Annotated in this window: 45 protein-coding genes and 2 tRNA genes (1 of these 47 only partly in view); 30 read left to right on the top strand and 17 right to left on the bottom strand. The window is 51.0% G+C overall.

The window, feature by feature from the left end; genetic code table 11:
* The first annotated feature begins 188 nt into the window (after nucleotides 1-188).
* The 8 genes from QL223_RS14645 (at nucleotide 189) to QL223_RS14610 (ending at nucleotide 8,217) form a co-directional block, all read left to right on the top strand.
* Nucleotides 189-264: transfer RNA gene (locus tag QL223_RS14645), tRNA-His, on the top strand.
* A gap of 2 nt (nucleotides 265-266) precedes the next feature.
* Nucleotides 267-343, top strand: a tRNA-Pro gene (locus QL223_RS14640).
* Between the two features lie 585 nt (nucleotides 344-928).
* On the top strand, nucleotides 929-2,635 hold the full coding sequence (locus tag QL223_RS14635) for an ABC transporter ATP-binding protein (protein ID WP_281545140.1): 1,707 nt from the start codon (nucleotides 929-931) through the stop codon (nucleotides 2,633-2,635).
* A 108-nt stretch (nucleotides 2,636-2,743) separates the two neighbouring features.
* The gene (locus QL223_RS14630; RefSeq protein WP_046303421.1) at nucleotides 2,744-4,297 is read left to right on the top strand and encodes an ABC transporter substrate-binding protein; all 1,554 of its coding nucleotides are present in this window, start codon (nucleotides 2,744-2,746) and stop codon (nucleotides 4,295-4,297) included.
* 172 nt (nucleotides 4,298-4,469) lie between these two features.
* Complete coding sequence (locus QL223_RS14625) at nucleotides 4,470-5,447, top strand: ABC transporter permease (RefSeq protein WP_046303420.1); 978 nt, start codon at nucleotides 4,470-4,472, stop codon at nucleotides 5,445-5,447.
* 2 nt (nucleotides 5,448-5,449) lie between these two features.
* Entirely contained in the window at nucleotides 5,450-6,391 is a 942-nt protein-coding gene (locus QL223_RS14620) for an ABC transporter permease (RefSeq protein WP_281545139.1), read from the top strand.
* A gap of 115 nt (nucleotides 6,392-6,506) precedes the next feature.
* Nucleotides 6,507-7,304: an SPOR domain-containing protein gene (locus tag QL223_RS14615; protein WP_281545138.1), complete on the top strand. Its 798-nt coding sequence runs from the start codon at nucleotides 6,507-6,509 to the stop codon at nucleotides 7,302-7,304.
* Nucleotides 7,305-7,518: 214 nt separating this feature from the next.
* Nucleotides 7,519-8,217 (top strand): SPOR domain-containing protein, encoded by a 699-nt coding sequence (locus QL223_RS14610; RefSeq protein ID WP_281545137.1) that lies wholly within the window; start codon nucleotides 7,519-7,521, stop codon nucleotides 8,215-8,217.
* A gap of 60 nt (nucleotides 8,218-8,277) precedes the next feature.
* Here QL223_RS14610 and QL223_RS14605 read toward each other — a convergent pair whose 3' ends face one another.
* The 3 genes from QL223_RS14605 to QL223_RS14595 all read right to left on the bottom strand — a co-directional run bounded on the left by QL223_RS14605 (nucleotide 8,278) and on the right by QL223_RS14595 (nucleotide 12,517).
* Nucleotides 8,278-9,906, bottom strand: coding sequence for a hypothetical protein (locus tag QL223_RS14605; protein WP_281545136.1), 1,629 nt, complete (start codon nucleotides 9,904-9,906; stop codon nucleotides 8,278-8,280).
* A gap of 326 nt (nucleotides 9,907-10,232) precedes the next feature.
* Complete coding sequence (gene gorA, locus QL223_RS14600; protein WP_281545135.1) at nucleotides 10,233-11,588, bottom strand: glutathione-disulfide reductase; 1,356 nt, start codon at nucleotides 11,586-11,588, stop codon at nucleotides 10,233-10,235.
* A gap of 89 nt (nucleotides 11,589-11,677) precedes the next feature.
* Nucleotides 11,678-12,517 carry a 23S rRNA (adenine(2030)-N(6))-methyltransferase RlmJ gene (locus QL223_RS14595; protein ID WP_281545143.1) on the bottom strand — a complete coding sequence of 280 codons (840 nt, stop codon included), beginning with the start codon at nucleotides 12,515-12,517 and terminating at the stop codon, nucleotides 11,678-11,680.
* 132 nt (nucleotides 12,518-12,649) lie between these two features.
* On the opposite strand from QL223_RS14595, the gene prlC reads away from it, so the two are divergent.
* Nucleotides 12,650-14,692, top strand: a complete 2,043-nt coding sequence (prlC, locus tag QL223_RS14590; protein ID WP_281545134.1) for an oligopeptidase A — start codon at nucleotides 12,650-12,652, stop codon at nucleotides 14,690-14,692.
* A 67-nt stretch (nucleotides 14,693-14,759) separates the two neighbouring features.
* Here the strand turns inward: prlC and gppA are convergent, their stop codons facing one another.
* Together gppA and rhlB are read right to left on the bottom strand one after the other, a co-directional pair.
* On the bottom strand, nucleotides 14,760-16,241 hold the full coding sequence (gene gppA / locus QL223_RS14585) for a guanosine-5'-triphosphate,3'-diphosphate diphosphatase (RefSeq protein WP_281545133.1): 1,482 nt from the start codon (nucleotides 16,239-16,241) through the stop codon (nucleotides 14,760-14,762).
* A gap of 24 nt (nucleotides 16,242-16,265) precedes the next feature.
* Entirely contained in the window at nucleotides 16,266-17,564 is a 1,299-nt protein-coding gene (gene rhlB, locus QL223_RS14580; RefSeq protein ID WP_156168172.1) for an ATP-dependent RNA helicase RhlB, read from the bottom strand.
* 113 nt (nucleotides 17,565-17,677) lie between these two features.
* Between rhlB and trxA the strand changes: the two genes are divergently transcribed.
* The 6 genes from trxA to fre all read left to right on the top strand — a co-directional run bounded on the left by trxA (nucleotide 17,678) and on the right by fre (nucleotide 23,589).
* A complete protein-coding gene (gene trxA / locus QL223_RS14575; protein ID WP_002535469.1) occupies nucleotides 17,678-18,004 on the top strand; it encodes a thioredoxin TrxA in 327 nt (108 codons plus the stop codon).
* A 188-nt stretch (nucleotides 18,005-18,192) separates the two neighbouring features.
* On the top strand, nucleotides 18,193-19,458 hold the full coding sequence (gene rho, locus QL223_RS14570) for a transcription termination factor Rho (protein WP_002535468.1): 1,266 nt from the start codon (nucleotides 18,193-18,195) through the stop codon (nucleotides 19,456-19,458).
* Between the two features lie 175 nt (nucleotides 19,459-19,633).
* The gene (locus tag QL223_RS14565; RefSeq protein WP_281545132.1) at nucleotides 19,634-20,632 is read left to right on the top strand and encodes a hypothetical protein; all 999 of its coding nucleotides are present in this window, start codon (nucleotides 19,634-19,636) and stop codon (nucleotides 20,630-20,632) included.
* Between the two features lie 85 nt (nucleotides 20,633-20,717).
* Nucleotides 20,718-22,598, top strand: a complete 1,881-nt coding sequence (gene ubiD / locus QL223_RS14560) for a 4-hydroxy-3-polyprenylbenzoate decarboxylase (protein WP_281545131.1) — start codon at nucleotides 20,718-20,720, stop codon at nucleotides 22,596-22,598.
* 3 nt (nucleotides 22,599-22,601) lie between these two features.
* Nucleotides 22,602-22,880 carry a 2Fe-2S iron-sulfur cluster-binding protein gene (locus QL223_RS14555; RefSeq protein ID WP_046303411.1) on the top strand — a complete coding sequence of 93 codons (279 nt, stop codon included), beginning with the start codon at nucleotides 22,602-22,604 and terminating at the stop codon, nucleotides 22,878-22,880.
* Nucleotides 22,870-23,589: an NAD(P)H-flavin reductase gene (gene fre, locus QL223_RS14550; protein WP_002535463.1), complete on the top strand. Its 720-nt coding sequence runs from the start codon at nucleotides 22,870-22,872 to the stop codon at nucleotides 23,587-23,589. Before QL223_RS14555 ends, fre begins: the two co-directional genes overlap by 11 nt.
* A gap of 75 nt (nucleotides 23,590-23,664) precedes the next feature.
* On the opposite strand, the gene QL223_RS14545 is transcribed toward fre, so the two are convergent.
* A complete protein-coding gene (locus tag QL223_RS14545) occupies nucleotides 23,665-24,534 on the bottom strand; it encodes a carboxylate/amino acid/amine transporter (protein WP_281545130.1) in 870 nt (289 codons plus the stop codon).
* A 93-nt stretch (nucleotides 24,535-24,627) separates the two neighbouring features.
* Nucleotides 24,628-25,053 carry a universal stress protein gene (locus tag QL223_RS14540; RefSeq protein WP_002535461.1) on the bottom strand — a complete coding sequence of 142 codons (426 nt, stop codon included), beginning with the start codon at nucleotides 25,051-25,053 and terminating at the stop codon, nucleotides 24,628-24,630.
* Between the two features lie 375 nt (nucleotides 25,054-25,428).
* On the opposite strand from QL223_RS14540, the gene QL223_RS14535 reads away from it, so the two are divergent.
* From QL223_RS14535 to QL223_RS14520, 4 genes are all read left to right on the top strand, one after another.
* Entirely contained in the window at nucleotides 25,429-25,638 is a 210-nt protein-coding gene (locus QL223_RS14535) for a hypothetical protein (RefSeq protein WP_281545129.1), read from the top strand.
* A 3-nt stretch (nucleotides 25,639-25,641) separates the two neighbouring features.
* Nucleotides 25,642-25,980, top strand: a complete 339-nt coding sequence (gene uspB / locus QL223_RS14530) for a universal stress protein UspB (protein ID WP_002535458.1) — start codon at nucleotides 25,642-25,644, stop codon at nucleotides 25,978-25,980.
* Nucleotides 25,981-26,088: 108 nt separating this feature from the next.
* Nucleotides 26,089-27,213: a mechanosensitive ion channel family protein gene (locus QL223_RS14525; RefSeq protein WP_281545128.1), complete on the top strand. Its 1,125-nt coding sequence runs from the start codon at nucleotides 26,089-26,091 to the stop codon at nucleotides 27,211-27,213.
* Between the two features lie 62 nt (nucleotides 27,214-27,275).
* Nucleotides 27,276-28,460 carry an NAD(P)/FAD-dependent oxidoreductase gene (locus QL223_RS14520; RefSeq protein ID WP_281545127.1) on the top strand — a complete coding sequence of 395 codons (1,185 nt, stop codon included), beginning with the start codon at nucleotides 27,276-27,278 and terminating at the stop codon, nucleotides 28,458-28,460.
* A gap of 67 nt (nucleotides 28,461-28,527) precedes the next feature.
* Here QL223_RS14520 and ygjK read toward each other — a convergent pair whose 3' ends face one another.
* A complete protein-coding gene (ygjK, locus tag QL223_RS14515) occupies nucleotides 28,528-31,083 on the bottom strand; it encodes an alpha-glucosidase (protein WP_281545126.1) in 2,556 nt (851 codons plus the stop codon).
* Between the two features lie 650 nt (nucleotides 31,084-31,733).
* On the opposite strand from ygjK, the gene QL223_RS14510 reads away from it, so the two are divergent.
* The gene (locus QL223_RS14510) at nucleotides 31,734-32,618 is read left to right on the top strand and encodes an aldo/keto reductase (protein ID WP_281545125.1); all 885 of its coding nucleotides are present in this window, start codon (nucleotides 31,734-31,736) and stop codon (nucleotides 32,616-32,618) included.
* Nucleotides 32,619-32,652: 34 nt separating this feature from the next.
* On the opposite strand, the gene QL223_RS14505 is transcribed toward QL223_RS14510, so the two are convergent.
* From QL223_RS14505 to QL223_RS14495, 3 genes are all read right to left on the bottom strand, one after another.
* Entirely contained in the window at nucleotides 32,653-34,095 is a 1,443-nt protein-coding gene (locus tag QL223_RS14505) for a coniferyl aldehyde dehydrogenase (RefSeq protein ID WP_281545124.1), read from the bottom strand.
* 70 nt (nucleotides 34,096-34,165) lie between these two features.
* The gene (locus tag QL223_RS14500) at nucleotides 34,166-34,798 is read right to left on the bottom strand and encodes a DTW domain-containing protein (protein ID WP_281545123.1); all 633 of its coding nucleotides are present in this window, start codon (nucleotides 34,796-34,798) and stop codon (nucleotides 34,166-34,168) included.
* Nucleotides 34,799-36,340 carry a hypothetical protein gene (locus QL223_RS14495; RefSeq protein ID WP_281545122.1) on the bottom strand — a complete coding sequence of 514 codons (1,542 nt, stop codon included), beginning with the start codon at nucleotides 36,338-36,340 and terminating at the stop codon, nucleotides 34,799-34,801.
* A 74-nt stretch (nucleotides 36,341-36,414) separates the two neighbouring features.
* On the opposite strand from QL223_RS14495, the gene QL223_RS14490 reads away from it, so the two are divergent.
* The gene (locus QL223_RS14490; RefSeq protein ID WP_281545121.1) at nucleotides 36,415-36,876 is read left to right on the top strand and encodes an EVE domain-containing protein; all 462 of its coding nucleotides are present in this window, start codon (nucleotides 36,415-36,417) and stop codon (nucleotides 36,874-36,876) included.
* Nucleotides 36,877-36,930: 54 nt separating this feature from the next.
* On the opposite strand, the gene QL223_RS14485 is transcribed toward QL223_RS14490, so the two are convergent.
* From QL223_RS14485 to QL223_RS14475, 3 genes are all read right to left on the bottom strand, one after another.
* Nucleotides 36,931-37,731 carry a Cof-type HAD-IIB family hydrolase gene (locus QL223_RS14485; RefSeq protein ID WP_281545120.1) on the bottom strand — a complete coding sequence of 267 codons (801 nt, stop codon included), beginning with the start codon at nucleotides 37,729-37,731 and terminating at the stop codon, nucleotides 36,931-36,933.
* Between the two features lie 132 nt (nucleotides 37,732-37,863).
* Nucleotides 37,864-38,874, bottom strand: a complete 1,011-nt coding sequence (locus QL223_RS14480) for an alpha/beta fold hydrolase (RefSeq protein ID WP_281545119.1) — start codon at nucleotides 38,872-38,874, stop codon at nucleotides 37,864-37,866.
* 174 nt (nucleotides 38,875-39,048) lie between these two features.
* The gene (locus QL223_RS14475; RefSeq protein ID WP_046303400.1) at nucleotides 39,049-40,650 is read right to left on the bottom strand and encodes an AbgT family transporter; all 1,602 of its coding nucleotides are present in this window, start codon (nucleotides 40,648-40,650) and stop codon (nucleotides 39,049-39,051) included.
* A gap of 223 nt (nucleotides 40,651-40,873) precedes the next feature.
* Here QL223_RS14475 and QL223_RS14470 point away from each other — a divergent pair, with 223 nt between their 5' ends.
* A complete protein-coding gene (locus QL223_RS14470) occupies nucleotides 40,874-41,887 on the top strand; it encodes an acyltransferase family protein (protein ID WP_281545118.1) in 1,014 nt (337 codons plus the stop codon).
* Between the two features lie 10 nt (nucleotides 41,888-41,897).
* On the opposite strand, the gene QL223_RS14465 is transcribed toward QL223_RS14470, so the two are convergent.
* Complete coding sequence (locus QL223_RS14465; RefSeq protein ID WP_046303398.1) at nucleotides 41,898-42,233, bottom strand: DUF2500 domain-containing protein; 336 nt, start codon at nucleotides 42,231-42,233, stop codon at nucleotides 41,898-41,900.
* A 213-nt stretch (nucleotides 42,234-42,446) separates the two neighbouring features.
* On the opposite strand from QL223_RS14465, the gene QL223_RS14460 reads away from it, so the two are divergent.
* The 4 genes from QL223_RS14460 to QL223_RS14445 all read left to right on the top strand — a co-directional run bounded on the left by QL223_RS14460 (nucleotide 42,447) and on the right by QL223_RS14445 (nucleotide 44,271).
* On the top strand, nucleotides 42,447-42,809 hold the full coding sequence (locus QL223_RS14460; protein ID WP_062666829.1) for a hypothetical protein: 363 nt from the start codon (nucleotides 42,447-42,449) through the stop codon (nucleotides 42,807-42,809).
* Between the two features lie 197 nt (nucleotides 42,810-43,006).
* Nucleotides 43,007-43,630, top strand: coding sequence for a lysoplasmalogenase (locus QL223_RS14455; protein ID WP_039849447.1), 624 nt, complete (start codon nucleotides 43,007-43,009; stop codon nucleotides 43,628-43,630).
* A 9-nt stretch (nucleotides 43,631-43,639) separates the two neighbouring features.
* A complete protein-coding gene (locus QL223_RS14450) occupies nucleotides 43,640-43,951 on the top strand; it encodes a DUF2007 domain-containing protein (protein WP_281545117.1) in 312 nt (103 codons plus the stop codon).
* 83 nt (nucleotides 43,952-44,034) lie between these two features.
* Entirely contained in the window at nucleotides 44,035-44,271 is a 237-nt protein-coding gene (locus QL223_RS14445; protein WP_281545116.1) for a YecH family metal-binding protein, read from the top strand.
* Nucleotides 44,272-44,320: 49 nt separating this feature from the next.
* Here the strand turns inward: QL223_RS14445 and QL223_RS14440 are convergent, their stop codons facing one another.
* A complete protein-coding gene (locus QL223_RS14440) occupies nucleotides 44,321-44,605 on the bottom strand; it encodes a DUF1145 domain-containing protein (protein WP_002535427.1) in 285 nt (94 codons plus the stop codon).
* Nucleotides 44,602-45,237 carry a 16S rRNA (guanine(966)-N(2))-methyltransferase RsmD gene (rsmD, locus tag QL223_RS14435; RefSeq protein WP_002535426.1) on the bottom strand — a complete coding sequence of 212 codons (636 nt, stop codon included), beginning with the start codon at nucleotides 45,235-45,237 and terminating at the stop codon, nucleotides 44,602-44,604. Before rsmD ends, QL223_RS14440 begins: the two co-directional genes overlap by 4 nt.
* 245 nt (nucleotides 45,238-45,482) lie before the next feature.
* Here rsmD and ftsY point away from each other — a divergent pair, with 245 nt between their 5' ends.
* The 4 genes from ftsY to rpoH all read left to right on the top strand — a co-directional run.
* Entirely contained in the window at nucleotides 45,483-47,132 is a 1,650-nt protein-coding gene (ftsY, locus tag QL223_RS14430; RefSeq protein WP_002535425.1) for a signal recognition particle-docking protein FtsY, read from the top strand.
* Nucleotides 47,133-47,137: 5 nt separating this feature from the next.
* Nucleotides 47,138-47,803 carry a cell division ATP-binding protein FtsE gene (gene ftsE, locus QL223_RS14425; protein WP_046303392.1) on the top strand — a complete coding sequence of 222 codons (666 nt, stop codon included), beginning with the start codon at nucleotides 47,138-47,140 and terminating at the stop codon, nucleotides 47,801-47,803.
* Nucleotides 47,796-48,701 carry a permease-like cell division protein FtsX gene (gene ftsX, locus QL223_RS14420; protein ID WP_281545115.1) on the top strand — a complete coding sequence of 302 codons (906 nt, stop codon included), beginning with the start codon at nucleotides 47,796-47,798 and terminating at the stop codon, nucleotides 48,699-48,701. The genes ftsE and ftsX overlap by 8 nt, the downstream gene beginning before the upstream one ends.
* Before the next feature lie 128 nt (nucleotides 48,702-48,829).
* On the top strand, nucleotides 48,830-49,277 hold the 5' portion of the coding sequence (rpoH, locus tag QL223_RS14415; protein WP_002535417.1) for an RNA polymerase sigma factor RpoH. 416 nt of this gene lie beyond the right edge of the window; only the first 448 of its 864 coding nucleotides appear in the window; it begins with the start codon at nucleotides 48,830-48,832; its stop codon lies beyond the right edge, outside the window.

The raw sequence follows: 49,277 nt of genomic DNA, 5'->3' as shown, positions 1-49,277 counted from the left end.
CGCAGTTTGGTAGCGCATCTGGTTTGGGACCAGAGGGTCGGGGGTTCGAATCCCTCTTCACCGACCACATTCAGAGAGCCCGCTCAATCAAGCGGGCTTTCGTCGTTTTAAGCAAGGATAGAACTTTCAGTAGTTCTGAACTTGTCGGGAATGCCGAACCCGAAAAGAAATTGGCAAACAAAACAGTGGTGGCTGTAGCTCAGTTGGTAGAGTCCCGGATTGTGATTCCGGTTGTCGCGGGTTCAAGTCCCGTCAGCCACCCCATTCGGTGAATAGCGCAGTTTGGTAGCGCATCTGGTTTGGGACCAGAGGGTCGGGGGTTCGAATCCCTCTTCACCGACCACATTCAGAGAAGCCCGCTCAATCGAGCGGGCTTTTTCGTATCTGCTTTCTATTACGCTTTTAACTTCTTGGTTTGCTTGGTGTGGCGATCTGCTGGAGGTTAGTTAGCACTGCTTGTTACCGCGCCTTCCCTTGTCATCAGGACAATAAGCCGTCTTATTCTTGTCGACTAACGTTAAATAATGGCTCGGTGCCCTATTCTTTTTTGGGTTTTCTTCACACTCTTGATTTAAAAGTGAACGCTATTCATCATAGAAACGCGTGAAATGTTACATTTTCTTAGTTATCAGGTGCATAGCTAACCATATTAAACACTTTGATTACTGCCTCACATTTACCTGTTTTCCTTATCGGCAACTGCCCGTAAAACAAGGGTTAATACTCATACGGTTGTTTATCTGCTAATGCCTTTTTGTTGAATATTTATTCGATAAATCGCGCTTCTTATGGCTGATAGTTTCACTATGTTGATTTCTCGTGAAACATTTGCCAGATTGTAATGCGCTTATTTAGCCTGTTTTGTTGATGTTAAACAGGGATTGTTTTCCGGCAGGCACGGAATTGTGCAGTACCAAGGGTCTGGTCAATGGCATTATTGGAAGTTAAGAACCTCCGTATCGAGTACCCCTCTCGTCACGGCGTATTTGCAGCAGTGAAAGATCTCTCCTTTTCTATCGAAAGGGGAGAGATAGTTGGTGTGGTTGGTGAGTCTGGTGCAGGGAAATCGACGGTAGGTAATGCCGTTATCGATTTATTGAGCCCTCCGGGTCGAGTAGCCAGTGGGAATGTGTTCCTTGATGGTGAGAAAATCTCTGGTCTTGCGCCTGACCAAATCCGTCGTTACCGCGGGGCGAGAATTGGATTTATCTTCCAGGATCCAATGACGTCTCTCAACCCACTGTTCACTGTTGAGCAGCAGCTGGTTGAAACCATCACAGTTAACCTGAATGTTGGTGAAGAAGAAGCCAAAAAGCGCGCATTGGCGCTAATGGAACAGGTGGGTATTCCCGAAGCACATAACCGCATTAAACAGTACCCGCATCAATTCTCCGGCGGCATGCGCCAGCGTGTGGTGATTGCTATTGCACTGGCAGGTGAGCCCGACCTTATTATTGCAGATGAACCGACAACAGCGCTGGATGTGTCGATTCAGGATCAGATTCTTAACCTTATCCGCACGCTATGTGTCGAAAAGAATGTGGGCTGTATGCTGGTGACCCACGATATGGGTGTGGTTTCCAATGTCACAGACAAAATTGCCGTGATGTACCGTGGTGATTTGGTGGAGTTTGGTGAAACCGCCAAAGTGCTCAACAACCCTGAACATCCCTATAGCCGCAGCCTGATTTCCGCTGTACCGCGTTCAGATATCAAACTCGATCGCTTTCCGCTCGTGAGTTACATCGAAGAGGCGGTGGAGATGAAGCCGCTGGATGTGAAAACCCATTGGCTGGGGCAAAGTCAGGACGAGCGTGAATACACAGGCTCTTTGCTGAGAGTCGAAAACGTAAACTTACGTTTTGTCACCAAAGACTCCTTCTTTGAAAGTCGCCGCGAATACGTGCAGGCGTCGAATAATGTCAGTTTTGAAGTCCATGAGGGTGAAACATTTGGCCTGGTGGGCGAATCTGGCTCTGGCAAATCGACCATTGCCCGTGTGATTGCGGGTCTCTATCCGCCGAACTCGGGGAAGGTATGGTTTGAAGGTATCGATCTGACGTCGTTGAAAAGTGAAGCGCAACGCCGTCCGATGCGCCGCCAGATGCAGATGGTATTCCAGAACCCTTATTCATCAATGAACCCGCGCATGAAAGTGCAGGACATCATTGCTGAACCTATTCGTTTCCATAAGCTGGCAGATGAAAATCAGATCCGCCAAATCGTCGGCGATCTGCTCGATCACGTTGGGCTAGGCCGCGGAAGCGGTATCAAATATCCCCATGAATTCTCCGGTGGTCAGCGCCAGCGTATTTCTATCGCACGTGCATTGGCAACCCGTCCACGCCTTCTCATTTGTGATGAACCAACCTCCGCATTGGATGTGTCGGTACAGGCGCAAATCCTGAACCTTTTAAAAGATCTGCAGCAAGAATTGAACCTGACCATGCTGTTCATCAGCCACGACTTGCCTGTTATCAGACAAATGTGTGACCGCATTGGTGTGATGCAAAAAGGCACCCTGCTCGAAGTGGCGCACACCGAAGCGTTGTTTAAGTCACCACAGCATGAATACAGCAAGCAGTTGATTTCTTTGATGCCTGAGTTCAAAGGCATGAGTGCAGTCGCAGGGTAAAAACGAATCCCACCATCGGCGAAAGGATGATGTTGTGTTCGCTGGTGGTTTCAATTTGCAATACACAACAAAACGGGAGCTAAGGCTCCCAGCATAAGGAGTCATGCAATGAAAACCTTCAAGAGTAAAATCGCGCTCGCGATGATGGCGGCGGGCCTGAGCTTTGCTGCGTCTGCAGCAGATATTACCGTTGCTTACGATGCCGACCCAGTGTCACTGGACCCGCATGAGCAGCTTTCTGGCGGTACTCTTCAGTTGTCACATATGGTCTTCGACCCACTGGTGCGTTTTAACCAGTCAATGGAGTTTGAACCACGTCTGGCGGAATCTTGGGAGCGTGTAGACAACGAAACCATGCGCTTTAACCTGCGCAAAGGCGTGAAATTCCACTCTGGCAACGATATGACCGCTGATGATGTGGTTTGGACTTTCAACCGCCTGAAATCATCACCAGACTTCAAAGGTATTTTTGCACCGCTGGTTTCCCTGACCAAGGTTGATGACCACACGGTAGAAATCAAAACCGATGGCACATACCCGCTGATCGAAAACGTGGCGACCTACATTTTCCCGATGGACAGTAAGTTCTACACGGGCACCACCGCTGATGGTAAAGACAAAGCTGAGGTGGTGAAGCACGGTAACTCTTTCGCGTCGACCAACCTTTCTGGCACGGGGCCTTTTATTGTTAAATCCCGAGAGCAGGGCGTAAAAGTTGAATTCGAACGCTTTGCAGATTACTGGGACAAAGATTCTGGCGGTAACGTTGAGAACCTGACTTTGGTGCCAATCAAAGAAGATGCGACCCGTGTAGCTGCAATGCTATCTGGCGATGTTGATATGATTGCGCCGGTTTCACCGAACGATTACAAGCGCATCGAGAACGCGAAAGGTGTGGATCTCTACACCATGCCAGGTACCCGCATCATCACCTTCCAAATGAACCAAAATAGCAACCCAGCTCTGAAAGATGCGCGTGTGCGTCAGGCTATTGTTTACGCGGTCAACAATGAAGGTATCGCGAAGAAGGTCATGAAAGGCGCAGCGACAGCGTCTGCACAGCAAAGCCCTCCAGGCTATGCCGGTTACAACGAGAGCCTGAAGCCGCGTTATGATCTGAAAAAAGCGAAGCAGCTGATGGAAGAAGCAGGCTATGGTGACGGCTTCAAGCTGACCATGATGGCGCCAAATAACCGCTACGTGAACGATGACAAGATTGCGCAGGCCACTGCTGCAATGCTGTCAAAAATCGGTATCGACGTTGACCTGAAAACCATGCCAAAAGCGCAATACTGGCCTGAGTTCGACAAGTGTGCGGCTGACATGCTGATGATCGGTTGGCACCCGGATACTGAAGATTCTGCGAACTTCACTGAGTTCCTGGCGATGACCCGTAATGCTGACACTGGTAAAGGCCAGTACAACTGTGGTCACTACAGCAACTCTGAAGTGGATAAGCTGGTTAACGAAGCGAACAAAGAAACTGACCTGACCAAGCGTAATGCGATGCTGAAGAAAGTAGAGGAAATCCTCTACAACGAAGCGGCGTTCGTTCCTCTGCACTGGCAAGATCCTTCCTGGGCAGCGAAAGAGAACGTAGAAATTGGTCCAATCGTGAACGGGATGAACTTCCCTTACTTCGGTGACCTGGTCGTTAAGTAACGAGCGACTGCTTTTCCGCCGGAGAGCCCTCATTTCCGGCGGAGACGAAACAACGTAAAACGGAAACGGCCGTCATGACCACCCGTGGAATGTCCGGCCGTTTCTTTCAGTAGGAAGTCTCTACTGAAAGATTCAAAAGCAAAAATCTTCAAGGAAAGTGAAGGGGCTAGGAATGTTTACCTTTCTCGTCAAGCGCCTAATTCAGGCGGTGATAGTGATGTTTGTGATCAGTCTGGTGGCGTTCGCCATTCAGGACAACCTTGGCGATCCGTTGCGTGAAATGGTGGGTCAGTCTGTATCAGAGTCAGAAAGACAAGCCCTGCGTGATGAGCTTGGATTGAACGACCCTTTCATCGAAAAGTACTCACGCTTTGTCGGCAATGCGCTGCAAGGTGATTTGGGTACCTCTTATTTCTTCAAACGCCCGGCGGTTGACGTCATTCTCGATAAACTTGTGGCAACGTTGGAGCTGGTGATCGGGGCGACCATCATTATCGTCGTTTTTTCTATTCCGCTCGGGGTTTACTCTGCCATCCACCCAAATAGCGTCTTCACCAAAATTATCATGGCAGGGAGTAGTATCGGTATCTCGATTCCGGTGTTCCTGACTGCCATTATGTTGATGTATATCTTCTCCATTGAGCTTGGCTGGCTTCCTTCATTTGGCCGTGGTGATACGGTCAATGTATTCGGCTGGGAGACTGGTTTCCTCTCACTGGATGGTCTTTCGCATCTGATCCTGCCAAGTATCGCTCTGTCATCTATCATGCTGCCGTTGTTTATCCGCCTGGTTCGCTCTGAAATGCTGGAAGCGTTGAGCACTGAATACGTCAAATTTGCCCGTGCCAAAGGCTTGCCAGAAAGAACGGTGCAGTACAAACATGCTCTGAAAAACACCATGCTGCCAGTCGTGACGGTCGGTGGTGTGCAGATAGGTACCATGGTGGCTTACACCATTTTGACGGAAAAAGTCTTCCAGTGGCCAGGTACCGGCTTTCTGTTCCTCGAAGCTATCAACCGTGTGGATACGCCACTTATCACAGCGTATGTCATTTTTGTCGGTTTGCTGTTTGTGGTCACCAATACCCTAGTGGATTTGTTGTACGGCCTGATTAACCCAACGGTTAACCTGACAGGCAAGGGGGCATAATCATGACCAATGTAAATACCAAAACGCCTTCTCGCTGGCAGCAGTTTCTGGACTCGGATTTCTTCTATTTCTTCAAACGCGACAAAGTGGCGATGTTTAGCTTCGCCGTGTTCCTGTCGTTTGTGCTGGCCGCGATTTTTGCACCCCTGATATCGCCAAGTGACCCTTACGATTTAGCGTCCATCGATATCATGGACTCCGAGCTTCCTCCGACCTGGATGGAGTGGGGCGATGAGCGCTTCTTGCTGGGTACTGATAATCAGGGACGGGATATTCTCTCGACCATTCTTTACGGTCTGCGCATCTCACTGATGATTGGTCTGGGCGCGGTGGCACTTCAGTTGTTACTTGGCATAGTTATCGGTTTGAGTGCTGGCTACTTTGGCGGTCGTATTGATAGCTTCCTGATGCGTATCGCTGACGTTCAGCTTTCTTTCTCCACCATGATGGTGGCGATCATCGTGTCGGCAATTTTCAAAGCCAGCTTTGGCAGCGACTTCTACAGTGAGTACGCGATTTTAATGCTGGTGGTGATTATTGGTATTGCAGAGTGGCCGCAGTATGCCCGTACAGTGCGCGCCTCCGTATTGGCTGAAAAGAAAAAAGAGTATGTGGAAGCAGCGCAGGTGATGGGCTTCAAAGCGCCTCGCATCATGTTCCGGCATATTCTGCCCAACTGTCTGTCGCCAATCTTGGTGATTTGTACCGTGCAGGTAGCCAACGCCATCATGTCAGAGGCGGCGCTTTCCTTCCTTGGTTTGGGGATGCCAGTTGATAAGCCTTCGCTTGGCTCACTGATCAGTATCGGCTTCACTTATATCTTCTCTGGCGCATGGTGGATCACTGCATTCCCTGGCATTGTGCTCGTCACCTTGGTGCTGGTGATCAACCTTCTGGGTGACTGGCTGCGCGATGTCTTCAACCCCAAAATTTACAAAGGTTAATGAATAAAGACAGGGCAGCATCACGCTGCCCTTTCTGTTATTCACTCGTTATTTCGTCAATTTCGCGCTAGGCTAACTGTCTGAACAATAAAACTTCGTGGCGGTATCGAGTTCAATGCTCTCAAGACTTTTCAGCATTCTAGCTATCTCATTACTTTGCGTATTTTCCTTCGCTTCGGCACAGGCTGCTGAAGCTTGCGAGTCCGTAGAAAAAGATGGATGGCAAGTCGTGGAGCAAAGCTGCAAAGTGGGGGCTGGGCTTTGGTCAAAACGTCCTATAAAAAACGAAGGTCGGTTCTGGGTGCAATGTGGCGTGGTCAGCCAGTTACCTAAGCCTTGGTTTCAGAAAGAAGCTGAAGCTGTGCTTATGCAGGACAAACTGGTATTTCGTCAGGAAGGCAATCAATACCGCTGTTTGGTTGGGCCGTTTGAACGCTACTCGGAAGCTGAAATCGTCAAGGATGTCATGAAGCAGCGCAAAGTGTTCGCTTCAGCCTTTATCCGCGATATATCTCAGCCCGAGAAGGCAACAAAGCTCAGCCAGTCCGCCAAGCCAAAGAAAACGTCGGTCGTAAAGGCTTCGAAGCCAGCGAAGACAGAACGTCGATACATTGATGTCGGGTTGTTGAAAAGCCCGAAGCCAGAACTTAATGAGCCGCGCTACAGTGCCAAACAAAACGTCTGGTGGCGTGCCACGTTGAGGGAAGCCAATCAAGCTTGTCGACAAGATGGCATGAAATTGGTGTCTGAATCGACGTTGAAAACCCTGTCATCCACGCCGGATTGGAAAAGTACCTATCCAAGCAGACTGCCTTACTGGGTGGCAGAAATGCGCGCCTTCGACGTCGTGATGGGACTTTCCATGCCGCTTTCACTTGAATCAGCGTTACTGGTGCTTTGTGAGCCTCAGTGAGGCAATGATGCTGGGCTTCGGTCAGAGTTGTGAATTCTGCTGTAGAAACAAACGTTAAATCCCTCCTCGTCGCCTGCCGCTTTTAAAATAGCTCCGAAGAAGGCACGCGTTTTTCGTTGTACGGCAGTAAAAAGGCAAATCATTCATGCACTCCCGCAGTCTCCCTGTTTTGAAGCTAGCTCTCTCGAGTATCCTTTTTATATCGAGCACTTCTGTGTTTGCTTCTGAGGATCTCGATGCTCGTTGCAAAGGTGAAAAATCGTCTGAGGGCTACTCTGTTGTGGGCGAGAGCTGTCCTATTGGCGAAGGGTTATGGGGGAGAAAACCTGCTAAGAATGGCGCGTTTTGGGTGCAGTGTGGTATTTATGCGGAACTGCCTGATCAGAGTGAAGCCGTCAATGGTGCGCTCTATCGAAAGGAAGGCCGCCAGTATCGATGTTTAGCTGGGCCTTTTGATTCTTTTGGCGAAGCGATTGAAACGCGAAACAGCTTGCGAGCCCAAGCTGAAACCGCTGATGCTTTTATCCGTCAGGTGGGTTATCAGCCAAGCGTGAAAAAAACAGTGTTAAAGACAGCGTCGGCTTCTGCAAAGAAGGGGTCGATCAGGCATCAGGAACAGGTTTTAGGCTTTTGGGCCCCAAAACCAAAAGGCATGGATACTAGATACACGATTAACCGCCGTGACTGGTGGCGGGCAACGTATCAGGAAGCCAACAATGCCTGCCGCAAGAGCGGTAAAACACTGGTGTCAGAAAGAAGCCTGAGAAAGGCGATATCAACATCGCGTGGTGCAAAAGCGCTCCCCGATCTTTATCCCTACTGGCTCAGTAACGGGCAGGTTTACGACATCAAGCTGGATATGTCATTTGTGGCAATATCAGACACGCTGACATTGAATGTGTTGTGTGAGTGATAGGAAGAAAAAAAGCGACCGGATGGCCGCTTTGAATCAGTTAGCAAAGATACTTGCCAATCAGTTTTTGATTTTTTGCATTACTTGGCGGCTATTGAGTGAGCCATCCAGATTGTATTTATAGCGAGTCAGAATACCTTCATCCCATGCTTTACCTGCAGGTTGGTATTCCCACTTGATGACAAACTGACTTGAGCATGTTGCGCCTGGCTTGCCTGGAGTGTAGTTGTCGTCATCGCAGAAGAGAACGCCTGAGTTCAGTTCAGATAGCGTTGCTTTTGATTCGCGACCTGTTTGGTTGAACCACCAGTAGTCAATTGTTGATAGAGCAGCGTAGTCGTGGGTTTCATTCTCGATTGGTTCTGCGGAAGTATCACTACCATTGCTGGTGCACTCAGTGCCGCTCATGGTCAGACCTTTGCTATCAAAAGCGAAGTTCAACTTTGCGATTTCGCCATTACCACATACTGAGGTCTCTACCCAGTTACCGATAAAGTCGACATAGCGCTCTTCCGCTTTAGAATCAGTTGCGTAGTAGAAGTCCATGTAGGTAGTTGTGCGACCATCACAGGTGTTTTCTTCGCTTGAGGTACACTCGATTTTTTTACGCGCGACTGTGTGAACGCCAGTGACTGAATCATAGAAACCTGACTGGATTTCGCGCTGCCAGTCTTCACCTGTCTCTGAGTCGTTGCGAACTTCATCACTAAGAGTGTTCAGGGATTGGGAAGTACAACCTGTGGTGGAGTCAGCACAGGCAATAGGACCGAAGTCTGGCACTGTATCCCATAGCTCTTTCTCATCAGCTAGATATTCTTCGTTTTTATCTAAGCGGATCTGCTCAAAACTGTTGTTGAAACCGGATGAATTGGTACCGTCATTGGTGCCAGCTAAAATTGTCACGCCGTCAGATTCGAACTTAAACAACATCAGTTCCATGCCACGCGTTTCGTTGAATTCCTGTGTGGTCAGAGTTTTGTCTGCATGGATGTAGATGCGTTCTGAGCTGTCTGGTGTATCAGACACGGTCAGAGATGTAGAAACATTGCGGATGATTTTGCCGCTATCGAGAGCGAAATCCGCAACGGGTTGGTCGTCTCCACGCACATACTCGTCAGAATTTAGCGTTTGCAACATATGTGAAAGTGCTGCTTCTTCGTCAACGATATCCGCAATATTGCCATCAAAGGCAATCAAAAAGTCCTCGACACTTTGCTTGTCGTTAAGAACGACATCACTTAATAGCTTCGCAATTTCAGGGTCATCCATGGAGCGCAGAGCTTCAGGGATAGTTAGCATGCCGTTGCCATTACCGCCAGCCATTTTGTCCAGAGACTGCAGCAGTACAGCAGTGTTAAGAGCGGTATTGTATTTACCAGCACCCTCAAACGGCGTGATCACACCGCGGCCTGACGCTGCACCAATCTTGATGCCGTTCTCGCCACCGATAAAGAAGGTTACTGTCTCGCCTTCTCGAGCATTAAACGAACCTTCTGCATCTGTGATGCCGGTATTGCCAGAACTGGTTTTGTAGAAAAGGCCTTCAACTGCAGCGTCGACGTATTGACCCGTAAACTCTTTACCATAAGTCGGCTCTGAAGGGGTTACGACACTTGCTGAATCATCACTACCACAGCCCGCCAGAATCAAAGCAACTGACGCTGCCAACACAGAAGTTTTAAAGTTCATCTCTCACCCGGAATGAATAAATATTTGAATAGACACTTAGATAAATTGACCAGTCGCATTCAGCGTTCTGGAATGAGGGTCTAATTATTCGAAATAGACAAAAACCTCAATAGACCTTCTTTTTGTGAGAGTTTTATCTGAGAGGTTTTAGAAGGCGAGATATTGTATTGTGATCTGGCGCACGATGCATTTGGAGGCAGGCAAATTGGCTACAAGTCTCGCGATAAGATAGTTGGCGGGGTGTTAGGGAGTGCTTTGACTATTTATCTGATTTGGAAGCATAAAAAAGCCCCGCAAGTGCGAGGCTCTTTTTAATCGCTTGGCGATCAACGCATGGTAACGAATTCCTCGGAACCAGTCGGGTGGATCGCGACCACGCTATCGAAGTCTGCTTTGGTTGCGCCCATTTTCATTGCAACGCCAAAGCCCTGGATCATTTCATCCACGGTGTAGCCGATGCCGTGAAGGCCTACGACTTTCTCGTCATCGCCCGCACATACCAGCTTCATCTTGCATGGTTGACGATGCTGAGTCACGGCAGTGTACATGGCGGTGAAGCTAGAGGTGTAAACCTTCACATTTTCTTCGCCGTACTGCGCTTTCGCTTCGCCTTCAGTCAGGCCGATGGTGCCGATTGGTGGGTGGCTGAAAACCACGGTTGGGATCAGCTCGTAGTCCATCTTGGCGTTGGTTTTGCCATTGAACAGGCGCTCTGACAGTTGACGACCAGCTTTAACCGCGACTGGTGTCAGCTCAACACCGCCCTCCATGATGTCACCCACACAGTAGATGCCAGAGACATTGGTGTTCTGGAACTCATCCACTTTGATGTAGCCACGGTCGTTGGTTTCAACACCTGCTGCAGCCAGATTGATTTTGTCTGTGCTTGGATGACGGCCGATAGCCCAGATCAGCAGATCTGTGTTGTGAGTTTGGCCACTTTCGAAGTGTAGGGTCAGTGAGCCGTCAGACTCTTTCACCACTTCCTTTGGAATCGAGTGGGTGTGAAGCGCTGGGCCTTCTTTTTCCATTACCTCAACCAGTGTGTCGATAATCATTGGGTCGAAGCTGCGGAGTGGAGACTCTTTACGCACAAACAGGTGTGTTTCAGTGCCCAGTGCATTCAATACACCGGCGATCTCTACTGCGATGTAGCCTGCACCAACCACTGCAACGCGTTTTGGTTGCTCGTTCAGCTCAAAGAAGCCGTTTGAGTCGATACCATGTTCCGCACCAGGAATGTTTGGAATGGTCGGTGCGCCGCCTACAGCTATCAGAATGTTGTCAGCGCTGTAGTGCTCGCCGTTTACTTCAACCGTTTTGGCATCAACAAACTTGCCAAAGCCTTCAATCACTTCGATTTTGTTCTTGCCCAGCACGTTTTCATAAGAGGTGTGGATGCGGCCAATGTAGGCTTCACGGTTTTCTACCAATTTGTCCCAGCTGAACTTGTTCAGTGTGGTGTCAAAGCCGTAGTCAGGACCGTACATTTTGATGGCTTCTGCGATTTGCGCGCCGTGCCACATCACTTTCTTTGGCACACAACCTACGTTGACGCAGGTGCCGCCGAGGTGTTGCGCTTCGATCAACGCGACTTTTGCACCGTACATCGCAGCACGGTTTGCGGAGGCGATACCGCCACTGCCGCCGCCGATACAAATATAATCAAAATGCTTGGCCATGAGTTTCTCCGTTTGGTTATTCTTAAATCCCGTTGAGCGGGGAAGCATTAGCATCCCCTGATAATATCAGACCTTTATTGATCCGTACGTTATTCAGGTACTACCCATTGTACAAATTGGTGGCCTGTCTCGGATGCAATTTTACTTTGCAGCCAAGGTAGAATTTCTTTCATCTGTGCTTCCAGCGTCCACGGCGGGTTAATCACAATCATGCCGGACGCTGTCATGCCGCGCTCTTCACTGTCTTCCGCTACACCCAGTTCGATTTGCAGGATTTTTCGGATGCCGAGCTTTTCCAGACCTTTAGTAATGAGATCGATATTTTTGCGATAAACCACCGGATACCAAATCGCATAGGTGCCCGTTGCCCAGCGTTTCACGCTCTCATCAATAGCATCTACCACGTCCTGATATTCGTGCTTGAGCTCATAAGGTGGGTCAATCAACACCACCCCGCGCCGCTCTTTTGGTGGAAGGCTTGCTTTAAGACGCGCGTAACCGTCTTCCTTGTACATTTTTACCTGGCGGTCACCACGAAACTCCTGAAGCAGGAGAGGGAAGTCGCTAGGGTGAAGCTCTGTGAAAATAGCGCGGTCTTGTTCGCGTAGCAGGCTGCGGCCGACTTTCGGTGAGCCTGGGTAGTAACGCAGTTTGTTGCCTTGGTTCAGTGCGCGAATAGTATCAAGGTAAGGTTTGATCGCTTCAGGGGCATCGTCGCATTCCCAAATCAAGCCAATGCCTTCTTTGTATTCACCGGTTTTCTCAGCGCGTTCGTCAGACAAATCGTAGCGACCCGCACCGCTGTGGGTGTCGTGGTAGACAAAGGCTTTGTCTTTTTGCTTGAGCGATTCAATGATGAGGCTTTGAACTATGTGTTTGAGCACATCAGCATGGTTGCCAGCATGGAAGCTGTGGCGGTAACTGAGCATGTCGATATCCGGTGAAAATAGAAAAGTGTCGAGCATTATCGCTTATTGGAGGGATGGATCCAGCCTCAGCATTGAAAAGCCGCTTAATTGCCTTCATAAATACTAAGACTGAATATTATGAAGGAACTCATTATGTCCAACCCGCTGCTGTCGTTTAACGATTTGCCTCCTTTTTCTCAAATCAAACCTGAGCACGTGCAACCTGCCGTCGAGCAGGCAATTACTGATTGCCGCGCTGCGATTGAAGCGGTTTTGGAAAACAACACAGATCCAAGCTGGGACAACATCTGTGCAGCACTGGCAGAAAGCGACGACAGACTAAGTCGCATTTGGTCACCGATAGGCCATATGAATGCGGTGGTGAACAGTCAGGAATTACGAGAGGCGTATGAAGCCTGCCTTCCTATGCTGTCTGACTACTCGACGTGGGTTGGACAGCACAAGCCGCTTTATGATGCTTACAAGGCGATCAAAGCGCGTGATGATTTTGACTCCCTGACGCCAGCTCAACAAAAGACCATTACAGACTCTCTGCGCGATTTCGAGCTTTCCGGTATTGCATTGCCACCTAAAGAGCAGCACCGCTTTGGTGAGATCAGCAAGCGACTGTCTGAGCTGTCGTCGACTTTCTCGAACAATGTGCTCGACGCCACCATGGGTTGGTCCAAGCATGTGACCGACGAAAACGCGCTGGCGGGCATGCCTGAATCCGCGCTTGCTGCAGCTAAAGCGCAGGCAGAAAGCAAAGAGCTTGAAGGTTATGTGCTGACGTTGGACATTCCGTCTTACCTGCCAGTCATGACGTACTGTGACAACCGTGAACTTCGCGCAGAAATGTACGAGGCGTACACTACCCGAGCGTCTGACCGTGGTCCAAATGCAGGTAAGTGGGACAACACCGACCTCATCAATGAAACCCTGCTGCTGAAAAGTGAAATTTCCCGTCTGCTGGGCTTTGCCACTTACAGTGAACTGTCGCTGGCAACCAAAATGGCGGCGTCTACTGATCAGGTACTGACCTTCCTGAACGAGCTGGTGGAAAAAGCACGCCCACAGGGCTTGAAAGAATTCGATACCCTCAAGCAATTCGCCAAAGACAACTTCGGTGTGGAAACGCTTGAGCCTTGGGATGTGGGTTACTACGCCGAGAAACTCAAGCAGCATCAATACAGTATTTCTGATGAAGAGCTGCGCCCTTACTTTCCAGAAGACAAAGTGGTTGCCGGTCTTTTTGAAGTGCTGAAACGTGTGTTCGGCATGGACGTTAAACGTCGTGACGGCGTGGACGTGTGGCATGAGTCCGTGTCTTTCTACGATATCTTCGATGCGAAAGGCGAACTGCGCGGCAGCTTCTATCTCGACCTCTACGCCCGTGAACACAAACGTGGCGGCGCTTGGATGGACGAATGCCGAGTGCGTCGTGTGACCGAATCTGGTGAGCTGCAAAGCCCGGTCGCTTACCTAACCTGTAACTTCAACAAGCCAATCGGTGGTAAACCCGCGCTGTTTACCCATGATGAAGTGGTGACGCTGTTCCACGAGTTCGGCCATGGTATCCACCACATGCTGACCAAGGTTGATGTGTCGTCGGTATCTGGTATCAACGGTGTACCTTGGGATGCGGTTGAGTTGCCAAGCCAGTTCCTCGAAAACTGGTGCTGGGAAGAAGACGCGCTGGCGTTTATCTCCGGCCACTATGAGACCGGCGAGCCACTACCAAAAGAGATGCTGGATAAAATGCTGGCGGCGAAGAATTACAACTCCGCCATGGGCATGCTGCGCCAGTTGGAGTTTGGCTTGTTCGACTTCACCCTGTTTACCCGTTTCGACGCGGAAGAAGGTGCGAAAGTGCTGGAAACGCTGGCAGAAGTGAAGAGTCAGGTCGCGGTTGTGCCGTCTCCAGACTGGAACCGATTCCCACACTCATTCAGTCACATCTTTGCGGGTGGCTACAGTGCGGGTTACTACAGCTATCTGTGGGCGGAAGTGCTGTCTTCAGACGCGTTCAGCCGCTTTGAAGAAGAGGGTATCTTCAATACGGAAACAGGCCAGTCGTTCCTCGAGAACATTCTTGAGCGCGGCGGCAGTGAAGAGCCAATGGAGTTGTTCAAACGCTTCCGTGGTCGCGAGCCATCACCGGATGCACTGCTGCGCCACAGCGGGATTGGCGTTTAACTCGTCATTATCAACCCAAAAAGAAAAAGCACGGTTTCGACCGTGCTTTTTTGTGCCTTCGACTGACTTACGCTATGGTCAGCGGCCAGTGGTTATCACTCTGGCGCTCTGCTTCAAGCGTCAACTCAGTCGCCATCAGCACATTTGCGTTCAGCCAGTTATCAGGCATCGTTAGTTCGAGCGAGTCGCCGTTTGCTTTTAGCGTAACAGCAGGAATCGCTTTACTGTCTCGGCGGTGACAGAGCAGTACCGCTATGCGTAAAAGACGCAGCAGGCGGTTAGCGCTGTTGGGTGAAATCGCACTTTGCGGCGCAATCGGAACCAGTTGCTCGCGGTAGTGGCGCAGCATTTCAGCCAGCAGTTTTTTCTGTGCGCGGGTAAAACCGGGTAGGTCGAGGCTATCGAGCAGGTAAGCGGCATGCTCACCGTCCTTTTTAAAGCCTATGCTCATACCGATTTCATGCAGTTTCGCAGCAGCATCAAGCATTACGGGCGCGACAGGCTCTGCAATCCAGTCTTCACCGCATTGTTGCAGCAGGCTTTGCGCTGTCTTCGCAACGTTGTCTGCGTGGATGTCGTCCAACTGGTAGCGGGACTGTATGCTATGAATGGTACGCTTGCGGATGTCCTGCTCGGACATTGTATCCATCATGCCATACACCAAACCTTCACGCAGCGCGCCGCCGGCCAGCGTCATTGACTCGATACCTAAATCCTCAAATATCGCAATCAGGATTGAGAGGCCGCTTGGAAACACCAAAGCTCGCTCTAACGTCAGGCCGTCGATATCGAGCTCTTCTACCTGTCCAAAGCCAATTGCCTGTTTGCGAAGGCGCTGGAGTTTCGCCAGGGTGATGGTTTCATCCATACCTTGCGCAACCATGATCTCCTGCAAGGCCTGCACGGTGCCGCTGGCACCCACACAGACATCCCAACCGAGTTCGCGATAGCGTTTGACGATAGGGGAAAGCACCGCTTTTGCGCCTTCAATGGCGGAGTCGAAACTCTTTTCGGTGAGTGAGCGATCTTTGAAGTGCTTTTCCAGCCAGGTCACGCAACCCATATCCAGACTGGTCAATGCCGCAGCATCAAAGCCTTCGCCGATAATCACTTCGGTACTGGCGCCACCGATATCGACCACCAGACGCTTACCTTTACCACCCGAGGTGTGTGCCACGCCCTGATAGATGGTACAGGCTTCTTCTTCACCTGTGATCACATGGATGGAGTGGCCAAGAATTTGGTTGGCACGCTTGATAAACACATCGGCGTTTTTGGCGCTGCGAAGGGCAGCGGTAGCGACGATACGGATGTTGTCTGAAGGAATGTCCTGAAGGCGCTCAGCGAACAATGAAAGGCAATCCCAGCCGCGCTGCATGGCTTCGTCACTGAGATTCAAATTGCTGTCGAGGCCGGAGGCCAGGCGTACTTTACGTTTGATTTTTGCCAACGTTTGTACGCTGCCTTGAACTTCACGAACAACCAGCATGTGGAAGCTGTTTGAACCGAGGTCAATGGCAGCGTACAGGGGCGAACGCGCGTTTTCCATGCTCTGTGGTTACCCCTGATAGATTTACGCTTTGTTGGTCGACGGGCGACGACGGCCGCGGCCACGTGATTGTGAGCCGGATTTGCCGGAGGTGTTACGGCGGCTGTTTACCTGACGTGGGCGATGTACCTTGATAGGTGCAGGCAGGTCAGTCAGCAGGGCATCTTCATTGTATTCAGATACCGGAATGGCGTGATCGATGTATTCTTCGATCGCTGGCAGGTTCACGGCATATTCTTCACACGCGAAGCTGATAGACGCACCACTTGCACCTGCACGACCGGTACGGCCGATACGGTGAACGTAATCTTCACAGTCATCTGGCAGGTCGTAGTTGAACACGTGGGTTACCTGAGGAATATGCAGACCACGGGCAGCAACATCGGTTGCAACCAGAATGTCTACGTTGCCTTTGGTGAACTCTTCCAGAATCTTAACGCGTTTCTTCTGAGGAACATCGCCAGTCAGCAAGCCTGCACGCAGGTCGTCGGCTGCCAGGTGACCCCAGATGTCTTCACAGCGATGCTTGGTGTTTGCAAACACGATCGCACGCTCCGGCCACTCTTCCTCAATCAGGGTTTGCAGCAGGCGCATCTTGTCGGTGTTCGACGGGTAGAACAGTTCTTCCTTAATGCGGTGACCGGTCTTTTGCTCTGGCTCAACCACAACATGCTCTGGGTTGGTCATGTGCTCAAACGCCAGTTCCTGCACGCGGTAAGAAAGGGTCGCGGAGAACAGCATGTTCAGACGGTCTGCCGGTGCCGGCATACGACGGAACAGGAAGCGGATGTCTTTGATAAAGCCCAGATCGAACATACGGTCTGCTTCATCAAGCACAACAGCTTGAATACCGCTCAGGTCAATCACGCGCTGTTTGTAGAAATCGATAATACGGCCACAGGTACCGATCAGGATATCAACGCCGCCTTCCAGTACTTCTTTTTGCTTCTCATAAGCTTCGCCACCGTAGGCAAGACCCGCAGTCAGAGAGGTTGAAGCCAGCAGCGGAGCAGCATCGTTATAGATCTGGATCGCAAGTTCGCGCGTTGGTGCCATGATGATAGCGCGCGGACAGTTTTTCTTGCGGTCGGCAGGTGCCTCCGTTGTCAGCAAATGGTGGAAAGTCGCAGTCAGGAATGCCATCGTCTTACCTGTGCCCGTCTGGGCCTGTCCTGCAATGTCTTGGCCGGTGAGCAGGACCGGCAATGCCAGAGCCTGGATAGGGGTACAATTATGAAACCCTTTTTCTTCCAAACCCTTGATAACATCGGCGTGAAGACCGAAGTCGGCAAATTTCTGCTCTGTGAGATGCGTCATTTTCATCCGCATAGAATATCAGCTTAGGCTTGCAATACGATAGTGAATACATTCAAATAGTGCGATGATTTACTGGTTGGTATATCACCAGTGACAAAAAATAATCATTGGAGTGAAAGATGAGCGACAAGATTTTGCAGCTGACCGACGACAGCTTCGACGCAGATGTTATCAATGCTGCAGGCCCTGTACTGGTTGATTTTTGGGCAGAGTGGTGTGGTCCTTGTAAGATGATCGCCCCGATTCTTGACGAGATCGCTGAAGAATACGAAGGGAAAGTCACTATTGGTAAACTGAATATCGACCAGAACGCAGGTACACCACCTAAGTTCGGTATCCGTGGTATTCCAACGCTGCTGCTGTTCAAAGACGGTGGCGTGGCGGCAACTAAGGTTGGCGCACTGTCTAAAACTCAACTGAAAGAGTTCTTGGACGCAAACCTGTAATGTGACAGAGAAGCCGTGACCATCCCCGGGCACGGCTTAATTCTTTCCGCCAGCTAGACAGCTTTCCAATCTGGTGCTAACTTATTGCACGTAAATTGTACATTTCTGTTCATTCCTCGATCACACCCTTGATCGCTAAACCCTAACTAACTCAGACCTCAAATTTGACTGACAAGACACCTACCACTATGAATCTTACCGAACTGAAGAATCAGGCCGTTTCTGAGCTTGTAGCCTTGGGCGAAAGCATGGGCCTTGAGAACCTTGCCCGCCTCCGTAAACAAGACATCATCTTTGCCATCCTTAAGCAGCACGCGAAAAGCGGCGAAGATATCTTTGGTAACGGTGTGCTGGAAATTCTTCAGGACGGTTTCGGCTTCCTGCGCAGCGCAGACAGTTCTTACCTGGCAGGCCCGGATGACATCTACGTGTCGCCAAGCCAGATTCGCCGTTTCAACCTGCGTACAGGTGACACCATATCAGGCAAAATTCGTCCACCGAAAGACGGTGAGCGTTACTTCGCACTGTTGAAAGTGAACGAAGTTAACCACGACAAGCCTGACAATGCGCGTAACAAGATCCTGTTTGAAAACCTGACCCCACTGCACGCCAACGAGCGTATGGTGATGGAGCGTGGTAACGGTTCAACCGAAGATATCACAGCACGTGTGCTGGACTTGGCATCTCCAATCGGTAAAGGTCAGCGTGGTCTGATTGTGGCACCGCCAAAAGCGGGTAAAACCATGCTGCTGCAAAATATTGCGCAGAGCATTGCCTACAATCATCCTGAGTGTGAGCTGATGGTACTTCTTATCGACGAACGTCCAGAAGAAGTGACCGAGATGCAGCGTCTGGTTAAAGGTGAAGTGGTCGCCTCAACCTTCGATGAGCCAGCAAGCCGTCACGTACAGGTTGCTGAGATGGTGATCGAGAAAGCCAAGCGTCTGGTAGAGCACAAGAAAGACGTGGTTATCCTGCTGGATTCCATCACCCGTCTGGCACGTGCTTACAACACCGTGGTACCAAGCTCAGGCAAAGTACTGACCGGTGGTGTGGATGCCAACGCACTGCACCGTCCGAAGCGTTTCTTCGGTGCGGCACGTAACGTAGAAGAAGGTGGCAGCCTGACTATCATCGCGACAGCACTGGTTGATACTGGTTCTAAGATGGATGAAGTTATCTACGAAGAATTTAAAGGTACAGGTAACATGGAGCTGCACCTGTCCCGTAAGATTGCGGAGAAGCGTGTCTTCCCTGCTATCGACTTCACCCGTTCAGGCACCCGTCGCGAAGAGTTGCTGACCAAGCCTGACGAACTTCAGAAGATGTGGATCCTGCGTAAGATTGTTCACCCAATGGGCGAAATCGAAGGCATGGAGTTCCTGATCGACAAGTTGGCAATGACCAAAACCAACGATGAGTTCTTCGAAGCCATGCGTCGTCAGAAGTCGTAAGCGTTTCAAATTGATAAAAAAGCACCGCCAATGCGGTGCTTTTTTATTAGGCTGACAAACGGATTGTTCTCTAATTACAATCTTATTAGTTGCCAAAACTGATACAGATCATCAGAATTGAGGCAAATCGCCAACCAGTCAGCGTAAATGGATAGGCTGACGTAGGATTTCCGGGATGAAACGATTACTGATTTTATTCGCTGTTATGTTGCCAACCCTGTTGCTTGGGGTGTCACGTGCTGTGACACTTTCTCCCAACGACGTGGCAGCACACATGGCCGATCCTGCCTCCGTCTCCAAAATCCTGCGTGCCACGAAATTGTTCGATGACAACGACATCGATGCGCTTAACACGTACCTGGACTCCCTGCCAGAACTGCAAAAAGAAGAAGCATTGACCGTTCTGGCTCGCAGGGCGCTCGATTTTTCAACCATGACACCAGAGCGCGAAAAGTTTCTGGTGACTATCAGCAGACAACAACCTAAATACCTGGTGAAAAGTCAGGGCGATGGCTTTTGGGTCACCATGCCGGCGTTTAACTACGCTGGGGAAGCGAAATGGGTACTTAACCGCTGGCAAATCAAGTTGATGCAGGATGAGGCGATGCGCCTTCTCAACTACAACCAGCTCAACCTGTCGAAGTGGCTCTCTTTTTCCTCGAATGACTACGCGTTGCGCCGTGAAGCGATCGTCACTCTCGTACCCACACTCAATCAAACCCAGTTGGATAAGTTGGTCGCTTTGTACCTTGATGACAAAAACATGGTATGGAGCCCTGACAATGCACTGCTTGCAGCGCTTGCTGAAAAAAGCGGCAAGCCCAAAGTGTACGATTTGTTGTGGCTTCGCCGCACCGACAGTTACAGTTTGGCTGCTCTACAGAAACTCGAAATGCCGCCTATTTCCAACAAGCATATCGAGCTGATGATCGCCGCCACCGTCAACCCCGTACTGGCAGAAACGGCTGTGCGACAGCTTGCGGGATTGCACCCTTTGCCTCAAAACGTTAAAGATTTCCTGCAAAAGCAAATCGCCGATCGTCAGCGGGGTAAAAACGTTGTTGAGCTGATCGCCCGCAAAGGCCATACAGAATGGCTGCGTGAGCTCGAACAAACGACCTCTGGCGTGACTCGCAGAAACATCCGCAATGGACTGGAACAGGTAGAAGGCTAATTGCCTTAAGAATTCTTACATATCCGCCTGTTCAGGTTTTATCGGCTCGTTATAATCGAACCAACACACCTCAACCGGGAAGGTTATGAAATTTACTGACTTACGCGCATTTATCGACCACCTGGAATCTGTGGGCGAGCTTAAACGCATCTCTCACCCTGTCAGCCCAGATCAGGAAATGACCGAAATTGCCGACCGCGTCCTGCGTGCCGGTGGGCCTGCACTCTTATTCGAAAACCCTGTCGGCTATGACATGCCTGTATTGGCCAACCTGTTTGGTACACCGAAGCGCGTGGCAATGGGGATGGGGCGCAAAGAAGTGAAAGAACTGCGCGAAGTCGGAAAATTGCTGGCTTACCTGAAAGAGCCTGAACCACCAAAAGGCTTCAAAGACGCGATTGAAAAGTTGCCTGTATTCCGTCAGGTACTGAACATGCCCGCTAAGCGTCTTCGCAAAGCGTCATGTCAGGAAGTGGTTTGGCAGGGCGATGAGGTCGATCTCGATAAAATTCCCGTGATGAGCTGCTGGCCGGGCGATGTCGCACCCTTGCTGACCTGGGGCCTCACCATCACCCGTGGCCCTAACAAAAAGCGCCAGAATCTTGGAATTTACCGCCAACAGAAAATTGGTAAGAACAAAGTCATCATGCGATGGCTGGCTCACCGTGGTGGCGCACTCGATCTGCGTGAGTGGATGGAAACCCACCCAGGTAAACCTTTCCCGGTTTCAGTCGCTTATGGTGCCGACCCGGCAACCATTCTTGGCGCGGTGACCCCAGTGCCTGACACCTTGTCTGAATACGCGTTTGCCGGTCTTTTACGTGGCAGTAAAACCGAAGTGGTGAAAAGCCTGAGTAACGATTTGGACGTTCCCGCGAGCGCGGAAATCGTCATGGAAGGCTACATTGACCCAAATGAGTTTGCGGATGAAGGTCCTTATGGTGACCACACCGGTTACTACAACGAGGTTGAACGCCATCACGTGTTTACTGTGACTCACGTGACCATGCGCCAGAAGCCGATTTACCACAGCACGTACACCGGACGTCCGCCGGATGAACCTGCGGTGCTGGGTGTGGCACTGAACGAAGTGTTTGTGCCTATTTTGCAAAAGCAGTTCCCGGAGATTGTCGATTTCTACCTGCCACCGGAAGGCTGCTCCTACCGCGCGGCAGTGGTGACCATGAAGAAGCAATATCCGGGTCATGCCAAGCGCGTGATGATGGGCGTGTGGTCCTTCCTTCGCCAGTTTATGTACACCAAGTATGTGATTGTTTGTGATGAAGACGTGGACGCGCGTGACTGGCACAGTGTTGCTCATGCGATGACGACCCGCATGGATCCGGTGCGCGATACCCTGATGATTGAACATACCCCGATTGATTCCTTGGACTTCGCATCTCCTGTTGTTGGCTTAGGCTCGAAAATGGGTCTGGATGTCACCAAGAAGTGGGAAGCCGAGCTTTCAGGTTACGCCAATGACGACGCTCGTGTTGCGGACAGTGAAGAGATTGAATCCCGCGTTGCGGCTCTTAAAGCGGCACACAGTGAACTGACGGATATTTATCTGCCACCGGAAGCGCATGCCAACGGCATGGTGATGGCCACTATCAAGAAAGAGGCGCTTGGTGATGGTCCGCGAATCATTGAAGCGGTTTGGAATTCGCTCGGGGAAGTGGCGGACGTGAAGTTTGTGATGGTGTTTGATGAGGAAGACGTCAACATCCGCGACTGGAACGATGTAATTTGGGCAATAACCACCCGAATGGATCCCGCTCGTGATACCCTGTTGCGCGCAAACGCGCAGGATGATGAGTCTCAGGCTCTGCGTCCGGGGTCTAAAATGGGATTAGATGCGACCAACAAATGGCCGGGTGAATCGGTTCGTGAGTGGGGAACGCCCATCAGCAAAGACCCGCTAACTGTCGCGAATGTTGATGAAATGTGGGATAAACTGGGTCTCTAGAACATGTATGCGGTACACCTGATGCCTGCCGGAACGCAATTTACCGTATCCGGACACCAGACATTATTACAAGGCGCGCTCGACGCAGGGGTACCTTTTCCTAACCGTTGCCAGATTGGGGCTTGTGCAAGCTGCCTGTGTCGGCTGGTTGAAGGCGAGGTGAGATATCATCTCGAACCAATGCTGACTGAACAGGAAAAACAACAAGGCTGGATCTTTGCCTGTCAGGCCATTCCATGCAGTGATCTGGTGGTTAGTTTTGAGGAAAGCGATGACTATTAAATGTGAAGTTACGTCAGTGTCGTCACTGACCAATAACACTTATCGAATTTTATTGAAGCCTGAACAGCCAGTGAGCTACAAAGCAGGTCAATACCTGTTGGCGGTGATGGGCGAGAAAGACAAGCGTCCATTCTCGATTGCCAGCAGCCCATGTCGCCAGAACGGCCATGAGCTGGAACTGCACATCGGCGCGGCAGAAGAAAATGCCTACGCGATGGACGTGGTGAAAGCGGCTAAAGCGACATTGGAAAAAGGCGACAACTCTTTTGTGATTGAAGCGCCACACGGTGATGCCTGGCTGCGTGAAGAACGCCAGCGCCCGCTGGTCTTGATCGCGGGCGGTACGGGCTTTTCATACGTACGCAGTATGGTTGACCATTGCCTGAGCCAGAACTTTGCGCAGCCAATCTTCCTGTACTGGGGTGGCCGCGACGCGAGCCAGCTCTATGCCAATGACGAAATGGAAGCACTGGCACTGAAGAACGGCCTCCTGAACTACATCCCGGTGGTTGAAAATGCACCGGAAGCCTGGAATGGCAAAGTGGGCAACGTGCTCGAAGCCGTGATGGAAGATTTCGTATCACTGTCTGCGTACGATGTTTACATCGCAGGTCGATTTGAAATGGCAGGCGCTGCCCGCGAGATGTTCTGTAACGAACGTGGTGCAGAGCGAGACCACCTGTTCGCAGATGCTTACGCCTTCCTGTAAGCGCTGAAACAGAAGATAACCAAATAGCAAAACACCGCCAGATGGCGGTGTTTTTTGTTTATAGGCTTGGAAGAATTAGGCGGCCGCTTCGATTTTCTTTTTAACCCAGGTTTCATTGAGCCAAAGTGACGCCAGAATCACCACGCCGCCAAACGCCAATGTCATCAGGTCAGCATCGCGGTTCCAAATCAGCACATTCACAATGATACCTGCCGGCACCAACACATTGTTCATCACGGCCAGCGCGCCTGCATTCACAAGCGTCGCCCCCTTGTTCCACAGGAAATAGCCTAAACCGGAAGCGATAGTGCCAAGGTAAATCAGAATGCCCCACTGCAGATTGGTGATGGGCAGTTTGTCGGTGCTGCCAAGTAGCAGGAATGCAGGCAGGGCAACGCACAGAGCGCCAAGGTAGAAAAGACCAAACACAGTACGCTGAGGCACTTCAATTTCGGCACGCTCTATCACTACCTTGTAGCCGACCTGACCGATTGCAAAACAGAGGTTTGCACCCTGAACAATCAAGAAGCCCAGCATAAAGTTCGGGTTCACTGAGGCAAACTTGATCACCACCGCACCTAATACTGCCAATGCCGCTGTCATCAGATACCAAGGCGAGAAACGACGGTTCAGTAAATCGTAGGTGAGGGTGACATAGACCGGTGTGAAAACCGTGAACAGCAGGACTTCCGGTACAGAGAGATAGAGGAAAGACTGGTAGTAAAAGCAGTACATCAAGCCAAGCTGAATACCACCGATGGCCATCAGTTTCAGCATCAGTGGTTTAGGTACACCTTTTAGACGCAAGAACGGCAGGAAAACCAGTGCCGCGAGTGCCACACGGGTGACAACTGAAAACCAAGCGTCGACCTGCCCGGCGAGATACACGCCAATCAAGCTAAATGAAAACGCCCACAGCAGGGTGACAAACGATAAATACCCCATTTTCTTTCCCTAAAATCATTAAAATTGCCGCCAATTCTAATGAACTTGGCGGCAATGTGTAGCGATCTTATGCTGGACGGAGGAGCGTCGCGATCAGCTTGGCAGTGGCACCATCAGCATGTCGACCGGCGTTTTGTTGATAAGCTGTTTGGCCGACGAGATGAGGGTGCTCCAGAAGTCCTGATGATGGCCACAAAGCACTAAATCAAACTCGTAGTGGCTGATGGACTCCGTGATTTCATCCGCCAGATCGCCACTGGCAACCAGCGTATGCGCGACAGGATAATCGGCATGCCTTGCCAGTGCATTTAACTGGGACTGCGCTTCATCAATGATGCGGTTGCGGGTTTCTACCAAATTCACATCAATAAGGCCGGTATAGAGCTGCGCATAGTTCACATCAATGTGAATGAGTGAGAGTTTTGCGCCCAAAGGAGCTGCCAGCGCCGCACCTTTTTGCACCAACACCTCACTGTCAGATGACAAATCCACTGCCACCAAAATGTGTTTATAGCCCATAGCCTGACTCCCCATTAAGCCAATGATTACAGATGAAAATTACCACTGTCCCTGTGTGAAGACTGTTGCCTGGATCCCACTGCCGATGCGCATTGCGTGACTCGACTACCAGTGCATGATTTTTCTGGGAAAAACAGCTTTCCCTTAATAGAGAGAATAGCTATCAGACTGATAAAAAAGAAAAACAATCGCTTATCTGGAATCCAGCTCAAAGCACAAAGAATATGCACTTTGGGTTGGCGTTTTCTGCATCAAATCTATACTTAAATAAAACACGGAGCCGAAAACTAAATCACTAAGGGTGACGTGTGGTGGCAAAACGCAGGTCTCAAATCATGGAGACAGCGGAGTGGATGACACCTCATTTCGGAGAGGTTGAGCCATCTGACACCAGATTGTCGTATCTATCCATTCAGTCTGGTCTATCGGTTTGCATTTTCGCTAAGCGAGCGCAAAACGGATTTGGGGGAAGACGGAAAGACCCTGTTCTTCATTGAGTTTTATCTGACAGGCGCAGTATTTCGTGAACTGCCTCTGTGGTGGGCAATCCAAATAGGGCTGCACATCAGTAATACTGGGAGATGAACCATGAGCGGAGACGCCCTGATTATTGCGATTTTTTTCGTCACACTGGTTAACATCATGCGCTATCTGAGCTCGCTGCGAACCTTGCTGGTCATGTTGCGGGATGCCAATCCTCTGCTGTATCAACAAGTGGCACGCGGCAACAACTTTTTTGCGCCGCAAGGTGATATCAGCCGCCAGAAGCGACTGTTTCATTACATTCGCAGCCAGGAATATTTGCATCACCACGACGATGCGTTTATTGCCAAATGCAATAAAGTCCGCCACCTTTTCATTCTTTCGACGGCGCTGGTGCTTGCACTGGTTATGTCCCTCTTTTTTGTGGCATTTGCTGGACTTTAAAGCGAGAAAAACCATCGCAAACTCAAATCTCGGAAAACGCTGGCAGATGCCAGCGTTTTTTTTGTTAACCTTCTGAACCAGAACAAACTCATAACGTCGGAGCAGGTTTTGGATAGATTTCTTGCGTGGTGGCAGCAAAGTGCTGAGGGATTCAATTTTGATTGGCTGGAACACGTCGGTCTGATGCTGGGCGCGGCAGCCATTGGCTGGTTGGCGTGGCGACTGGTGTTCAGCAAGCTGGTGGAGGTGTCGAAGAAAACCCGAACCCAATGGGACACCATCGTATTGCAAGCCTTGAGCACACCAATCAGCGTGTTTATCTGGTTGTGGCCATCGACGTTTGCCATTGGCAGCTTGATGGATGCGAGCGCTAAAGTCGGCACAGATTGGCTGAGTATCTCTCGCCGCGTGCTGCTCATCGTTTTGATGCTCTGGGTGATGCTGCGTTTGGTGAATGCTATCGAAGCGTATCTGTCCCAATCGGATAAACGCGATCAGACCACAGTATCCGCCATTGGCCATGTGATGCGCCTGTTGCTTGCTTTCATCGGTGTGCTGACGCTGCTGCAAGAGTTTGGTATCAGCCTGACAGGTCTTCTCACCTTTGGTGGTGTTGGTGGCCTGATTGTCGGTCTGGCGGCGAAAGATTTGCTGTCGAACTTCTTCGGTGGCCTGATGATTTACTTCGACCGGCCTTTCAGCGTCGGCGACTGGATTAACTCACCAGACCGAAACATAGAAGGTACGGTTGAGCGTATTGGTATGCGAATGACCATGATCCGCACGTTTGAAAGCCGCCCGCTTTATGTTCCGAATTCGGTGTTCAGTAATATCGTGGTTCAGAACCCATCAAGAATGCGCAATCGCCGCATCAACGAAACCATCGGTATCCGCTACAAAGATGCGGACAAGATGGGGGTAATCATCGCGGATGTAAAAAAGATGCTGGAGACCCATCCAGACATCGAGCAGAACGCCACCCTGATGGTGAATTTTGATGCGTTTGCGGGCTCATCACTGAACTTCTTTATCTACACCTTCACCAAAACCATCAATTGGGCGCGATACCATGAAGTGAAGCAGGACGTGATGCTGAAAATTGTCGAGATTGTTCATGCACATGGTGCCGACTTTGCCTTCCCGACCCGCACCATCGCCTTTGACCGTGATGATGGCATGGAAGCGCAGATCCCGCTCAATCCCGAATTGGCGCCAGCGCCGGACAAAAACTAGACTGGCTCCAAGGTGCTCGGGCGGCTACAATGCCGCCCGATTTCGTGTAATGGGCAATAAAGATGAAGCAGTATGATGTAGTGATCATTGGCGCAGGCGCAGCAGGCCTGATGTGTGCCGCGCAGGCAGGTAAGCGTGGTCGCAGCGTGCTGGTGGTTGATAACGGCAAAAAACCGGGTCGGAAAATCCTGATCTCCGGCGGTGGCCGCTGCAACTTCACCAACTATGATGTGTCAGCTGCTAACTTCGTCTGCCGTAACAAGCACTTTCCGAAATCTGCCCTGGCACAATACAGCCAGTGGGATTTCTTCTCCATGGTCAACGAATACGGCATTGCGTGGGAAGAGCGTGAGCATGGCCAGCTGTTCTGTATCGACTCCGCCAAAGACATCGTTGAAATGCTGCTGAAAGAGTGCGACCTGCCGACCGTTGAACAGCGTTACCGTTGCGATGTGCATGATATCGAAAAGACCGAAGACGGCTTCATCCTGAAGCTGGATACGGACACGGTAAGCTGCCAGTCACTGGTGGTGGCAACCGGTGGTCTTTCCATGCCGAAGCTCGGTGCGACTCCGTTTGGTTATCAAATCGCTGAGCAGTTCGGGCTGGCACGCATACCGACGGCTGCTGGTCTGGTGCCGTTTACCCTGCATGACAAAGACAAAGCGGCGTTTGCGGATTTGTCCGGTATCGCGATTCCGGTGACTATTACCACCGAAAGCGGCGTACTGTTTAAAGAAAACCTTCTGTTTACTCACCGTGGTTTGTCTGGCCCTGTGGTTCTTCAGGTGAGTTCTTACTGGACGCCGGGCGAGAAAGTGGAGGTCAACCTGCTGCCAGATTTAGACGTGGTGGAAACCATCAACGCCATGCGCGACAAGCATCCCGCACAGAGCCTGAAAAACAGCTTGGCGCGACTGCTGCCAAAGCGTCTGGTGGAAGCCATGATCGAACGTGGTGACATTCAGGATAAGCCTCTTAAGCAGCTAAACCCGAAAGACATTACCGCGCTTGGCGATTATCTGCATCAGTGGCACATCGCACCAAATGGCACCGAAGGCTACCGCACGGCAGAAGTGACGCTGGGCGGTGTGGATACCGACGAGCTTTCATCAAAAACCATGGAAGCCAAGAAAGTCCCGGGACTCTATTTTGTCGGCGAAGTCATGGATGTGTCCGGTTGGCTCGGTGGCTACAACTTCCAATGGGCCTGGAGCTCAGGTTGGGTAGCCGGACAGCACGTTTAAGCTGTATCAATCAATGCATACAAAAACGCTCCCTAATGGGAGCGTTTTGTTTTTTGAGACCTTTCAATCAGAAGAAGTCACGGTAGAGCATGTACAGGTGCGCCGCACTCCATGAGAAGTTAGAAGCCCCCTGAACCGCGCCTGTTTCCGGGTTATAGTTTTCACGAATTGCCCCGTCGGCTGTCATGCCTTCGGCGTTTTCAAACAGCTGATGTGCCATTTGCACTGCTTCCGGACCGTAGCCGTATTTCTCCATCGCTTTTACGCCAAAGTAGAACTGATCCAGCCATACCCGGCCGCGCCAGTAGATGTCTTTACCATAAGCCGGATTGGTCTGGCTCGCGGTAGGCAGGGAAATACCGTAACCCGGGAAGGCATCCGAGGTAGCAAACTCGTCTGGGTCTGTCATCGTGCGGATCACGCTATCAGCCTGCGCCTGGGTAGCTGCGCCGTTAAACAGCGGCCCCCAACCTTCCGGGCCGCGGCCACGTTCGACCAGTGGTTCGCCCGCACAGATGACGCCGTTCTTCTCGTAGGCGGTATCCTTGCCATTTTGATCCACCATGCGGATGTCGTAATAGAAGCCAGTCGCTTCGTCGAACATGCAGGTATTGATGTAAGTTTTGATTTGTTCTGCACCAGTGCGGAACTCTTGTGCGCGCTCTTTACCGTCCACACCAACCGAGACACGCTCAGCCATGTCCGCCAGATAGAAGTTATCTGAGTACATGTAAGAGGCCTGATCAACCGACTCCTGCAACATAGAGAAGCCAAGTAGCGCATTGGTTTCAGCATCGCGGTTTTCACCAAATCGGACCTGCCAGTCTCTTCGGGCGCGTTCCAGATCGCCGTTGTAGGTGTTGTCAGCGTAGGCCTGCAGCTGGTCTTCATATATAAAACCAAAGCGTGCGGCGTTATCCATGCCGGATTCCCAGCCAGCGGCTTCCTGAGCGCCAACATGGAGATCGGAGTAAATCACTTCATCCAGCACACGGTTATAGTTATCCACGCCGATAACCTGATATTGACGCTCGCCATTCACGTTGCCGATCAAGACGGCATCTGCACCGAACTTGGCGCCAAGATCTTCTTTCGTGACCACTTCCACATACATACGGCCATCTTCTGTGTTGTGGGCCGGGTCGACCGCTGCACCGTATTCTGGTACGCCGTTACCGTTGTGATCTCGGTTGGACAGCCACCAGTCGTGGTAAGCAACAAGCTTTGGATACATCTCATCAATCCATGCCTGCGCATCTGCCGGGCGGTTAAACTCATCGCGAAGGGCGTGATAAATCTCCATCACTGCCCAGGCAGCCAATGATGGCTTGGTGTTGCGCTCATTCCAGTTTTCAGAGCCCGCACCACCGCGGGATTCCGGTGCAGTATAAGTCACCACATCCAGCAGGTAGCCTTTGTCCTGAGGGCGGATAACGTCATTCTCCTGCACCTGATACTGGAACACGGTGCGAATGTTTTCCATCGCGACGTCTGGGTTGAAGTGCGCCATGGCATAGGCTTGTTTCCAGGTATCCCAAGGCCAGGTCAAGTTGCCGGAGAACCAGCGTCCCGTGACCGAAGGGGTCACGGTGTCATGCTCTACGTCACCAGCTGCGGCGCGCCAGTTGCTGTTCAGTGTCATCATGGCTTTCACGCCAACACGCTTTTGCGCTTGTGTTGCCTGCTCGTTAGTCAGGCCCTTGCTGAGATACTCCGTCCAGCGCGTCTTTGCCGCTTCCATGTAGGTATCAGGCTTTTTCAGGATGGCTTTGATTTTTGGACTTTCGGCGGCCACTTCTTCGGCGTTATGCAGATGCGAGAAGGTGGTGAAAATGCGGGTGTTTTTGTTGTGCTTCACCTTGATCTTGGCGGTCTCGGTGTACGCAAGACCATCAATGTCAGTGTCGGTTTTGACCGAACGGGCAATCACGAACGCGGAATCTGCATCATTGCGAATCGCCCAGTTGCCTTTCATTTCGTTGCTGGAAATGGTCAGGCCCAGTCTGTTTTTCGTGAGTTTACGGCCGTAATCAGGGTAGAACTCGTCAACGGTTTTTGTCGGCTGGCTCGAAAGGGCATGGGAAAGCAATTCGCCTTGCCATTCAGCAGTGAAATGACGGTTTTTGCCACTTAAATCTTCAAATTTGGTTTCAAGCAAGGATGTGCGGTCGGTGACAAATCGCAGGGTCATGGTCACTTTCAGGCTGGGTGTCGTCAATTCCTGTACCAAGGCGTCCGGCGTACTGTAGATGTTCGCTTGTGCGGATGAAAAATCAATCACCTCGCCGCTTTTGTTGTCAGTCAGTACTAACTTATCGAAGGCTTGATCTGACAGGTAGTGGGCGTATTCCTGCGTGACCTGCATGATGCCGCCTACTGCGCCATAGCCTTTTTCATCGGTAGGCAGCAGGTGGCCATGCCAGGCACCGTTATCGACAAAGGCGTTGTATTTAAGGTTGCTGTAACTGTCGTAGTCACGCAGAAATTGTGGGTCGCCAGTTCGGTCGAGAACGTTAGTGTATTGCTGAAGTAAGTCACTGCTTGAGGGGGCAGCAGTAACAGGGGCGGCAAGTGCCAGTGAAAGCAGGATGGATGCAGAAAGAGGAGCCAATTTAAACGTCATTTTCACACCTGTCAGGTTATCTGCAAAAGGCCAAGACCGGCCTCTTCAATTCGGCGACCATCATAGGAGGAGTACAAAAAGCGATTTGAAATAAAGATCACGGTGAAACGCTTCGTTACCTGAAATTACACCACGGGAGAAGGTGCAAAAAACGCCGCATGTTAACCAGTAGAAATGTCAGATTTTGCGCTGCTGTCAGATCATTTTCCCTAAACAGAAACAGGCTTGGTTATGGCGCTGTTGGAATAAAAAAGTTCGGTGGATGGTTAATGGAAAAGGCGATGAGAGGCCGAATAAAATTGGCGGGAAAGTGGAAGCAAGCTCATTGAATGACAGCCAGTCACTAACGAACTGTGTTTTTCAATCCTCCGTTAGCAATGTCTCCCTGAGCAGAGTAGAAACGGGTTTAGTGTGGCGTTAAATGAAACTGTTGTTCCTAGCTAAAGGAAACCCCGCCAAACGTTTCTTACATTTGGAGGTAGCGAAGACAAAGCCCCGAAAGCGGATGTCTCTTCGAAGCACTTCACGTTGTCTGAAAAGTAGATGGAACCGAAAAGTTTGGGTTGTCTCTCGCACCTGTTGCTACTTCATTACTCTTACTTTGCTGAAAGCCTTTATCCTCGGCACTTTTAAAGGCGAAGAGGGTCACAATGATGCAGGCAGAGAATGGTGATAAATCGATAATTGCTGGCTTTTGGCGCACAAGTGCTTGGGGACTTTCCGATCAGGCGTTGAACCGTTTTATCTGCGAGCTCATTGATATTGGTGTGACCGATTTTGATCATGCCTATGTTTATCGCAGTGAAGAAAGCTTTGGTGAAGCATTGGCGCTCTCACCGACATTACGAAGCCGGGTTAACATCATTACCAAGTGCGGCATTCGAGGTGTAGGCAACGGTGCTCTTGATGCTCGCAGCGTCAGCCATTATGACTCTTCTAAAGAAACTATCCTGTCGTCGGTCGATCATTCGTTGAAAGCGCTTAAAACGGATTATGTCGACACCTTGCTGTTGCACCGTCCAGACTACCTGATGGATGTAGAGGAAGTGAATGATGCATTAAATACACTAAAGCAGCAGGGTAAAGTCCGCCGTTTCGGTGTGTCCAACTTCAGCGTGTCCCAGTTCTCGCTATTACAAGATGCGCTGGATGTGACGTTATGTACCAATCAGTTTGAGTTTTCTCCCTTTCAGACAGAAGCTCTGGACAATGGCCTTTTCGATCAATGCTACCAAAACCGCATCCGTCCAATGATCTGGTCTTGTTTGGGAGGTGGTAGATTGTTTGACCCACAGGATGAGGTCACTCAGCGATTATCAGAAAGCTTGGGTGAGGTGATGGAAGAGGTTGGTGTCTCCTCATTGGCTGAGCTTATCTATGCTTGGGTTCTGGCGATACCTAGCCAGCCAAGAATCATTACCGGCTCCGGAAAAATAGATAACATTCGCCCTTTGGTCGAAGCCAGTAAAGTCTCTTTAAGCAGGGAGCAGTGGTACCAGATATGGACCGCGGCAGTCGGACACGGAGTAAAATAACGGAAGGCGCCAATGGCGCCTTCGTTGTATCTATCTAACGCAAAAACAGCTTAAACATCACTTTCTGCCACCATTTGCCATACGGCGGTGCCATCAGTTTTCCGGGGTTAAGCTTGCCACGCTGGAACACGGTTTTGGCGTGACTGAAAGTGCGGAAGCCTTCAATGCCGTGATAATGCCCCATACCGGATGCACCAACACCGCCGAATGGTGTGTCATCCACCGCGACCTGCATGATGGTGTCATTCACGGCGATAGAGCCGGAATGCGTATGCCTAATGGTGTATTGGATGAAGTTCTGATCAAACGTCATCAGATATAGCGCTAATGGGCGGGGCTGGTGGCGAAGTGCATTAAGCACATCATGCACATCTTGATAGGTGATGATCGGTAGCAAGGGACCGAAAATTTCCTGCTGCATGATGGCGCTGTCTTTCGGCGGGTTGATCACCAGATGAAGCGCCATTTTCCGCGTTTCAGGCAAGATAGCCGGGTCGGCGAGTGGGATGGTGGTGATGCCGCGCTTGTCGGTGTCTTCCATCAAACTTTTCAGGCGCGAGAACTGGCGCTCAGTCACGATGGCGGTGCGGTCATCACTCTGAATGCCTTGTGGGTAAGCTTCATTCCACTTCACGCGCAGCGCTTCGACGAACTCTTCCAGATTGTCTTCGTGCACAAACACATGATCCGGCGCCACGCAGATTTGCCCGGCATTGAGGTTCTTACCAAACAGCATGCGTTCTGCTGCGAGCATGGGGTCGATGTCCGGTCCGACAATCACCGGTGATTTGCCGCCAAGCTCTAACGTTACCGGCGTCAGGTTTTCAGATGCCGCTTTCATCACTTTCTTGCCGACTTCGGTCGAGCCGGTGAACATCAGATGATCAAACGGAAGTCGGGTGAAGGCTTCTGCCACTGATACATCGCCTTCCACGACGCAGACTTTATCGTCATCGAACACTTCGGCCAGCATGGCTTTAACGGCCTGTGCAGTCAGAGGCGTGAACTCACTCATCTTGAGCATCACTCGGTTTCCGGCGGCAATTGCTGTCATCAGTGGAATGAGGCTTAGAGTGATGGGGAAGTTCCACGGTACGATAATGCCAACCACGCCAAGCGGCTGATAGTGCACTTCAACTTTGGCAGGAGTGATGAGCAATCCCGCGGAGCGGCGCGATGGTTTCATCCAGCGTTTCAGCTTGCGCTTGGTGTAATGCAACATTTGGAAGCAGGGAAGGATGTCCGCCATCAGTGAATCGGTGCGGCTGCGATGCCCGTAATCCTGAGACAGGGCATCGACGATGGTGTCAGCGTGTTTTTTCAATGCCTTTTGCAGATGCTTCAAATCCCGAATGCGTTCGGCATAAGCGGGGTCGGGATCTTGGGTGGTCTTGGCGACCAGTTTGGCAAATTGCGATTCCAGTTCGCTGATCTGCTGTTCAGCAGGGATACCAGTTGTCATCGAAACCACGCTCATCTGCAAATCCTTTCTTATTGATTACCTTTTTAACATTAAGGTCTGACCAGATTCTGTGCAAGTTTCTCCATCACAGCTTTTGTAACGATTGATGTTGTCTATCCGCTTCAAATACTTGCATAAATCTATCGAAGTATTGGCCTACTGCCGCAGCGTTCTCGGTTTCTCCCATGGCGTCCAGCAGCACCATGCCGACTTCGCAGGTACAAAGAGAACCTTCGGGCTGATTGCGGCGCAGGGCATAGCGGGTGCTGAGCCCTTCAGGCAGTGTGACCATAGGCACATCCTCAAGCCATGGGCTTTGGCGCAGCATCTTCCGTGCCTGCTGCCAGGTTGCATCGATAATAATGAAGTGAATCGGCTTGGCTTCCGGTTTGGACGTCGTGCGGCTGACTGCCTTTTCAAGCGCAATCGCTCCCTCACCCGGAAACACCAGGTACGGCTGTGCAGCCGGGTCGGCAAGCAGTGTGAGTAATTCCAATGGCGGCGTTTTGCGTTGCCAGACGTGGCGTCTGCAATGCGGCAGCGCATTTTCCAGCAGCTGACCGGTATTGGTGGCGCGCCCGGTTTCTGTTTCGTGCATTAATAGCTCGATACGCACTTGGCTATCGAGCTTTGGCACGGCCTCGCACAGGCAGTTATAGTGAAAACCGCAAGATGGGCAGGGCGTTGGCTTTTCTGCCATTCGGGATACCTTTTCCATTTATTTCAGCTCAACACCTTCTTGCTGCGGATAAATACCGTCAGCGAAAAGGTAAGGGTCGGCGCTGTCTGGCAACAGTACTTCCGGTGCCACTGAAGGGTTGCCCGGATAGCGTTTGCCATTAAATTCAAGCACGCGGGAAGAGGCTTTTGCACCGCCTCCGCCAACCGGCATGATGAGATCGTGCCAGCCGTTGCTGGTGGATTGGCTCATCTGAAACGGCAGATGAACCAGCGTGATGCGGCTGTTGAAGCGCCAGACATTGCTGTCATTGTTAAACACCAAAAGGGTACAGCCGCCTGTGCCGCACCAGTCGGTGAATATCATCAACTCATCCTGCAGGTCACCATTGAGATCTTGTGTCAGCCAACGATAGCGGGTGCCCGCCGCCTGCTTCACACCTTCCTCGCCAAGATACGCCTTAAAAGCCGCATCAACTTTCTCGTTAAAGGAGGCAGAGCCTTCCACACCACCGGAAATGACAGGCTTCTGGTTGCCGACCATCAAAGAGAGCGCGAGTCCCTCCGGTCCCAGGCTGTATTCGCGGCCGTTGATGATTTCTTTTTCTGCTTTCAGGGTAAAGCCGCTACGGGTGAAAAGGCGCTCACTGACCAGATATTGTCCTTGATGGCGGGTCATCATCACCTGAACCTTGCTATCGCTAACCTGTTGCCAGATACCGGTTTCCACAACCGCATCTTCGCCTGCCTGCTCATAGCGGGTTGTGGCCGTATGGTCGGGATTGAGCACTAAGGTGGTGGTGAGTGACTGGCCGCCAAGGTTGGTCATGCCCTGATAATCACCGACCCAGCCGAGTGTCGGGTCATCCGCCGAGAGCGTCGCGCAGCCCGTCAGGGTTTTGTTGCCTCTGGTGAAGGTTGAACGCCAGCCATAAATGCTATCGCTCATGGTGTCATTGCAAAGTTCTGGGCGAAGTGTGAGTGTCGCGCCATTGGCCTGATAGATTCGGGCAGCTGGAGAAATATCTCGGCCAGTTAGGGTGAATGTCTCCGCTTCATAGCCGAGTTGTTGGTAATTGAGCGTATTGCCTTCTAGAGACACTGACCAGAACGGCTCATTGCCGGACGCTACGGTGCGGTTTCTCATTTGGTTGCATCCATCGATTTCTGCCGACATCAGGTTCAGTTGAGTCACCTTGAACGTTGCTGGGTAATCCGCCGCAAAGCCATCCATAGAGGGTTTTACGAATTCGCCAATCACTTCGCCATACACACTTTGGTAAGGCTCCATGGTCAGCGCCTGACCTTCTTGATTGAGCAAGTCCGGCAGTTGCAGCCAGTATTGAGTGTTGCTGCCACAAGGTGTGATGGCGCGGACTTCATGCCCGAGGGTGACTTCACCGCGCAGCATAAAGCGCTGGGGTTGAATCCCTGCCACTTTAGCAATCTCCTGCTGTGGGTTTAAATCGTCAGAGTTACCGAGCTCGACTGGGCCTGATGGTGTTTGGCTGCAGGCAGAAAGCAAGGCGGCAGCAGAGAGCAGACCCAGCACGTGGGAAAGGCGGCGTTTTTGGATAATCAACGGAGATTCCTCTTCTCATTCAAAGCCCAACGGGGTACAACTTTGGAAAAACCAAAAGCTGAAACGGGGAAATTATGGCGTATTGGCTGATGAAAACCGAGCCCGATACCTTTTCTATAGACACCTTAAAACAACAAAAGGTCTCTTGCTGGGAAGGTGTGCGAAATTATCAGGCACGAAACATGATGCGTGATGGGATGAAGCTTGGCGATAAAGTGTTTATTTACCACTCTTCTTGTAAGGATGTGGGTGTGGTGGGTATCGCGGAAGTGGTGAAAGAAGCTTATCCCGATCATTTCCAGTTCGACCCGGAAAGTGCCTATTTTGATCCCAAAAGCTCGCCGGACAATCCCCGTTGGATCATGGTGGATCTGGAATACCGACAACACCTGAAATATGTCTCTTTGGCACGCATCAAAGCGAATCCGGCACTGGAAGAGTTGCCGCTGGTAAAGAAGGGCAGTCGCCTGAGCATCATGCCGGTGACCGACGCGCAGTGGGATGAAATTATCGCAATGTCTGAAAAACGGCCATAAAAAAACGGCAGCGAGGGGGAGCGCTGCCGTTTGGCTATCTACTTAGCGGCGTTGTTAGCCCAGTAGATGAGTTTCCAAGTAACGGGCAACCGCTTCTTCGGCGTTGCTGCCAATCACTTCATTGTCCGGCAAGGTCGCTTTCACGCGCGGGTGTGCTGTTTCCATGATGAGGCCTTTCTTCGCAGCACTCAGCATTTCCACGTCATTCATACCATCACCAAACGCGATGCACTCGTTCAGGCTGAAACCTTTGATTTCTGCTACTGCTTTCAGCGCCTCACCTTTCGACACGCCAGATGCCATCACTTCCAGGCAGAATGGGGTAGAAAACGCCACGCTAACTTTATCGCCAAAGGTTTCGATGAATTTTTGCTCGTAACCCATCAGGTAATCGTGGTCGTGGCGGATGAAGAAGATTTTCGCCACGTCATCAACTGGTGGGTTTTCCACATCGAACTCTTTGAAGCTGAAGCCGGAATCTTTGTGGTATTCCGATAAGTCTTCGTCAACGCGGCTCAGCAACCAGTCATTTTCGCGGTAGATGTGAATCGTCACGGTTTCGTCGTCTTTCACCATTTCCACCAGTTGAGCAACCAATGCAGGGTCAACATTACGGCTGAAGATCAGCTTGTCATTTTCGTCATGCACGCGGGCACCGTTAGAGGTGATCATGCAGGCTGGAATACCCACACCTTCGCGAATATGTGCCACATCGATGTGGTGACGGCCAGTGGCAAACACGAAGTGTTCGCCTTTTACGTGAAGGCGCTGAAGTACATCGCGGGTAAAAGGTGCGATGGTGTGTTCAGGAGTAAGTAGAGTGCCGTCGAGATCAGATGCAACGATTTTGTACATGGATACCTCAATAGGAGAGAAGATGTTTTAAACACTTCTTCAGTGTATCCGGAAAAAGGGGAAATAAAAGGGATCAAAATGCCGGCCAATTTTTCCGCTTTAGGAAAAAACTGACCGGAAATTTAGATAGGCTTATGCGGTTTGTTCTAGCTCGGTTTCTTCACTGAGCGAGTCGAAAAATGTCAGAGCCAATGTCAGTGATTTATCGCGGGTCACGTCGCGCTCGAACAAGAGTTCATGGCGGGAGTCGGCCAGAATTTCGAACTGAATCGGCAGGCCTGCTGCCTGACGCTCACGGTGGAATTGGAACATCACGCCATTGCAGACAATCTCATCACGTGCGGCTTGCATTAGCAGGATTGGCATATCGATGTCAGTGGCGGTTTTTACGGCGCGCTCGCAGGCGTCCATACTTTGCCAAATCCACTGCGCGCTCGGGCCACCCACCTTTAGTGTCTCGTCACTTTCATACAGTTCGCGGAACCACTGATAACGTGCTTCAGATTGCGTCAGCAGGTTGTGCTTGAAAGGCTTTGCCCAATACGGCACCTGACCCGGCGCGAAACCAGCTGGGTGCTGGAGCTTAGACAGCACTTTACACAGCGGCTTGGCAGCCATTTGCAAAGGGCGTGACAAGTTAATGCCGAGCATGGGTGCGCTGAGCGCAATCGCATCAATGGCATTGGGTTTACGCGCAGCATAAAGCACAGAAATAGCACCACCCATGGAATGGGCAAGGATCATGCGCTGGCTGTGTGTCTTGGTGGTGACGACTTCATTGATAAAGGTATCGAGGTCGTCAACGTAATGGTCGAACTCCACCACATGGCCGATATCTGAACCTGTCACCAGACGCTGGCTGTGGCCCTGACCACGGTGGTCATAGCTGTAAACATCAAAGCCTTGGTTGAAGAGGTCGAAAAAAATTTCCTGATATTTCGCCACCCCCTCAATACGCCCATTGACCACCACAATCGCGCGGGTGTGCTCGGGCTTGGTAAAGGCGCACCAGTTCAAACGCAGGCCATCATGGCCGACGAATTCACCGTGCTGACGGTTCGCCCAAAACGGGGCAATCACCTTTTCCATGGTCTCGGTTAGCGCATCCTCGCGGGAAAATAAAAAAGGGTGTTCAATTGGCATGTGGAATCCGGCGTTGTTTTCTTATTAGCATATCACTTAATGGCAAACAGACCCGAGTTTATGGCGTTTTCACTCAGGTTAATAAAGGATTCTATCAGCGGGTGAAACGTCACGCATAACGTAAAAGAAAAACAGCCGGTCAAGACCGGCTGTTTAGGGAAGAGAGTTTCACACTTACTGTTGGAAGTTGAAATAGGTCTCAGCGCCCGGACCGACTGGGAAGCCTGCCACGAATACCCACAGGTAGAAGAACACGCTCCAGCCCGCCAGAAACACCAGTGTGTATGGCAGCATGGTGGCAATCAAAGTACCGATACCCAAGTCACGCTTATATCTTGCTGCGACTGCCAGAATCAGGCCGAAGTAACTCATCATCGGGGTGATAAGGTTGGTCACTGAATCACCGATACGGTAAGCCGCCTGAATAGTCTCCGGCGCGTAGCCAACCAGCATCAGCATAGGGACGAAGATTGGCGCGGTAACTGCCCATTGTGCTGACGCCGAACCCAAAGTCAGGTTGATGATGCCGCACATGATGATGAAGGCGAAGAACAGCATTGGGCCTGTCAGACCGATGCTTTGAAGGAAGTCTGCACCACCGACTGCAATCACCTGACCAAAGTTGGTCCATTTGAACAGAGCAACGAATTGCGCCGCGAAGAACACCAGTACGATGTACAGACCCATGGCGCTGATGGATTTCGCCATCGCATCAATCACGTCGCGGTCGTTCTTCATGGTGCCGACAGTCTTACCATAAACAAAACCAGGAATCGCAAAGAACACCAGAATGAAGGCCACGATGCCTTTCAGGAACGGAGAGCCTGCCACTTCACCGGTTTCCGGGTGACGCAGGATGCCCCACTCAGGCACGATGGTCAGCGCCAGCACGGCTGATACTGCCAGTGCAGCGATACCTGCATTACGCATACCGCGCTTCTCAATCGCAGTCACTTTACCCGCTTCTTTGGCCTCGAAATCTTCCGCTGCCATCGATTGGTCGTATTTGCCCAGTTTCGGCTCAACGATTTTCTCAGTCACCAAGGCACCCAGAATGGTGATGAGGAAGGTGGAGGCAAACATGAAGTACCAGTTTGCTTCAGGGCCAACCGTGTAAGTTGGGTCAATCATCTGTGCCGAGGTTTCAGTAATGCCTGACAGCAGCGGGTCAACGGTACCCAGTAGCAGGTTCGCTGAATAGCCGCCGGATACGCCCGCAAATGCTGCAGCCAGACCCGCCAGTGGGTGACGACCCAAAGAGTGGAAGATCATCGCTGCCAGTGGGATCAGTACCACATAGCCAAGCTCAGAAGCGGTGTTAGAGATGATACCTGCGAATACCACGGTCAGTGTGACCATACGGCGAGAGGCGCCCATCACCATAGAACGCATGGTGGCAGACAGCAGGCCTGAGTGCTCAGCAACCGCCACACCCATCATGGCAACCAGCACGGTACCTAGTGGCGCAAAGCCGGTGAAGTTTTTCACCAGGTTGGTAACGATAAGTTGCACGCCTTCGGCATTTAGCAGGCTGTTGACGTAAATCATGCCATCGGCAGCTCGGCCTGCTGCACCTTCCGGACGAGGGTCAGCGACAGAAAGGCCAAAATAGCCGGCGATACCCGATGCAAAGAAAATGATCACACACAGAATGGCAAACAGGGTTACCGGGTGAGGAAGAAGGTTGCCGAGGAATTCGACGGTATCGAGAAAACGGGAAAAAAACGACTTGTTCGGCTTCCCGCCAGATTGTTGTTGCGAAGCTGATGACTGCATCAGATCCTCCATGTCATACAACGGTCCATTTAATTGAAAAGCATCCTAGGTCATAAAAATGTCACTTTGCAATACTTGATGCTATTAAACATGACTTTTGTAGGTATAAAAATTAACAATAAATTAATAAATGGTGGTTAATATTGTTTGTTTTATATTCGGATTGATGGAAATGTCACCGACGGTTAGTGTGGAAATTGAACATGAAGAGAGAACATAAAGTTTGAGCTGCCAAACCCAGAAAAAAGTCTTTTATATTGAGCTGTTGCGGGTGGTCGCCGCAGTGGCAGTGATCGCCATTCATGTGTTGGGGCCTTATCGCTACCTGATGGGCGAAATCCCGCAAGGCGACTGGGTTTCAGCGATAGCTATTAATGGCGCAAGTCGCTGGGCTGTCCCGGTTTTTATTATGATCACCGGTGCATTATTACTTTCAGACACCCGTCCATTTTCGCCGGGATACTTTGTCCGTCGACGGGTTATGAAAGTGTTCGTGCCGTTTGTTGCATGGTCGGTTTTTTACGCGGTATTGGCCGGGATTTCGTTACAAAATGTAAATTGGACGGAAACTGTACAGCGGTTAACCTCCTTTCCAACCGAAGAAACTTACTATCACTTGGGTTTTTTCTATTACTTTATTCCGCTTTACCTCTTAGTGCCGATATTGCGTCCTGTTGCCCAACGGGATGATCCGGGGCTCTTTTATGCGTTGTTGGGGTCTTGGTTCGTCCTGAGCGCAGCGCGGCTTGCCGGTATATCGCTGGGGCTGGTGGAAGACTTGGTGCTTTATGGCGGCTATTTGCTGCTGGGTTATTTGTTGCACCAAAGCAAACTGCCGTTGAAGTGGCTGCTGTTTATCGGCATCTCGGCGCTGGTGGCAACCGAGTACACCGCCATTTCTGAAAGCGTCTCAAGAAGTCGATACACAAGTGCGGGATGGTTTTCCTATAAAACCCTGAACACGGTATTGATTGCTGCGATGGTATTCGGGCTTTGCCAACATTGGGCGGAGCGGGTATCTGAGCCTATGCAGCGAAAGGTCGTGGCGGTTAGCCGTCATTCGCTGGGGATTTATCTGGTGCATCCCGTCTTTCTCTGGCCTGTGAGGGAGTTGGCGTTCACGCCGGGAATGACATGGCTGACCATCCCCTTGGTGACACTGGCCGTGTTCGTGTTGTCTTACATGGCCAGTGTGGGATTGTCGAAGTCGCGCTTCACGTCATGGTTGGTGCCATAAGACGAAGGCTTTAGTGGCGCTGTAGCTTCGCGAAGTGGATAAATTCAGCGCCGCGATAGGTCAGGGTGCCGCAATCACCGGGTTGTAGGGCATGGTAATAGTGAATACCCACCTGAAATTCCCGTTTTGGTCCGCCTTCAATCGGCTCGACATAGATCCAATACTCTTCCGGATCTTCATGCTGCTGCGGGTCGGGAATGGCGACAGACTGTTTGTCGAGAATACGGATATCAATAGAACGCTCTTCCGCCCCTTGGCCCAGCATGTGCTTTTGCATGGTCAGTACAAAGTAAACACCAGCGATCACCGCGAGGGCGCCTACGAGCAATATCACAGAAATCGGCACGGTGTTCTCCTTTATCCGGCCATTATCGGTCGGCAATGAGTCTACTTCACAGACCCATTTCGCAAACCTGATGAGCAGAAATTTCGTGATCCACTCCACTTATCCTGCTCAGCATTGGCGCTAATGTAAACAAAGTTAAAGTGCATTCTCAGTTTTAGTGTTATGACGTAAGCTAATGATATGAGGTGCACTATCTACTAAAAGGAGGCCTTCATGGATGAAATTGCCATTGTCGTGAGACAGAGTCGGCGTCTGGAACGGCTCCTCAAAGAACACTACCACGCAGAAGGTCGTGGATTGCATGAATTGGTGAGTAGCTGTCAGGAACGGTTGCCACATGATGTGATTGCCAAGCTTCGCTTCATTGCCACCATCCGCAACAAAGCCGTGCATGAAGATGGCTATGAAGTGGATGACATGCGCGGATTCATGAGTGCATGTAAGCAGTGTGAAAAAGAATTGCTGCCACGAAGCAGCCGCACCATCTGGCGTATTGCCCTGTTCCTGATCTTCGCCGTGACGGCGGGAGCGGTCTGGTTTTATATCGAAAACTGGCGACATATCGTCGGGCAGTAGCGGCAGCATGATTGACTAAGGCACGGTTTTCCGTGCCTTTTTCTTTTAATCGAGACTGAAAGTTATATGTAAACACTTACCCTTGTTGCGGGTATAAAAGTGCTTTTGATGCCTTGTTCGCTTTCTGAGACGTGTGCGGTGGACAATAAATCCTGCATCTCTAGACTTGGTTGGCTCGCAATTTAAGGGAATAAATCATGTTGAGTTGGGTTGCCGTCTGCTTTTCAGGCCTACTACACATCAATGCCGCGTATAAAGGGCCTCAATGGCAGTTTTATCTGTTCAAGCCCCTGACGATCGCCTTGATGATGTTGATTGGCATGATGGGCGGTGAAGCGAACAGCTATACCTACCTGATCCTTACCGGGCTTGCTTTCTCGCTGGTCGGCGATATTTTCCTCATGTTGCCAAAAGACCGGTTTATTCCGGGCTTATTGAGTTTTCTGGTGGCGCACATACTCTACAGCGTTGCTTTCTGGCAGCAGTTCGAAGGCCCAATGGTCTGGTGGCTGCCTTCTTTGATTGGCGCAGCGAGCGTCATCGTCTTCCTGCTTCTTCTTCCCAACCTTGGCCCTTTGCTCATTCCTGTTGGGGTATACATTGCGGTGATTGCCCAAATGGCCTGGGGCGCAGGGGAATTCTGGATGAATGCTCAAACGCAGGTCGCGGCACATGCTTTCGGTGGTGCATTGCTGTTTATGGTGTCTGACACTGTATTGGCGTTTGACCGTTTCAAAGGCCCTTTCAAAACCTCAGTGCTGCTCATCATGAGCACTTACTTTTGCGCGCAAGGGCTGATCACGCTCTCCATATTGTCGTAGGAGGTAAAGATGTCTTGGGTTCAGGTGTATAGTGCGAGCAATTCACTTGAGGCGCATAGCCTTAAAGGCATGCTGGAAAGCATGGGCATTGAGGTGGTGTTGAAAGGAGAGTCCCTTTCCAGTGCGACCGGTGAACTCCCTTCTGATGCTATTGCAGTGACGCTTTGGGTGGATGCCATGCGCGAGCAGCAAGCACGCCAGGCCCTCAATGACTACGAAGCACAGGCTGAACAAGTCTGGTTTTGTCACGCCTGTGGAGAGGAAAACGGCGGCAGCTTTGAGATTTGTTGGCAGTGCAGCACACCACGCAGCGAGCGCTAGCTGATTAAGCTTTGCTTTATATCAAGATTCTGTAGGCGTCGCTGTGATTCTATATGCGCAATGACTAATAGAGTGGAGCCAACATGCTTGCATCAATTCATGTGCATGAGATCCTTAATCATCTCAAGCAACAGCCAATGTCCGAACAGGCGCTGACTCACTGGGTCGATGGTCAATGGGGCGTGAGTGCGCGTTTTCATACCTGCAGCCAACAAGGACTTTCTTTCAGCGAAATGCTGGAGTTTCTACGTCGTCGCAAAAAAATCTTTGAAGACATGGGTGCGATTTCAGTCAATGAAGCGCGGGTCTGTAATCACTAAACTGCGGCGAACTGACGTGAAAAAGGCCTCTACTGAGGCCTTTTTCATCTTATTCTTTCACGTTGTCGCCAACCATGTACTTGCGGCGAATATCGAGCAGGGCAAAGATCCCGAAAAATAGGATCGACCACTTCTCCCATTTCGTCATGTTGATCTTGTCGCCGAAGGCACCGATGAAGATCAGCATTTGCAGGCCGTGCATACAGAACAGGAAAGCGGTCATGATGTATAGCGCCATCGCTGCCACCCCCGGAAACGGATGCACGATATTGGCGAACAGAACAAACCAGACAAAGCCGATGGCCGCTTTTGCTAACAGGATGAGTGCTTTCATTTTTCCTCTCTTTGATACAGCCGGAAACTGACTTGTCCGGCATGTTTTTCCTTAATCATGTCCCAATGAGTCGGCACAACCGGTTGTCCCAGTTCTTTTTCCGCCTCAATGTAAATCAGCGCGTTGTGGCTTAACCATCCGTTCTGCTCAAGTTTGCTGATAATGTCACTCAGCAAGTCTTTACGAAACGGTGGGTCAATGAAAACCACATCAAACGGCTGCCCTTTATTGGAGAGATACGACAATGCATCAGTATTGTGCACTGTCGCGTTATCCGCTTTCAGCGTATTGAGATTCTGACTGATTTGGGTCGCTGCGCCTTTGTCCAGCTCCAGCAGTGTCACTTGCTCTGCCTGACGGGACAAGGCTTCCAGCCCCAAACCGCCACTGCCGGCGAACACATCCAGACAGCGCGCTTCATACAAATCTGCGGCCAGCCAGTTAAAGACCGTTTCCTTCACGCGATCTGTTGTGGGGCGCAGGCCTTCCACGTTTTTTACCGGCAATTTGCGACCACGCCACTTGCCGGCGATGATGCGGACAAATCCCGATCCGCCTCCTGCATTTGCTGCTGAAGCATTACCGCGACCGATGTTTCGGTTCGCAGGGTTTTTAGGGTTACGTCGTACCATAGATTTTTTGACCGCTAAGAAGGTGTTAGACTATACGCGTTCGGTAATGGCTCTGCATTTTCCCCAATCTTATTCAGTTAGCGACGTAAGGGCTTTGGCCACTTTCGCCGGGGTTGCTGCGTCGAGAATAGGTATGCATTTACCCACCGTTACCACACTGCATTGACTTAGGCGCAGTGTTCACAGTTTTAGATCAGCTCGCTGTTATCGCGCCGATTGTACCAATCAAGCTTTAGGATTTGCCAATGGCAGAAAAAAAGAAACGCGGATTTATGTCCTGGCTGGGTTTCGGCCGAAAAAATGACGAACAAGATGCTCAGCAAAAAGCCGCAGAACAAGCGCGCTTAGCGGCAGAAGCCGAAGCCAAAGCCAAAGCGCAGGCGGAAGAAGAAGCCCGTTTAGCGGCGGAAGCAGAAGCGAAGGCGCAAGCGGAAGAACAAGCTCGCTTAGCGGCAGAAGCTGAGGCGAAAGCTCAGGCGGAAGAACAAGCTCGCTTAGCGGCAGAAGCAGAAGCGAAGGCGCAGGCGGAAGAAGAAGCCCGTTTGGTGGCGGAAGCCGAAGCGAAAGCACAGGCAGAAGAACAAGCCCGTCTGGTGGCAGAAGCTGAAGCGAAAGCGCAGGCGGAAGAAGCAGCCCGTGTCGCTGCAGAAGCTGAAGCGAAAGCGCAGGCGGAAGAAGAAGCCCGTTTAGCCGCAGAAGCTGAGGCGAAAGCGCAGGCAGAAGAAGCAGCCCGTTTGGCAGCAGAAGCCGAAGCAAAAGCACTGGCGGAGGAACAAGCCCGTTTAGCGGCAGAAGCTGAAGCGAAAGCGCAGGCGGAAGAAGAAGCCCGTTTAGCGGCAGAAGCTGAAGCGAAGGCGCAAGCGGAAGAGCAAGCCCGTTTGGCGGCAGAAGCTGAAGCGAAAGCGCAGGCGGAAGAACAAGCGCGTCTTGCTGCGGAGCAAGCGGCTCAGGCTGAGCAGGAAAAACCGAAAAAAGAAGGCTTCTTTGCGCGCCTGAAACGCGGCCTTCAGAAAACTAAAGTCAATCTGGGCGCAGGTTTCTTTGGTCTGTTCAGCGGTAAGAAAATTGACGATGAGCTTTTTGAAGAGCTCGAAGAGCAGTTGCTGATTGCTGATGTGGGCATGGACACCACTACCAAGATCATCGATAGCCTCACTGACAAAGCGTCTCGCAAAGAGTTAAAAGATGGTGAAGCGCTTTACGGCATCCTCAAGCAAGAAATGGCAGACATCCTGAGCAAGGTGGAAAAGCCACTGGACGTTGAGAAAAAAGATGGCCCATTCGTCATCTTGATGGTTGGCGTGAATGGTGTGGGTAAAACCACCACCATCGGTAAACTTGCCAAGCAATTCCAGCAGCAGGGTAAGTCAGTCATGCTGGCGGCAGGTGACACTTTCCGCGCAGCCGCAGTCGAACAGCTGCAAGTATGGGGCGATCGTAATAACGTTCCTGTGATTGCACAGCACACAGGTGCGGACAGTGCATCAGTGATCTATGACGCGATTGAAGCTGCAAAAGCACGTAATGTGGATGTGGTGATTGCCGATACCGCGGGTCGTCTTCAAAACAAAGCTAACCTGATGGAAGAGCTGAAGAAAATCGTCCGCGTGATGAAAAAGCTCGACGAGAATGCGCCACATGAAATCATGCTGACCATTGATGCAGGCACAGGCCAAAACGCGATCAGTCAGGCGCGTCTGTTTAACGACATCGCACCACTTTCAGGTATCACTCTGACCAAGTTGGATGGTACGGCGAAAGGTGGCGTGATTTTCGCGGTGGCTGACCAATTCAACATCCCAATCCGCTATATCGGTGTGGGTGAAGGCATTGACGATCTACGTCCGTTTGTGGCGGAAGACTTTATCGAAGCTCTGTTTAGTCAGGAGGACTGATAGGCGTGATCCAGTTTCAGCAGGTAAGTAAGGCCTACCGCGGTGGGCAGCAGGCACTGCAAAAAGTGAGTTTTCACTTACCCAAGGGTGACATGGCGTTTTTGACCGGTCACTCAGGTGCGGGGAAAAGTACCCTGCTGAAATTGCTGTGTGCGATTGAGCGGCCAAGTGACGGACAAGTTCTGTTTAATGACCACGACATCTCACGCATTGCGCGAAAAGACATTCCTTTTCTGCGCCGTCATATCGGTGTGATTTTTCAGGATCACAAGCTCCTGATGGACAGAAGCGTGTTCGACAATGTGGCATTGCCGCTCCGTATCGAACAGGCGAGTGAAAACGACATCAAGAAACGTGTGTCAGCGGCACTGGATAAAGTAGGTTTGCTGGATAAGGCGGCCTGCTTGCCGATTCAGCTTTCCGGTGGTGAACAGCAACGCGTGGGCATTGCCCGTGCTGTGGTCAACCGCCCGATGGTGCTGGTGGCTGATGAGCCAACGGGTAACCTGGATGCAGATTTGTCGCAGCAAATCATGGAACTGTTCCGCCAGTTTAACCAAGTCGGTGTGACCATATTGATGGCCACCCACGATACGTCGCTACTCAACCGGTATGACATGCGCCGTTTTGAATTGAATCAGGGTCACTTGTCGGAGGTGACACGTGGCTAACTTCATTTCTGTGCACAAACAGCAGGGCGGTCAGGCGTTTCGCGATTTAATGGCGAAACCACTAGGGAACCTGCTTACGGTTCTTGCTCTTGCATTTTCACTGGCACTGCCGGCCACGCTGTTTATGCTGGCGAAAAACGTCGTTGCAGTGACGCAAGAGTGGCAGGCTCCCAATCAATTAACGGTCTATCTGAACCCAGTGTCGGAAAGCCGCGCGGAAGCTTTTGGCGAAGAACTTGCAGCCTGGTCTGAAGTGGCGACTGCTGAATTTATTTCGCCGGAGCAGGGATTAACCGAGCTTCGACAGATCCAAGGGTTTGAAGAAGCCGTAAGCCTTCTGGAAGATAACCCGCTGCCCGCGGTAGTGGTGTTGACGCCTGCGAGTGATGATGCGGCGGCAGTGACTGCCCTTGCCGCTAAATTGCGAGCCACATCAGAGGTGGAAGAAGTGCGTCTCGACAGCGATTGGCTGCAACGTCTGTCTGCCATTGAATCACTGGTGCTGACATTAACCTGGGTGTTCTCCGGTCTATTGCTAATGGCAGTGTTCCTGATTATCGGCAACACCTTGCGCCTGCAGGTACAGAGCCAGAAAGAAGAGATTCAGGTCATGAAGCTGGTGGGTGCGACCGACAGCTACATCCTACGCCCTTATTTATACACTGGCGTTTGGCTGGCGTTGTCTGGGGCCATGGTGGCTTGGTTGGTCACTATGGTAAACAGCCTACTTTTGGATGCAGCCGTTGCAAAATTGGCTACATTATATAGCAGCGGTTTCAGGCTATCGGCACTAAGCCTTGAAGAAGGGCTGATTTTGCTGATGGTGTCAGGACTGATTGGCCTTCTGGCTGCCAGACTCGCCGCAGCAAAACATATGCGGGATATTGAACCTGTTTGATGTTTGAACCTATCCGATAAAAGCAGGTCACAAAATGGTACCTACTTGCAGTTTTTTTGAACTCGAGTAGAGTATCTGGTTCGCTTCGAAAGCGAAGAATAGTTCGATAAAGTCGAAAAGAGGTGAAAATGACAACAGAGATGTATGCACTGGCCCCCATCTCCCAAGATAGCCTTGATAGCTATCTGCAGCAGGTAAACGGCTACCCAATGCTGTCTGCGGACGAGGAGCGTGAGCTGGCAGAACGTCTTCACTACGAGGAAGATCTGGATGCGGCGAAAGGCCTGATCCTGTCTCACCTGCGATTTGTTGTTCATATCGCCCGTGGTTATTCCGGTTATGGATTGCCAGTGTCTGATTTGGTGCAGGAAGGTAACATTGGTCTGATGAAGGCCGTGAAGCGCTTTAACCCGGAAGTGGGTGTGCGTCTGGTATCTTTCGCTGTTCACTGGATCAAAGCAGAAATTCACGAGTACGTACTGCGTAACTGGCGTATCGTGAAAGTCGCAACCACCAAGGCGCAACGTAAGTTGTTCTTCAACCTGCGTAAGTCTAAGAAGCGTCTGGGCTGGTTCA

The sequence above is a fragment of the Grimontia sp. SpTr1 genome, assembly GCF_947387585.1.
Classification (GTDB): Bacteria; Pseudomonadota; Gammaproteobacteria; order Enterobacterales; family Vibrionaceae; genus Enterovibrio; species Enterovibrio indicus.
Note: the sequence above shows the minus strand (reverse complement) of the source record. Positions and strands in the feature narration are given on the sequence as shown.

Bases quoted from the DNA above. Each gene is read 5' to 3' on its own strand.
- rho (WP_002535468.1), top strand. From the start codon at position 18,193: ATGAATCTTACCGAACTGAAGAATCAGGCCGTTTCTGAGCTTGTAGCC.
- rsmD (WP_002535426.1), bottom strand. From the start codon at position 45,237: ATGGTACGACGTAACCCTAAAAACCCTGCGAACCGAAACATCGGTCGC.
- rhlB (WP_156168172.1), bottom strand. From the start codon at position 17,564: ATGAAAATGACGCATCTCACAGAGCAGAAATTTGCCGACTTCGGTCTT.
- QL223_RS14630 (WP_046303421.1), top strand. From the start codon at position 2,744: ATGAAAACCTTCAAGAGTAAAATCGCGCTCGCGATGATGGCGGCGGGC.
- QL223_RS14510 (WP_281545125.1), top strand. From the start codon at position 31,734: ATGATGCAGGCAGAGAATGGTGATAAATCGATAATTGCTGGCTTTTGG.
- QL223_RS14595 (WP_281545143.1), bottom strand. From the start codon at position 12,517: ATGCTCAGTTACCGCCACAGCTTCCATGCTGGCAACCATGCTGATGTG.
- ygjK (WP_281545126.1), bottom strand. From the start codon at position 31,083: ATGACGTTTAAATTGGCTCCTCTTTCTGCATCCATCCTGCTTTCACTG.
- uspB (WP_002535458.1), top strand. From the start codon at position 25,642: ATGAGCGGAGACGCCCTGATTATTGCGATTTTTTTCGTCACACTGGTT.
- QL223_RS14545 (WP_281545130.1), bottom strand. From the start codon at position 24,534: ATGGGGTATTTATCGTTTGTCACCCTGCTGTGGGCGTTTTCATTTAGC.
- QL223_RS14555 (WP_046303411.1), top strand. From the start codon at position 22,602: ATGTATGCGGTACACCTGATGCCTGCCGGAACGCAATTTACCGTATCC.
- QL223_RS14540 (WP_002535461.1), bottom strand. From the start codon at position 25,053: ATGGGCTATAAACACATTTTGGTGGCAGTGGATTTGTCATCTGACAGT.
- QL223_RS14605 (WP_281545136.1), bottom strand. From the start codon at position 9,906: ATGAACTTTAAAACTTCTGTGTTGGCAGCGTCAGTTGCTTTGATTCTG.
- QL223_RS14500 (WP_281545123.1), bottom strand. From the start codon at position 34,798: ATGGAAAAGGTATCCCGAATGGCAGAAAAGCCAACGCCCTGCCCATCT.
- QL223_RS14485 (WP_281545120.1), bottom strand. From the start codon at position 37,731: ATGTACAAAATCGTTGCATCTGATCTCGACGGCACTCTACTTACTCCT.
- QL223_RS14460 (WP_062666829.1), top strand. From the start codon at position 42,447: ATGGATGAAATTGCCATTGTCGTGAGACAGAGTCGGCGTCTGGAACGG.
- fre (WP_002535463.1), top strand. From the start codon at position 22,870: ATGACTATTAAATGTGAAGTTACGTCAGTGTCGTCACTGACCAATAAC.
- QL223_RS14480 (WP_281545119.1), bottom strand. From the start codon at position 38,874: ATGCCAATTGAACACCCTTTTTTATTTTCCCGCGAGGATGCGCTAACC.
- QL223_RS14440 (WP_002535427.1), bottom strand. From the start codon at position 44,605: ATGAAAGCACTCATCCTGTTAGCAAAAGCGGCCATCGGCTTTGTCTGG.
- QL223_RS14490 (WP_281545121.1), top strand. From the start codon at position 36,415: ATGGCGTATTGGCTGATGAAAACCGAGCCCGATACCTTTTCTATAGAC.
- ubiD (WP_281545131.1), top strand. From the start codon at position 20,718: ATGAAATTTACTGACTTACGCGCATTTATCGACCACCTGGAATCTGTG.
- QL223_RS14635 (WP_281545140.1), top strand. From the start codon at position 929: ATGGCATTATTGGAAGTTAAGAACCTCCGTATCGAGTACCCCTCTCGT.
- QL223_RS14520 (WP_281545127.1), top strand. From the start codon at position 27,276: ATGAAGCAGTATGATGTAGTGATCATTGGCGCAGGCGCAGCAGGCCTG.
- prlC (WP_281545134.1), top strand. From the start codon at position 12,650: ATGTCCAACCCGCTGCTGTCGTTTAACGATTTGCCTCCTTTTTCTCAA.
- QL223_RS14565 (WP_281545132.1), top strand. From the start codon at position 19,634: ATGAAACGATTACTGATTTTATTCGCTGTTATGTTGCCAACCCTGTTG.
- QL223_RS14620 (WP_281545139.1), top strand. From the start codon at position 5,450: ATGACCAATGTAAATACCAAAACGCCTTCTCGCTGGCAGCAGTTTCTG.
- gorA (WP_281545135.1), bottom strand. From the start codon at position 11,588: ATGGCCAAGCATTTTGATTATATTTGTATCGGCGGCGGCAGTGGCGGT.
- gppA (WP_281545133.1), bottom strand. From the start codon at position 16,241: ATGGAAAACGCGCGTTCGCCCCTGTACGCTGCCATTGACCTCGGTTCA.
- QL223_RS14455 (WP_039849447.1), top strand. From the start codon at position 43,007: ATGTTGAGTTGGGTTGCCGTCTGCTTTTCAGGCCTACTACACATCAAT.
- trxA (WP_002535469.1), top strand. From the start codon at position 17,678: ATGAGCGACAAGATTTTGCAGCTGACCGACGACAGCTTCGACGCAGAT.
- QL223_RS14450 (WP_281545117.1), top strand. From the start codon at position 43,640: ATGTCTTGGGTTCAGGTGTATAGTGCGAGCAATTCACTTGAGGCGCAT.
- QL223_RS14625 (WP_046303420.1), top strand. From the start codon at position 4,470: ATGTTTACCTTTCTCGTCAAGCGCCTAATTCAGGCGGTGATAGTGATG.
- QL223_RS14475 (WP_046303400.1), bottom strand. From the start codon at position 40,650: ATGCAGTCATCAGCTTCGCAACAACAATCTGGCGGGAAGCCGAACAAG.
- ftsY (WP_002535425.1), top strand. From the start codon at position 45,483: ATGGCAGAAAAAAAGAAACGCGGATTTATGTCCTGGCTGGGTTTCGGC.
- QL223_RS14505 (WP_281545124.1), bottom strand. From the start codon at position 34,095: ATGAGCGTGGTTTCGATGACAACTGGTATCCCTGCTGAACAGCAGATC.
- QL223_RS14615 (WP_281545138.1), top strand. From the start codon at position 6,507: ATGCTCTCAAGACTTTTCAGCATTCTAGCTATCTCATTACTTTGCGTA.
- QL223_RS14445 (WP_281545116.1), top strand. From the start codon at position 44,035: ATGCTTGCATCAATTCATGTGCATGAGATCCTTAATCATCTCAAGCAA.